The sequence below is a fragment of the Ihubacter massiliensis genome (assembly GCF_024125305.1).
GTDB classification, from domain to species: domain Bacteria; phylum Bacillota; class Clostridia; order Peptostreptococcales; family Anaerovoracaceae; genus Hominibacterium; species Hominibacterium faecale.
On the sequence record NZ_JAMXVH010000001.1, the window covers coordinates 1 to 56,892 of the forward strand.

General features: G+C 46.7%; 59 protein-coding genes, 2 pseudogenes and 1 riboswitch (1 of these 62 only partly in view). Of the genes and pseudogenes, 54 read left to right on the forward strand and 7 right to left on the reverse strand.

The window, feature by feature from the left end:
* From NIA71_RS00005 to NIA71_RS00115, 24 genes and pseudogenes are all read left to right on the forward strand, one after another.
* Positions 1-636: phage scaffolding protein (locus NIA71_RS00005; protein ID WP_148399194.1), on the forward strand; the 636-nt coding region annotated here is incomplete at its 5' end.
* A gap of 16 nt (positions 637-652) precedes the next feature.
* Positions 653-1,525 (forward strand): N4-gp56 family major capsid protein, encoded by an 873-nt coding sequence (locus NIA71_RS00010; protein WP_148399246.1) that lies wholly within the window; start codon positions 653-655, stop codon positions 1,523-1,525.
* Positions 1,526-1,631: 106 nt separating this feature from the next.
* Positions 1,632-2,003 carry a hypothetical protein gene (locus NIA71_RS00015; RefSeq protein WP_253019330.1) on the forward strand — a complete coding sequence of 124 codons (372 nt, stop codon included), beginning with the start codon at positions 1,632-1,634 and terminating at the stop codon, positions 2,001-2,003.
* On the forward strand, positions 1,997-2,362 hold the full coding sequence (locus NIA71_RS00020) for a hypothetical protein (protein ID WP_148399191.1): 366 nt from the start codon (positions 1,997-1,999) through the stop codon (positions 2,360-2,362). The genes NIA71_RS00015 and NIA71_RS00020 overlap by 7 nt, the downstream gene beginning before the upstream one ends.
* Complete coding sequence (locus NIA71_RS00025; protein WP_148399245.1) at positions 2,362-2,805, forward strand: HK97 gp10 family phage protein; 444 nt, start codon at positions 2,362-2,364, stop codon at positions 2,803-2,805. The genes NIA71_RS00020 and NIA71_RS00025 overlap by 1 nt, the downstream gene beginning before the upstream one ends.
* Positions 2,802-3,224, forward strand: a complete 423-nt coding sequence (locus tag NIA71_RS00030) for a phage tail terminator family protein (RefSeq protein WP_148399244.1) — start codon at positions 2,802-2,804, stop codon at positions 3,222-3,224. The genes NIA71_RS00025 and NIA71_RS00030 overlap by 4 nt, the downstream gene beginning before the upstream one ends.
* Before the next feature lie 4 nt (positions 3,225-3,228).
* Positions 3,229-3,408 carry a hypothetical protein gene (locus tag NIA71_RS00035; protein WP_148399243.1) on the forward strand — a complete coding sequence of 60 codons (180 nt, stop codon included), beginning with the start codon at positions 3,229-3,231 and terminating at the stop codon, positions 3,406-3,408.
* Positions 3,409-4,716 carry a phage tail sheath family protein gene (locus tag NIA71_RS00040; RefSeq protein WP_253019331.1) on the forward strand — a complete coding sequence of 436 codons (1,308 nt, stop codon included), beginning with the start codon at positions 3,409-3,411 and terminating at the stop codon, positions 4,714-4,716.
* Between the two features lie 10 nt (positions 4,717-4,726).
* Complete coding sequence (locus NIA71_RS00045; RefSeq protein WP_148399218.1) at positions 4,727-5,200, forward strand: phage tail tube protein; 474 nt, start codon at positions 4,727-4,729, stop codon at positions 5,198-5,200.
* Between the two features lie 10 nt (positions 5,201-5,210).
* Positions 5,211-5,639 carry a phage tail assembly chaperone gene (locus tag NIA71_RS00050; RefSeq protein WP_148399217.1) on the forward strand — a complete coding sequence of 143 codons (429 nt, stop codon included), beginning with the start codon at positions 5,211-5,213 and terminating at the stop codon, positions 5,637-5,639.
* Between the two features lie 194 nt (positions 5,640-5,833).
* Positions 5,834-7,921 (forward strand): tape measure protein, encoded by a 2,088-nt coding sequence (locus NIA71_RS00055; RefSeq protein ID WP_253019332.1) that lies wholly within the window; start codon positions 5,834-5,836, stop codon positions 7,919-7,921.
* Positions 7,921-8,631 carry a LysM peptidoglycan-binding domain-containing protein gene (locus NIA71_RS00060; protein ID WP_253019333.1) on the forward strand — a complete coding sequence of 237 codons (711 nt, stop codon included), beginning with the start codon at positions 7,921-7,923 and terminating at the stop codon, positions 8,629-8,631. Before NIA71_RS00055 ends, NIA71_RS00060 begins: the two co-directional genes overlap by 1 nt.
* Positions 8,632-8,642: 11 nt before the next feature.
* A pseudogene (locus NIA71_RS20015) lies at positions 8,643-8,990 on the forward strand (M23 family metallopeptidase); the annotation flags it as partial.
* Positions 8,991-9,005: 15 nt separating this feature from the next.
* Positions 9,006-10,214 carry an XkdQ/YqbQ family protein gene (locus NIA71_RS00065; protein WP_253019334.1) on the forward strand — a complete coding sequence of 403 codons (1,209 nt, stop codon included), beginning with the start codon at positions 9,006-9,008 and terminating at the stop codon, positions 10,212-10,214.
* Positions 10,207-10,467 carry a DUF2577 family protein gene (locus tag NIA71_RS00070; RefSeq protein WP_148399202.1) on the forward strand — a complete coding sequence of 87 codons (261 nt, stop codon included), beginning with the start codon at positions 10,207-10,209 and terminating at the stop codon, positions 10,465-10,467. The genes NIA71_RS00065 and NIA71_RS00070 overlap by 8 nt, the downstream gene beginning before the upstream one ends.
* The gene (locus tag NIA71_RS00075) at positions 10,467-10,886 is read left to right on the forward strand and encodes a DUF2634 domain-containing protein (RefSeq protein WP_148399203.1); all 420 of its coding nucleotides are present in this window, start codon (positions 10,467-10,469) and stop codon (positions 10,884-10,886) included. The genes NIA71_RS00070 and NIA71_RS00075 overlap by 1 nt, the downstream gene beginning before the upstream one ends.
* On the forward strand, positions 10,879-11,979 hold the full coding sequence (locus tag NIA71_RS00080) for a baseplate J/gp47 family protein (protein WP_148399204.1): 1,101 nt from the start codon (positions 10,879-10,881) through the stop codon (positions 11,977-11,979). Before NIA71_RS00075 ends, NIA71_RS00080 begins: the two co-directional genes overlap by 8 nt.
* Positions 11,969-12,520 (forward strand): putative phage tail protein, encoded by a 552-nt coding sequence (locus tag NIA71_RS00085; protein WP_148399205.1) that lies wholly within the window; start codon positions 11,969-11,971, stop codon positions 12,518-12,520. Before NIA71_RS00080 ends, NIA71_RS00085 begins: the two co-directional genes overlap by 11 nt.
* Positions 12,513-13,154 carry a hypothetical protein gene (locus NIA71_RS00090; RefSeq protein WP_253019335.1) on the forward strand — a complete coding sequence of 214 codons (642 nt, stop codon included), beginning with the start codon at positions 12,513-12,515 and terminating at the stop codon, positions 13,152-13,154. The genes NIA71_RS00085 and NIA71_RS00090 overlap by 8 nt, the downstream gene beginning before the upstream one ends.
* Before the next feature lie 519 nt (positions 13,155-13,673).
* Positions 13,674-14,048, forward strand: a complete 375-nt coding sequence (locus tag NIA71_RS00095) for a hypothetical protein (protein ID WP_253019336.1) — start codon at positions 13,674-13,676, stop codon at positions 14,046-14,048.
* A 22-nt stretch (positions 14,049-14,070) separates the two neighbouring features.
* On the forward strand, positions 14,071-14,481 hold the full coding sequence (locus tag NIA71_RS00100; protein WP_253019337.1) for a hypothetical protein: 411 nt from the start codon (positions 14,071-14,073) through the stop codon (positions 14,479-14,481).
* A gap of 57 nt (positions 14,482-14,538) precedes the next feature.
* Complete coding sequence (locus NIA71_RS00105) at positions 14,539-15,522, forward strand: N-acetylmuramoyl-L-alanine amidase (RefSeq protein WP_148399233.1); 984 nt, start codon at positions 14,539-14,541, stop codon at positions 15,520-15,522.
* A 13-nt stretch (positions 15,523-15,535) separates the two neighbouring features.
* Positions 15,536-15,784 (forward strand): phage holin, encoded by a 249-nt coding sequence (locus tag NIA71_RS00110; protein WP_148399232.1) that lies wholly within the window; start codon positions 15,536-15,538, stop codon positions 15,782-15,784.
* A gap of 2 nt (positions 15,785-15,786) precedes the next feature.
* On the forward strand, positions 15,787-16,083 hold the full coding sequence (locus NIA71_RS00115; protein WP_148399231.1) for a hypothetical protein: 297 nt from the start codon (positions 15,787-15,789) through the stop codon (positions 16,081-16,083).
* 243 nt (positions 16,084-16,326) lie between these two features.
* Here NIA71_RS00115 and NIA71_RS00120 read toward each other — a convergent pair whose 3' ends face one another.
* Positions 16,327-17,643, reverse strand: coding sequence for a MerR family transcriptional regulator (locus NIA71_RS00120; RefSeq protein WP_253019338.1), 1,317 nt, complete (start codon positions 17,641-17,643; stop codon positions 16,327-16,329).
* Between the two features lie 169 nt (positions 17,644-17,812).
* Here NIA71_RS00120 and NIA71_RS00125 point away from each other — a divergent pair, with 169 nt between their 5' ends.
* From NIA71_RS00125 to NIA71_RS00155, 7 genes are all read left to right on the forward strand, one after another.
* Positions 17,813-19,504 (forward strand): APC family permease, encoded by a 1,692-nt coding sequence (locus tag NIA71_RS00125; protein WP_253019339.1) that lies wholly within the window; start codon positions 17,813-17,815, stop codon positions 19,502-19,504.
* 38 nt (positions 19,505-19,542) lie between these two features.
* Complete coding sequence (locus NIA71_RS00130; protein WP_148396781.1) at positions 19,543-21,174, forward strand: amidohydrolase; 1,632 nt, start codon at positions 19,543-19,545, stop codon at positions 21,172-21,174.
* A gap of 14 nt (positions 21,175-21,188) precedes the next feature.
* Positions 21,189-22,418, forward strand: a complete 1,230-nt coding sequence (locus NIA71_RS00135; protein ID WP_227754638.1) for a saccharopine dehydrogenase family protein — start codon at positions 21,189-21,191, stop codon at positions 22,416-22,418.
* Between the two features lie 374 nt (positions 22,419-22,792).
* Positions 22,793-23,206, forward strand: a complete 414-nt coding sequence (locus NIA71_RS00140) for a rhodanese-like domain-containing protein (RefSeq protein WP_417448591.1) — start codon at positions 22,793-22,795, stop codon at positions 23,204-23,206.
* 27 nt (positions 23,207-23,233) lie between these two features.
* A complete protein-coding gene (gene trxA / locus NIA71_RS00145) occupies positions 23,234-23,560 on the forward strand; it encodes a thioredoxin (RefSeq protein ID WP_148396778.1) in 327 nt (108 codons plus the stop codon).
* 15 nt (positions 23,561-23,575) lie between these two features.
* Positions 23,576-24,502, forward strand: coding sequence for a thioredoxin-disulfide reductase (gene trxB, locus NIA71_RS00150; protein WP_253019340.1), 927 nt, complete (start codon positions 23,576-23,578; stop codon positions 24,500-24,502).
* Positions 24,503-24,579: 77 nt separating this feature from the next.
* The gene (locus tag NIA71_RS00155) at positions 24,580-24,840 is read left to right on the forward strand and encodes a hypothetical protein (protein ID WP_148396776.1); all 261 of its coding nucleotides are present in this window, start codon (positions 24,580-24,582) and stop codon (positions 24,838-24,840) included.
* Positions 24,841-24,988: 148 nt separating this feature from the next.
* On the opposite strand, the gene NIA71_RS00160 is transcribed toward NIA71_RS00155, so the two are convergent.
* Complete coding sequence (locus tag NIA71_RS00160; RefSeq protein WP_148396775.1) at positions 24,989-26,092, reverse strand: alkaline phosphatase family protein; 1,104 nt, start codon at positions 26,090-26,092, stop codon at positions 24,989-24,991.
* A gap of 109 nt (positions 26,093-26,201) precedes the next feature.
* On the opposite strand from NIA71_RS00160, the gene NIA71_RS00165 reads away from it, so the two are divergent.
* Positions 26,202-27,095 (forward strand): LysR family transcriptional regulator, encoded by an 894-nt coding sequence (locus tag NIA71_RS00165; protein WP_148396774.1) that lies wholly within the window; start codon positions 26,202-26,204, stop codon positions 27,093-27,095.
* On the opposite strand, the gene NIA71_RS00170 is transcribed toward NIA71_RS00165, so the two are convergent.
* Positions 27,092-29,209: a sensor domain-containing phosphodiesterase gene (locus NIA71_RS00170; protein WP_253019341.1), complete on the reverse strand. Its 2,118-nt coding sequence runs from the start codon at positions 29,207-29,209 to the stop codon at positions 27,092-27,094. The two genes, NIA71_RS00165 and NIA71_RS00170, sit on opposite strands and share 4 nt — an antisense overlap.
* Positions 29,210-29,386: 177 nt before the next feature.
* On the opposite strand from NIA71_RS00170, the gene NIA71_RS00175 reads away from it, so the two are divergent.
* The 12 genes from NIA71_RS00175 (at position 29,387) to NIA71_RS00230 (ending at position 43,636) form a co-directional block, all read left to right on the forward strand.
* Entirely contained in the window at positions 29,387-30,034 is a 648-nt protein-coding gene (locus NIA71_RS00175) for a Crp/Fnr family transcriptional regulator (protein ID WP_148396772.1), read from the forward strand.
* A 109-nt stretch (positions 30,035-30,143) separates the two neighbouring features.
* Positions 30,144-32,726 (forward strand): diguanylate cyclase domain-containing protein, encoded by a 2,583-nt coding sequence (locus NIA71_RS00180; RefSeq protein WP_227754632.1) that lies wholly within the window; start codon positions 30,144-30,146, stop codon positions 32,724-32,726.
* An 89-nt stretch (positions 32,727-32,815) separates the two neighbouring features.
* Positions 32,816-33,478, forward strand: a complete 663-nt coding sequence (locus NIA71_RS00185) for a GTP pyrophosphokinase family protein (protein WP_148396770.1) — start codon at positions 32,816-32,818, stop codon at positions 33,476-33,478.
* Between the two features lie 112 nt (positions 33,479-33,590).
* Positions 33,591-34,784: a trigger factor gene (gene tig / locus NIA71_RS00190; protein ID WP_253019342.1), complete on the forward strand. Its 1,194-nt coding sequence runs from the start codon at positions 33,591-33,593 to the stop codon at positions 34,782-34,784.
* Between the two features lie 186 nt (positions 34,785-34,970).
* Positions 34,971-35,061: riboswitch (glycine riboswitch) on the forward strand.
* Positions 35,062-35,169: 108 nt separating this feature from the next.
* Positions 35,170-36,594 (forward strand): alanine/glycine:cation symporter family protein, encoded by a 1,425-nt coding sequence (locus NIA71_RS00195; RefSeq protein ID WP_148396768.1) that lies wholly within the window; start codon positions 35,170-35,172, stop codon positions 36,592-36,594.
* Between the two features lie 120 nt (positions 36,595-36,714).
* Complete coding sequence (locus NIA71_RS00200) at positions 36,715-36,972, forward strand: YlmC/YmxH family sporulation protein (protein ID WP_148396767.1); 258 nt, start codon at positions 36,715-36,717, stop codon at positions 36,970-36,972.
* Positions 36,973-37,322: 350 nt separating this feature from the next.
* Complete coding sequence (locus NIA71_RS00205; RefSeq protein ID WP_148396766.1) at positions 37,323-38,744, forward strand: MFS transporter; 1,422 nt, start codon at positions 37,323-37,325, stop codon at positions 38,742-38,744.
* 14 nt (positions 38,745-38,758) lie between these two features.
* A complete protein-coding gene (locus NIA71_RS00210; protein ID WP_227754630.1) occupies positions 38,759-39,412 on the forward strand; it encodes a cyclase family protein in 654 nt (217 codons plus the stop codon).
* Positions 39,413-39,596: 184 nt separating this feature from the next.
* Positions 39,597-40,061, forward strand: a complete 465-nt coding sequence (gene nrdR / locus NIA71_RS00215) for a transcriptional regulator NrdR (RefSeq protein ID WP_148396764.1) — start codon at positions 39,597-39,599, stop codon at positions 40,059-40,061.
* Positions 40,062-40,073: 12 nt separating this feature from the next.
* Positions 40,074-40,727 (forward strand): (d)CMP kinase, encoded by a 654-nt coding sequence (gene cmk / locus NIA71_RS00220; protein ID WP_148396763.1) that lies wholly within the window; start codon positions 40,074-40,076, stop codon positions 40,725-40,727.
* A complete protein-coding gene (locus tag NIA71_RS00225) occupies positions 40,727-41,968 on the forward strand; it encodes a DUF1015 domain-containing protein (protein WP_148396762.1) in 1,242 nt (413 codons plus the stop codon). The genes cmk and NIA71_RS00225 overlap by 1 nt, the downstream gene beginning before the upstream one ends.
* 60 nt (positions 41,969-42,028) lie before the next feature.
* Positions 42,029-43,636: a peptidoglycan D,D-transpeptidase FtsI family protein gene (locus NIA71_RS00230; RefSeq protein ID WP_227754629.1), complete on the forward strand. Its 1,608-nt coding sequence runs from the start codon at positions 42,029-42,031 to the stop codon at positions 43,634-43,636.
* A gap of 154 nt (positions 43,637-43,790) precedes the next feature.
* On the opposite strand, the gene sigK is transcribed toward NIA71_RS00230, so the two are convergent.
* Complete coding sequence (gene sigK, locus NIA71_RS00235) at positions 43,791-44,435, reverse strand: RNA polymerase sporulation sigma factor SigK (protein WP_148396760.1); 645 nt, start codon at positions 44,433-44,435, stop codon at positions 43,791-43,793.
* A gap of 80 nt (positions 44,436-44,515) precedes the next feature.
* Positions 44,516-44,803, reverse strand: a complete 288-nt coding sequence (locus NIA71_RS20020) for a DUF1540 domain-containing protein (RefSeq protein WP_332108598.1) — start codon at positions 44,801-44,803, stop codon at positions 44,516-44,518.
* Between NIA71_RS20020 and radC the strand changes: the two genes are divergently transcribed.
* From radC to minD, 5 genes are all read left to right on the forward strand, one after another.
* Entirely contained in the window at positions 44,802-45,479 is a 678-nt protein-coding gene (gene radC, locus NIA71_RS00245) for a RadC family protein (protein WP_253019343.1), read from the forward strand. The genes NIA71_RS20020 and radC overlap by 2 nt on opposite strands.
* A gap of 62 nt (positions 45,480-45,541) precedes the next feature.
* The gene (mreC, locus tag NIA71_RS00250; protein ID WP_253019344.1) at positions 45,542-46,312 is read left to right on the forward strand and encodes a rod shape-determining protein MreC; all 771 of its coding nucleotides are present in this window, start codon (positions 45,542-45,544) and stop codon (positions 46,310-46,312) included.
* Positions 46,309-46,797, forward strand: coding sequence for a hypothetical protein (locus tag NIA71_RS00255; RefSeq protein ID WP_148396756.1), 489 nt, complete (start codon positions 46,309-46,311; stop codon positions 46,795-46,797). Before mreC ends, NIA71_RS00255 begins: the two co-directional genes overlap by 4 nt.
* Positions 46,794-49,325, forward strand: coding sequence for a penicillin-binding transpeptidase domain-containing protein (locus tag NIA71_RS00260; protein ID WP_148396755.1), 2,532 nt, complete (start codon positions 46,794-46,796; stop codon positions 49,323-49,325). Before NIA71_RS00255 ends, NIA71_RS00260 begins: the two co-directional genes overlap by 4 nt.
* A 17-nt stretch (positions 49,326-49,342) precedes the next feature.
* Positions 49,343-50,074: a septum site-determining protein MinD gene (minD, locus tag NIA71_RS00265; RefSeq protein ID WP_148396754.1), complete on the forward strand. Its 732-nt coding sequence runs from the start codon at positions 49,343-49,345 to the stop codon at positions 50,072-50,074.
* Between the two features lie 9 nt (positions 50,075-50,083).
* On the opposite strand, the gene NIA71_RS00270 is transcribed toward minD, so the two are convergent.
* Positions 50,084-51,190 carry an FtsW/RodA/SpoVE family cell cycle protein gene (locus NIA71_RS00270; protein ID WP_148396753.1) on the reverse strand — a complete coding sequence of 369 codons (1,107 nt, stop codon included), beginning with the start codon at positions 51,188-51,190 and terminating at the stop codon, positions 50,084-50,086.
* A 161-nt stretch (positions 51,191-51,351) separates the two neighbouring features.
* On the opposite strand from NIA71_RS00270, the gene rny reads away from it, so the two are divergent.
* From rny to NIA71_RS00290, 4 genes and pseudogenes are all read left to right on the forward strand, one after another.
* Positions 51,352-52,896 (forward strand): ribonuclease Y, encoded by a 1,545-nt coding sequence (gene rny / locus NIA71_RS00275; protein ID WP_148396752.1) that lies wholly within the window; start codon positions 51,352-51,354, stop codon positions 52,894-52,896.
* Between the two features lie 340 nt (positions 52,897-53,236).
* Complete coding sequence (locus NIA71_RS00280; RefSeq protein ID WP_148396751.1) at positions 53,237-53,773, forward strand: flavodoxin family protein; 537 nt, start codon at positions 53,237-53,239, stop codon at positions 53,771-53,773.
* 320 nt (positions 53,774-54,093) lie between these two features.
* A complete protein-coding gene (locus NIA71_RS00285) occupies positions 54,094-54,252 on the forward strand; it encodes a hypothetical protein (protein WP_227754628.1) in 159 nt (52 codons plus the stop codon).
* A gap of 184 nt (positions 54,253-54,436) precedes the next feature.
* Positions 54,437-54,604 (forward strand): annotated as a pseudogene (locus tag NIA71_RS00290) (D-alanine--(R)-lactate ligase); the annotation flags it as partial.
* 24 nt (positions 54,605-54,628) lie between these two features.
* Here NIA71_RS00290 and NIA71_RS00295 read toward each other — a convergent pair.
* Entirely contained in the window at positions 54,629-56,374 is a 1,746-nt protein-coding gene (locus tag NIA71_RS00295; protein ID WP_253019345.1) for a helix-turn-helix transcriptional regulator, read from the reverse strand.
* Positions 56,375-56,594: 220 nt separating this feature from the next.
* Between NIA71_RS00295 and NIA71_RS00300 the strand changes: the two genes are divergently transcribed.
* Positions 56,595-56,892 carry the start of a saccharopine dehydrogenase family protein gene (locus NIA71_RS00300; protein ID WP_253019346.1) on the forward strand. Its footprint extends 926 nt past the window's final position, so only the first 298 of its 1,224 coding nucleotides appear in the window; it begins with the start codon at positions 56,595-56,597; its stop codon lies beyond the right edge, outside the window.

Sequence of the window (56,892 nt, forward strand, 5' to 3'; positions counted from 1 at the left end):
ATGTTACAGTGGCTAAAAGATATCTTGGGTGATGCCTATACAGAAGATATCGACAAGAAGGTTTCAAAACAGATCGGACTGGGCTTTGTGGCAAGAGTTGATTTTAATGCGTTAAGCGAGGCAAAAAAGACCCTCGAAGTGCAGTTGTTCGACCGCGATAAGCAGCTGGATGACCTGAAAAAACAATCCAAAGGTAACGAGGAACTGCAAGAACAGATCACAAAGCTGCAGGCGGCAAACGAACAGGCGAAGAAAGACCATGAAGCCGAGGTGATGAGGCTGAAAATTGATTCCGCGGTATCGGCAGCCCTCACGACGGCAAGGGCTAAGAATACGACTGCTGTTAAAGCGTTGCTTGATTTAAAGGATGCAAAACTAGCTGACGATGGGACGATCGTCGGATTAAAAGAGCAGATTAGTAAGCTGATAAAGGCCGATGATACGAAGTTTCTGTTTGAAGAAAAACAGGCAAAACCAACCATCAAGGGGGCAAATCCAGGTGAACCGGGCGATAAAAAGCCGCAAGGAATCACCAGGGAACAGTTTACCAAGATGGGATACAAAGAAAGGGCAGCTCTATATGACAACGATAGGGAAACCTACGATGCCTTAATTGGCATAGCCACGGAAAAGTAGTAGAAAGGAATAAAAAATGGCACAGACAAAATTAACAAACTTAATCAATCCGGAAGTAATGGCGCCGATGATTTCGGCCAAGCTTCCAAAGAAAATCAAGTTCTCCCCGATCGCAAAGATCGATGACACCTTGGCAGGACAGCCGGGTAATACAATCACAGTACCAAAATATGCGTACATTGGGGACGCGGAAGACGTGGCGGAAGGTGTTGCTATGGGTACAACCGTGCTGACCGCATCCACCACGGAAGCAACCGTCAAGAAGGCAGGGAAAGCCGTAGAGCTGACGGATGAAGCCGTTTTAAGCGGGTATGGCGATCCGGTGGGCGAGGCCACGAATCAATTGACGATGAGCATCGCTGCAAAGGTCGATAATGATTGCCACGAAGAGTTAGGCAAAGCAACATTGCAGTATGATGGCAGCGCTGCGACGATCAGCTATGAAGGCGTTGTAAATGCGGTGGATTTGTTTGAGGACGAATCTGACACACCGACCAAGAAAATTATCTTCGTGCATCCAAAACAAATCACACAGCTGCGTCTGGATGAGAATTTCAAAGACCGTAATAAGTACCCGATGGATGTCATTATGACTGGTACAATTGGAGAAATCGCAGGCTGTCAGGTGGTTCCATCCAAGAAAGTCAAGGAGAATGCAGGTGCGTATTTAAATCCGATCGTCGTGACGGGAAGCGACCCCAATGAAGACCCGGCGGCGGATGGCTTTTCTGAAGAGTCTCCGGCGCTGACCATTTATATGAAACGGGATGTGGTACTGGAAGATGATCGAGACATTCTGGCAAAGACAACCGTGATTTCCGCGGATGAGCATTACACAGCGGTGCTGTCCAACGATTCGAAAGTCGTACTTGCGAAGTTCAAAAAGTAGGTGAGGAGTATGTTACTGAGAAGACATCGGCAAAAGGAGGCCCCAAAACAGAGCCCCGCGCCGAAGAAAAAGAAGACAGAGGCAAAGAAAAAGGCAGCTGATCAGGATGGTTGATCTACTAAAATTGGCAAAGGAACGTCTGGAAACTTTTGGCGTAACGGTCAACGAAACGGCGCTGACCTTCGCCGGAGGTAAAGTGGAAGGAAAAATCCGAGGCTTTTGCAATCTTACAGAGGTGCCAAATGGCCTGACCCATGCGGCGGTCGATCTGATATGCGGTGAATACCTATATCAGATGCAGCAGCTGGGGGAGCTGAATGAATTTGATGTCGATGCGGCAGTGAAGTCCATCGACGAAGGCGACGTAAAAATCACTTTTATGGACCATGCGTCTGCGGCAGATAAGCTGATGGCCTTGATCGGCCACTTGCTGGACCATGATGCGGATTTGTTGGCGTTTAGGAGGCTGCGATGGTAGCAAATATGAAACTTGCGGAGAGGGCGGTCAAGTCACTTTGGCGGGACCGCCTGACCGTGATTGAACATCAGAAGGTGGGAAGGGCGAATAAGACGACCGGATTTGAGGATGTGGAAGTTATCACGAATGAACCGTGCAAGATCATCTTTAAAACGGTTGCCTCTGCTGATCAGCAGGAGGCTGCCGCGCTCACACAGTCGATTAAGTTGCTTTGTGACAAATCAATGCGGATTAAGCCCGGCTCGAAGATTGTTGTGCTGCATGAGGGTATAGCGACAGCCTATATGCAGTCTGGGCCGCCTGCAGTTTATTCGGTGCATCAGGAAATCATGCTGGAAATCTTCGACAGGTGGGCGTAATGGGAAAGAATGTGAAGGTCGACTTTAAAGAGCTCGCAGAGTTCCAGAAGCGAGTTGAAAAGCTTAATTCGAATATGCGGCAGGATTTTGTTGAACAGTGCGCAAAGGAGCTGGCTGCAAGACTTCTGCGGAAAGCCATCAAGCGGACACCGGTAGGCGTCTATTCTACAGGAAGTGGAAAAGTAGGCGGCACGTTGAGGCGAGCGTGGAGTACAGCAAACCAGACCATGCGTGTCGTTCGAACGGGTGGACTGCTTCAAATAGAGATTATTAATCCGACCGAGTATGCGAGCTATGTTGAATATGGACACCGAACAAGCGGCGGAAAAGGTTGGGTGCCTGGACGTTTCATGATGACCATTTCCGTTCAAGAAATTCAGTCGATGGCGTCAACCTTCCTGCAAAAGAAATTGGAGAGCAAACTCCGGGAGGCATTCAAATGATTAATAGATTGATAGACGGGATCGCTGCGGCTTTAAATAAGGAGTTTGGCGACGCATATGAAATCTATACAGAGGATATTGAGCAGGGCTTAACGGAGCCGTGCTTTTTGATTACTTGCGTCAGTCCCAAAAGTGAATTGTTCAGAGGATATCGGTATTACCGTGAAAATCTCTTCATGGTCCAGTATTTCCCGAAGAGCCCTGATTTTCGAAATGAAAGCATGGCGGTACAGGAGCGGCTGTATTTAGCCTTGGAATCCGTAATGGCTGACGGCCGGTTGATCTTCGGCAGCAACATGGAGGGTGAATACGTCGATGGCGTGCTGCACTTCCAGGTCAGCTACAACACGTTTATGGATAAGGCCGATACTGGCGATCCGATGGAGACGTTAACGCAACAGGTAAATTTGAAAGGATAAGGATATGGCAGAGAAAAAGGAAACAGCAAAGTCTGCGCCGGCTTACACGAAAGCACAGATTCTTGCTGCAGAAAAATATAGCAATCGGCGCGATCTGCTGGGAGCGATTCTGAAAGACCAGGAATACACGCTCGATCAGGTTGACGCTGAAATTGAGAAATTTAGGAAAGGAAAGGTGAAATAAATGGCTTTAGGCGGTGGATATTTTACATCACAAAACAAAATCCTTCCGGGGTCCTACATGGTATTCATTTCCGCGGTCAATACCGGGTCCGGTTTATCAGACCGGGGCGTGGTTGCGATGGGTGTAGAGCTGGACTGGGGACCGGACGGAGAAGTCTTTGAGGTCGATGCGGAAAAGCTGAGATTGGACGCACAGAGCATCTTCGGATATGGGAAGGACCACGACAAGCTGACCTATATCCGGGAAATGCTTTTGAATGCGACGACGCTGCAGCTGTACCGGCTTAACGGTGGCGGCGCGAAAGCACAGAATGACTTCGCAACAGCGCTTTATAGCGGCACCCGGGGCAATGATATTAAAATCGTCATTCAAACGAACATAGACGACTCCACGGCGTTTGATGTGCAAACATTTTTAGGCAGTACAAAGGTCGATGAGCAGACCGTTAAGACGGCCGCGGAACTGAAACGCAATGATTTTGTAACTTGGAAAGCCAATGCGACGCTGAATGTAACTGCGGCGACGGCGATGACCGGCGGCACGAACGGGACGGTGGACGGCGATTCCCATCAGGCGTTCCTGGATCAGATCGAGGGCTATGCGTTCAATGTGATCGGGTGTGCGGCGACGGATAACACGATCAAGACGCTTTACTGCAACTTCGGCAAACGGATGCGGGAAGAGGTCGGATCAAAATTTCAGGTGGTTGTTTATAACCATGCTGCGGACTATGAGGGCGTGATCAATGTCAAAAACAAAGTCCTGGACACTGGAGTGCCAGAGTCGGCATTGGTTTACTGGACGGCCGGCGCTGCAGCAGGCTGCGGGGTTGAAGAATCGTTGACAAACAAGCTCTATGATGGCGCTTTTGAGGTTGACGTGAATTACACGCAGATTCAACTCGAAAAGGCGATCCTGGCCGGAGAATTTGCGTTTCATCGTGTCGGGTCCGATGTGCGTGTCTTAAAGGATATCAACAGCTTGCTGACGCTCACAGATACAAAAGGCGAAGTTTTTCAGAGTAGCGGGACGATCCGGGTTATCGATGAAATTGCGACCTCAATCGCGAATATCTTCAATACCCGGTACATCGGAAAAATCAAGAACAATGTGGCCGGTCGGATGGCGCTATGGAACGATATTGTGCAGCATCATCTTGCTTTGCAAGGCATTGGAGCGATCGAGGAGTTTGAGGATTCCGACGTGTCCGTGACGCAAGGAACGTCGAAGGTTGCCGTTGCGGTCAGTGATGCGGTGACCGTTACCGGTACGATGGAAAAATTATATCTGACCTGCGTGATTGAATAGGAGGTAACACATGGACGGAAACATTACAATGGCAAGTGAAAATGCGGTTTCTGCGAAGATGGCAGAGTGCTATTTAACAATCAATGGCCGCAGGTTTAACTTTATGAACATGATCGATTTTGAAGCGACGGTGGAAAAGAAGAAGTCTTCCGTGCCGATTTTGGGCAGACCGATGGAAGGGAACAAGGCCATCGGCTTGAAAGGCACTTTTTCCGGAAAGGCTCATTACAACCAGTCCATCATGCGAAAAGCACTGACCGAATACAAGGATACGGGTGCGGACATGTACTTTGACGTCATGATCCGCAACAACGACCCATCGTCCGGCGTCGGGGCCCAGACGGTCAATATCCTTGGCTGCAATACGGACAAGATCACCCTAGCCAAGTTTGACGCGGCAGGGGAATGGCTGGAAGAATCAATGGAGGGCACGTTCGAAGATTGGAACATGCCGGAACTGTTTACAGAACTGAAAGGAATTTAAGGAGGAGAATATGGCGGATTTTAAATCGTTTATGAAGGAAAATCAGAAGAAGAAAGAACACGTATTTTATGCGGCTACAAAGTCGCTTTGCGATGAAAACGGCAAACCCCTTGAATGGGAGTTCCGGCAGATCACATCGGATGAAATGGATCAGATTCAGGAGGATAATACAATTGAGGTGCCAATCCCAGGGAAGCCGGGCATGTATCGGCAGAAGGCCAACGCTGCGAAGATCAATAAGGCAATGATTTGCATGTCTACCGTGGTCCCCGATTTAAACAGCGCGGAACTGCTTGATTCTTACGGTGTGATGACGCCGGAGGAGCTGCTGACCGAAATGGTGAACAGTCCAGGAGAGTACACGGATCTGGTTGCCTTTGTCAGTCAGCTAAATGGATTTAACATGCAAGAAGAGGTTGGTAAAGCAAAAAACTCATAACCGGGGATGACCCGGATGCGAGTTACGCCCATTACTGCCTGCATAAGTTTGGTATGACGCCCAAGGAATATTTAGATTTAGATTTAAAGAGCAAGGCGTTTATTATCGCCAGCATCGAGGTGCGGGTGGAGAATGAGAAGAAGGAATTGGCCAAGGCGAAAAGCAAATAGCCTTGGCCTTTGTGAGGTTGGGATATGGCTACGATAAGCACAGCAATACAATTAAATGATTTAGTGTCTGGCCCAATGCAGCACATGACCAACGCCATCGATATGACGCTGAGCTCCATGCAGGCACTCGACCGTGGCGCAAATGTGAATTTCGACACGATCCAGTCCGAGGTAGCAGAAGCCAATGCAGGGCTCAGACAGATGGAAGAGCAGCTGAAGCAGAATAATCAGGTCGTCAATAGGCAGCAGTCATTGTTTAGCGGACTGAAAGGTAAGGTTGGTGCTTTGGTAGGCGCCTATGCTGGAATGCAGACGATCAAGATGGGGGTCGGGGTATCCGACGAACTGACCCAGACCACTGCCCGGCTGAACATGATGAATGACCGCCTGCAGTCAACAAAAGAGCTTCAGGATATGATCTTCCAGTCCGCGCAAAACTCCCGTGGCGCATATTTGGAAACAGCGGACGTGGTGGCTAAGCTTGGATTGAGAGCCGCGGATGCTTTTTCATCCAACGCCGAGACCGTGCAGTTTGCAGAAAATCTTAACAAACAGTTCGTCATCGCGGGAGCGTCGCAGCAGGAAATGGCATCTGCATCGCTGCAGCTTACACAAGCGTTAGGATCAGGAGTGCTCCGAGGCGAGGAATTAAATGCGGTGTTCGAGGCTGCTCCAAACGTTATACAGACTGTTGCAGATTACTTGAATGTTGGAATTGGTGAAATCCGAAACATGGCGTCAGAAGGACAGATTACGGCGGAGATTGTCAAGAATGCCATGCTGGGGGCAACCGATCAGATCAATGAACAATTTAATCAAATGCCTATGACATGGGCGCAAAGATGGACGCAGATACAGAACATCGCGATACAGAAATTTGAACCGGTTTTACAGATGATCAATAATCTTGCGAACAGCGGGTCACTAGATCGTTTTGTGAACGGGGTGATTAATGGTCTAGCTATTGTAGCAAGCGTTGTAGTTGGCATTTTTAACATTGTTGGTGCAGTCGGCGGATTTATAGCAGATAATTGGGAATTTATCGGGCCGTTAATTTTAGGAGTGGCTGCCGCATTATCTGTATATTATGGCCACCTATTATTGCTTAAAGGGGTGGAACTGGCAGTGGCTGCCGCGACAGGAGCTGCAACGCTTGCTAAAATGTTGGCAGTTCCCGTAGCGGCGGCATTCACCGGGGCGACAATGGCAGAGACAGCGGCCCAGTGGGGGTTAAACTCCGCATTATATGCCTGTCCGCTTGTTTGGATACTGATCTTAATTGTTGCTGTTATTGCTATAATTTATATTGCCATTGCAGTGATAAACAAAGTTAAGGGAACCTCCATCAGCGCAACCGGTGTTATTGTGGGAGCCTTGGCAGCCGCAGGAGCTTTCATCTGGAATTTGGTTGCATCACTTGTTAATATGGCGATTGGCGGCTTTGCGGCTTTATGGAATTTTCTCGGGGGTTTTGCGAACTTTTTTGCAAATTTCCTGCGTGATCCGCTTGGAGCGGCGGCACATCTGATTGCAAGTTTCTGTACAACCGCTCTAAATTTATTGAGTGCTTTGGCGCAAGCAGTGGACACGCTATTTGGCACAGACTTAGTATCAAGTGTAAACGGCTGGATCGACCGGGTGAATGGTTGGGCCGACACGGTTGGAAATGGAAAATATCAGGAAGAGGTGCAAACGATTAACCCTGCAGACTATTATATGGACCGCAAGTCATATAGCGGAGCATATAAATGGGGTTATGGAAAAGGCAGCAGCGCCGGCGGCAAGATTAAAGATATGTTCGGAGGCAAAGACGCGGCAAGCGCAGCCGGGAGCAGCATCCCATCAAGCCTGACAAACGGCGTCGGAAACATCGATAAAAACACCGATAAGATCAAAGATTCTGTCCAGGCAAGTTCCGAGGATTTAAAATTGCTTCGGGAATTGGCGGAGCGGCAGGCCATCAATAAATACACCACAGCATCGATCACCGTCGACATGAAGGGCATGACCAATCAGATCACGTCTGACCGCGATATCGACGGGGTGATCAACGTCATGACGAAAAAACTTGAAAACGCTTTAATCGTAAGCGCTGAGGGGGTGCATACCTGATGTATCAATTCTATATCAACAATATTCTGTACCCGGTAGCACCATCGAAGTTTCAGGTTAAGATCAATAACAAAAATGAAGTGATCACCTTGATCAATGAAGGAGAAGTAAACCGATTAAAGGCTCCTGGTCTGACGGATATCCAGGTATCCGATCTGCTGATCCCGGCTGTAAAGTATCCCTTTGCAGAATACGGGTCAGCAGGCTTCCAGGCGCCGTCCGTTTATTTGAGCCAGCTCGAGAATCTAAAAAACACGAAGGCCACTTTTCCGGTGGTGCTGATTCGGAAGCTGGCAAGCCGGGAGCTTGGCTGGAATTTCTCTATGACCTGCACGCTTGAGGATTACACGGTTGAGGATGACGCAGGCGAAGGCGTGGATTTAAAGGTTTCTTTGAACTTCAAACAGTGGGTGCATTATGGAACCAAAACCGTCACGTTTCAGAAAAGCGGCGGAAAAACCACGACGTCCACAAAGAAATCAAGAAAAAGCGCAAGCAAGAAGGGCTCTGGCGGAACCTACACGGTGAAAAAAGGCGACTGCCTGATCAATATCGCGAAGAAAAAGCTGGGCAGCGGCAACCGATGGAAAGAAATCTATAAGCTAAACAAAACAACGATTGAAAATGCGGCGAAAAAACATGGCAAGAAAAGCAGCTCGAATGGGCACTGGATTTATCCGGGAACCAAGTTAAAGCTGCCGAAGAAGTGAGGTGATGGGATATGGGGAATTTTGTTTGGCCTGTGTCTACAAGAGCAGTTGTAACTTCCCCATTCGGGCCAAGATGGGGGCGATTTCACTATGGAACGGACCTTTCTTACGGTGGATGCGCCGGTGATAAAATTGTAGCTGCAAGGGCTGGGACTGTTACCTTTGTTGGAGCAAGTGGGACATACGGGAATTTGGTAAAAATTCGACATGCGAGCGGTATCGAAACGAGATATGCCCATTGTAGTTCTTTTATTGTAAGTACAGGTGCAAAAGTGAGTGCTGGCCAACCTATAGCAAGAATTGGGTCTACTGGTCGCTCAACCGGTCCACATTTACATTTTGAAATCCGTATAAATGGGGTTGCAAAGAACGCTATGAATTATGTAAGCAAAAACGATACGGCTCCAAAGTACACGGGTGGTGCGGTAGGCGGTAGTGTTTTATCTGCTGTGGGTGGGTCGAGTTCGTCGAAAAGCACAGGTTCATCAAGTAGTTCCGGAGCAGCGACAACAGAGCAAAAATCAAAAGACATCACAAGCGTAAAAGTGACTTCCACAACCGGGAAAATCGGCAACCAGGACAGTAGCCTGCGGACCAAAAACGCGATTCTGACCCAGGGCGCCGAACTCCTGATCCAAAACGGCAGCACCGTATTTCAGCCTGCGCTGGAAGGTGAAATCACGCTGGAATACGAGCGGAAGAATACGCCGGGGAAGCTGACCTTCACGGTATATAAAGACGCAACCCTGAAAATCGCGAAAGGTAATGCGGTCCGCTTCCGCTACGACAACAAGCGGATGTTCTTCGGATACGTCTTCACCTTCAAACGAAAGGACAGCAAGTTCATGACGATTACCTGTTACGACCAGCTGCGGTATCTGAAGAATAAGGACGTGCGGTCATACAAGAAAACGACCTACTCGAAGCTGCTGAAACAGATCGCAAAGGAATACAAACTTGAATATGGAACCGTGCAGAATACCAAGTACATGATTCCGGCCCGGATCGAGGAAGGAACGCTCTTTGACATCCTTGGAAACGCGTCCGATCTGACGGTCAGTCATACGAAAAAACTGTTTGTCCTTTACGATGACTTCGGCCGGCTGACGCTGAAAAACATCGAAAGCATGAAGCTGCCGATCCTGGTTGACCAGGACACGGCGGAATCGCTGGATTATGAGTCCACGATCGATAAAGACACCTATAACCGGATCAAAATCTATTCGGACAATGACAAGACCGGCGTCCGGGAAGTCCATGTGCGAAACAGCACGGCAAAACAGAAGAAATGGGGCGTGCTGCAATACGTGGAAAAGGCAGAGGGGCTATCAAAAAAAGAAATGAAACAGAAAGCTAAGATTCTGGCGCAATATTATGGGATCGAACAAAGGACCTTGTCGGTAAAGAAGCAGTTTGGCGACACAAGGGTGCGTGGCGGCTCGTCTTTGGTGGTCAAGCTTGATCTTGGGGATAAATCGATCAGCAATTTCATGCTGGTGGAAAAAGTCAAGCATACGTTTGTAAACGGCGCCCACACGATGGATTTGAGCCTTGCGGGGATAAAGGGGGAATTTCATGTCTGAGCAATTATTGACGCTGATCAAACAGGCCGCGGTAGAAGCGGTTCAGGCGGCGGCTCCAATGGAAATCACCTTCGGGACCGTACAGAGCGTAAGTCCGCTGAAAATTAAAATCGGCAGCAAGCATGTTATTGACGAAGATTTTTTAATCAAAACGGAAGCGTCAGTGGATAAGCTGGCAAAAGGAGATAAAGCTGTTCTCCTGCGGATGCAGGGCGGGCAGCGATTTTTATTTATAGATAAGGGGGTGGATTGATGTTACCGGAAGGAGAAGAAAACCTGCTGGTCGATGAGACGGAAACAGAAGAAGCGCTAATAACAAGCCGCACCTATCGTCTTAACGAGGATAGCTTGACGGTTGCTGGAGAGATCGACGACCTGGATGCGATTAAGCAGTCGCTATCCCTGATCCTGCAAACGGAGCGGGGCGCGTATGAGATTTATAGCGAGGATTACGGCACGGAGCTTACGGCGTTGATTGGGCAACCAGCACCGCTCGTCTTCGTCAGCATTGAAGATGCGATTAAAGACGCGCTGCTGCAGGACGATCGGGTGGAAAGCGTGGATCAGTTTGAGTTTGAGCAGGTGGCAAGGGATTCCGTGGCTGTCAAGTTTATTGTAACGACGACTGCTGGCGAGATCGACATGGGAACGGAGGTGAAAATCAATGGATGAGGATGTAATTTTATATGGACAAGAGTTTGAGTCAATCATGGAGCGGCTGCTTGCAAATCTCCCGGAAGAGCTGGACACCCGGGAGGGCAGCGTCATGTATAACGCACTGGCACCGGCGGCCTGGGAAATACAATTGCTGTATGAGGAATTGAATCTTGTGCTTATGGAAGCGTTTGCCGATACCTGCAGTCTGGATTATTTGATCCGGCGGGCAAAGGAACGGCTGATTGCATACAAGGAAGGCGAACCGGCGGTCGTGAAAGGGGTATTTACACCCGCCGATCTGGACGTGACCGGGATCCGGTTTGTCGAAGAAGAAACGGAACTGCTCTTTGCCGCAACGGAGAAGATCGAAGATGGCGTCTACAAGTTGGAATGCGAAGAGCCGGGCGTGATCGGCAACCGTTCTTCCGGGCAGCTTGTTCCGGCGGACACGGAGGAAGTGGAGGACTTAGAGACGGCTGAAATCGTGGAGCTGCTGGAACCGGGCCGCGATGATGAGGACGTTGAGGATTTTCGGGAGCGATATTTTGACAACGTGGCCGGCCAAGACTTTGGCGGGAACCTGGCTGACTATAAAAACAAAGTGAATAGCATCGATCATGCTGGCGGCTGCAAGATCGTCCCGGTGTGGAACGGCGGCGGCACGGTGAAGGTGATTTTACTGGATCATCTGCATGATGTGCCGTCTGCTGCAATCATCAATGAGGTGCAGGCCATCCTCGATCCGATCTCAAACACCGGAGAGGGAAAAGGCATCGCCCCGATCGGTCACCGGGTCACAGTAGTAGGCGCGGAACCGGTCACCATGAATATCACGGCAACCGTGACCTACGCGGAAGGTTACACCGATGCGCTGGCGAAAGAATCCATCACGGCGGCACTGATCACCTATTTTGAGGAATTGCGGATTGCCTGGGGCGATGATGCTGCTGACATTGGCACGATTGTGCGAATCAGCCAGATCGAGAACCGGCTACTGAACCTGACAGAAATCTTAGATATTGAAGACACGACGATCAATGGATCACCGAAAAACATTGCGCTCAGAGGCAGTCAAGTACCAGTAAGGGGGACGTTTAATGGAGCATAAGGAGTTAATCGAATATTATCCGGAGCATTTGAAAAGCTATCGGGAGCTTCGGGCAATCACAGCAGTCGAACAAGTCGAACTGGATTCCATCCTTGCGCAAATCAGGCAGGGGCTTGAGAATCAGTTTATCGAAACGGCTGATGAGGATGCGATCGCCCGCTACGAACAAATTTATAGCGTAGAGCCAATTCCGGGCGCAACTCTGGAGGAACGGCGCTTTAACCTGCTGGCGCGTCTGACGGAAAGCACGCCGTATACAGAGCGCACGCTGGCCGACATGCTCGCGGCTTTATGTGGAACGGACGGATATCAGGTAATGCTGGATGTAAATGCTTTTACGGTTGAGGTGGGCGTGGAACTGACTGCCAAGAATAACAAGCTTGCGGTTGAGCGGCTGCTGGAAAAGATTTTGCCCTGCAATTTGGTTTGCAGCGTCGGCCTGATCTATAACCAGTACAAAACGCTGGCACGATTCACACATGCGCAGCTATCCGCATACACACATGGACAATTAAGGGAGGAGGTACTGCCGAATGGCTAAAACAACAACACCCAATATGGGCTTTGTCTTACCGGACAAAGATGAATTTTACGATGTAGAGGTGGCGAATGATAATTTCCGGAAATCAGACACGGAACTGAAAAAACTCGACGACAAAAAGGTCGACAAGGTCACCGGAAAGGGTCTATCAACGAACGATCTCACGAATGATCTGAAAACAAAGTATGACGCCGCCCACAGTCATCTATCAAACACCAGCAACCCGCATCAGACGACTGCTGCCCAGGTGGGCGCGATCGCCACATCACAGAAAGGTGCCGCATCCGGTGTGGCGGAGCTGGATGCGAATGGGAAAGTCTTGTCGGCGCAGCTGCCAAGCTACGTGGATGATGTACTTGAATACGCAAGTAAAGCAAATTTTCCAAATGCCGGTGAAGCAGGAAAAATCTACGTGGCCACAAACACGAACCTGACCTACCGATGGACGGGATCCGCGTATGTGGAGATCAGCCCGTCGCTTGCTTTGGGAGAGACCTCCTCGACCGCGTACCGAGGAGACAAAGGCAAGCAAAACGCGACGAATATCGCGACGCTGCAAGATGCCCTAGCAAATCTCATATCCGATGAAACCATCGCAGCCGCCCAGGCCGCAGGCATTGATCTGACAGTATAGCAAGTATAAATAAAGACACCTCTCCCGCTCGGAGGGGTGGGAAAGGAAAGAGAATGAGTAATGGAATAGAAAAGTTAAATAAAGGGCTGCAAGATATCTTTAAACTGATGGCGGCACGAAACAAAGTATTGTGGGAGAATGGCACCGGGTGGAGCAGCGGTAGCATAACCGTGCCGGATGTGGATAAATACAACGAGTTTGATGTCTATTTATGGACAACGACTTCACCTGTTCGGTGCTGTCTAATTGATGGCAGGATCGTTGGCGCAAATATGTTGCCAAACGTAAGCCCTAATAAACATACAAGCGCAGCGATTAGTCTTGTAATATCTGGAACAACACTGACTTTTCAGGGCGCTGGCACAATTCAACATTTACCGTCCGGCTCGCACATGACGTTGGATACACAGTCGATCAGAAAAATTGTTGGGATTGAGCCTATCCCGTCCAAAATTTTGTCGGGGGGGCGCTTAAAAGCAGTATTTTTAGGTGTCTTGTCCAGATTAGGGGGTGCGTGGCATGAATGGAATCGATTATGCGAACAACGCACTCCAAGCCCTATTTGGCGGCTTAGAGGTCAAAACAGAAGGTATTTGGAATTATGTCAAGCTACCCAACGGCTTAGCGATTGCCTGGGGCGGCGAGAAGAAGATAACAATGGCTTTAGGCGGGACATCAGGCGCATGTTGGTATGCAGTAGATCGAGCGGTAAATATCCCTACAGGACTGTTTATAGACGATATAAAAGTGATCGGATCAGCAACGGCCAATCATTATGCTGCGGCACTGTTTGCGATAAATGGCGGGAAAGTCTATGTGCAAATGAGTTCGTCCTATGCTTTTTCGGACTTGTTAGTAACTTGGGACGCTGTTTTAATCGGCAAGTGGAAATAACCCTCGAAAGGGGGTGTGCGGCGTGAGTTATACACAAGATCAGATGATCGCAATGTTTAATCAGTTGCAGCAATCCCTGCTGGAAAAACAAACTCAAACAGAGGCAGCAATTACTAATATAAACAGCTATCTGACCCCTAATACGGCAAAGGCTGCAAAGACGGGTAACATGGTGGATATAACATTTTTGGCAACAGTAAAAACAACACACACACTTAATGGTAGTGGTGGTATCCAAATTGGCATTATCCCAGAGGAGTACCGTCCACAGCTAACGACGATCCGCACAGTATATGTTGCTCAAGGGGCAGTCTGTAAACTTGCGATTTTATGGGTAATTCCGACCGGCTCATTAATGGTATACTCTGCGGATGCGTCACTCAATATGGCAGTTGGGCACACATACCGGATATGCACAACCTATCAGTTATAACAGACCTCAAGGGGTCTATTTTTATACCCTCGAAGAGAGAGGGAGAAAGGAATTATTATGGCAAAAATAGCAATTGATGCAGGACACGGCCGGTATACGCCGGGAAAGCGCTGTATGAAAAAATTGGACAAACACGAGACAAGAGAATGGGTCTTAAATGACCGGGTAGCTGATGAACTGGGGAGACTACTCAAATCAGCCGGACACACTGTAAAGCGTATGGACGATACAGACGGCAGCACGGACGTCTCTCTGGCGGCAAGGGTGCAAAAAGCAAACGCCTGGGGTGCGGACTTTTACATATCCGTACACCACAACAGCGGCGTTAATGGCAGCTCTGGCGGAGGTACGGAAGTCTATGTATCTCAAGGCTGCCAGAGCAAGAGCAAAAAGGCACAGTCGGCCATCTATAAGCATGCAATCAAGAGGGGCAACCTCAAAGGTAACCGGGCGGACGGGACCAGGACAGCAAACTTTTATGTGATCCTCCATACAAAGATGCCCGCCTGCCTGATCGAGTGCGGCTTTATGGACAGCAAGGTTGATATCAAGTATATCCTTGACCCCGCATGGAGTAAAAAAATTGCCCTGGGCATCGCAGAGGGCATCTGCGAGGTGTTTGGCGGGACTATCAAGACCAGCGGTGGATCAGGCAGCAGCACGCCAAAACCGGAGCCAGCAAAACCGACCGCTAAAAAATATATTGCGAATGAGGACACAAGAGCCTTGCAGAAAGCGATGAATAAATCCTATGACTGCAATCTCGAAGAAGATAGCAGCTGCGGGCCAGCAACGCAAAAGCAGATCGGGAAACACTATCTGTATTATCGGAAAAATAAGCTAATCAAAAATGTCCATGCGAAATGGTATCAGAAGCAGCTCAACAAGAAGTTTAAAGAAATGGGCCGGCCGGAGCGTGTGGACGTAGATAAGATATTTGGCCCGGATTGCGACGAAAAGACGAGGCTTTATCAGAAGCTAAAATGGCTTGAGGTGGACGGCTTTGCCGGACTGAAAACGCATTTATCTTTACTGAAATAAGGAGGAGAAGAACATGAATAAAGAAGTAAGAAACCTAATCATCAGAACACTTGTATTGGTAATAGTATGGATCAATATGGTCCTTGTGAATCGGGGCCTATCTCCATTGCCAATCGACGAGAACGGGGCAACAGAATTGATCTCTGAGGCGCTGGCGGCATTGGCAACGCTCTGGGCATGGTGGAAAGACAACGACGTGACTAAGAAAGCCAGGGCAAAAAAAGAGGTCATTGCTACGCTGGAGCATGAGGGGGAGATTTAAGCATGGAAACAGCCTTGACTGCTATATTTAGCATTGTCACGACGATCATTGCGGGCGTGATCCTGCACGCCATTAAGTCCGGCCAACGGAAAGCCCAGACAAGGGAAGAGGACCGGGACAAACGGGAGCAGCTGACGCTGGAGGCGATCAACGCATCCTTTTGCGTGAATAAGGAACTTGTAGGGTGTGTCCTGGATGGAAAGCCGCCAAACGGCGAACTCGACGAAGCATACGAGTATCAAAGAAAGGTGAAACATAAAATTGAGGACTATGCCCGTGAGAAAGCATCACGCTCATAGCCAATACCTATGCCCCGGGGGAGTGATATCCTTCCGGGGCTTTTTTGTTTGCAAAGTTGCTGAACTTGTTGCAATCACTTATGTCGGTACTTCCCCAATTCGATTGTGGATATAAAGCGTAAAAAGCCATCTCCACCATACTGAAGAACAAACGCAAAAACAGCTTTCCATTTTGGAAGGCTGTTTTTGTATTTATCTCTTGAAGCTCTTATTTCATAAACGTTTCCGTGCCCCCGGCAGCGATCACTTCGACGCTGCTGGGCGGACGGCAAGAAGGGTGTGCAAATATTGTTTTTCTCCATTTTCATGATAGTGAAAATATTCGGAGAAAACAGTATTGTATCCAATTTTTTTATCCTCAATGACCGTGTATCCGTGCAATATAAGCGTATCCATATAGGATGATAATGTAATAAAGGGATTCATGGCACGGCTGTATTCCCGGGAAATATTCAGGGGAGATTTCGCTCCTGTTTTATAATAACAAAGACAGCCGGCAATAGATGCACTATCCGAAAAATAAGGATCGAGATATTCATAGAGCGGTTTATTAAAAAAGAACGCATAATTATATGAACCCAGATAGTCGATCAGCAGATTTATGCTTTTTTTCTTTAAAGGAAGCTTATTGGAGGCGGTCACAATATAAATAATATTCAAATCTGTTTGCAGACTGTCAATATGTTTGCGAACTGCAGCGATTGTTTCTCTCGATAGTCCCATGATAATAATCGTTGCATTTTTCAAGTACTCGGCATTGCTGTACAGGTATGGAAACACAGAAGCGATATCGGGAAAAAGGACCGTATCCGGATGAGGAATTCGGTTTATTATGATTTCATTCAGCCAGGTTCTGGCTTCGTAGTTGATAGACAGATAGCGCTGAGGAGCGGAGAGAAATCCTTCGTAAAACAGCGACTCATGCTCACTAGTGGTCGGATCAATAAAATAGTCATCGCAAAATGAAGGATCCTGGTCCAGATCGATGTTTTTGTCCACACAAATGATTCCGTCCTGGATATAACCTTCATAACCGCATGAGCACCTCATAGAACCAGAGATTACGCTGCCTGCGGATAATTTTACATTATCCATATCAAGAACGCTCTCACAGTCGGGACAGACGATGAAAGACAGCGACTTCAGGGGCAGCCCGGTTTTCTTGTCCGAAAGGAGCGGCGTCTTTGCAGATGCGGTCAAAACGGTTTCTCTGAATGCAAGTTCTCTGAGTTTCAGATTGATGGTTTCAATAGCCGCCTTTGTGCTTTGTATTTGTTCAGCAAGAAGTTTCTTTTTACTCATAAAGAGAGCACCCAATTCTTTGCAGCGCAAAGGGTCTTTTTCGTCAAATATCCTTGAAATGTTGACAAATTGGCGCATTTCTTCCAGTGAAAAAGAGGAATCCCGAAGATCAATCAGAAGCTGCATTTCAGACTCGTTAAATTCATTAAAATTGTATTGCGCACCATGTTTTTTTGGTGTTATCAACCCCTCTTCAATATAATACCGGATCGTTGAAATAGGAACATTATATTTTTTTGCAAATTCACCTATCTTCATAAGTACTACCACCTTTTATAATATCTTCCATTGTATCACAAAATATCAAGTGCACTTAATGTTTTTGAATAAAATAAATTTTTTGACTAATTGACCTTTAGTGTACAGGACGGTTTATTCTTATAAGTGAAAGAACGATAATATAGGATTAATGGAAAAGGAGGTAGAGATGGCTGAAAAAACCAGCGGAGTATCAAGTCTGCAAAAAAACAAGTACAGTGTATTTTCCGTGTTCTGTATGATTTACTGTACGGCCAGTGCGGGAGCATTTGGAGTAGAGGAAATTGTGAGTGGGTGCGGACCGGGAATGACGATATGCATTCTCATAGGAATGGCGGTCGTATGGGCTTATCCGGTCGTGCTCGGCACTGCGGAATTGTCATCCATTATGCCGGGAGAGGGCGGATATTACTACTGGGCCAAGCATACGCTCGGTGAATTCTGGTCCTACGTAATGGGAATCAATGGAGCGGTAAGCTTCTATGTATGCAGTTCCACCTATGTCGTAATGTCGGTTAATTACCTGGCAACCATCGTGGATATGACCCAGCTGGAAGCAACCGTTATTAAAGTGGTCATTATCTTAATTTTCACGGCGATAAATCTCAAGGGTCTGAAAGATGTAAGCATTGTAAGCATGATCTTTGCCGTATGTGTAGTGGTACTGTTTATTCTCGTTTCGGTCGTCGGATTTTCGAACTGGTCTTTTAGTCCTTTTGAGCCATTCATGCCGGAAGGAATGGATATCCTAACCGGTATAAGCATGGGCATAGGGCTTGGTATATGGATGTATTGCGGATTCGGGGCCATAACGCTGATGGCCGGTGAAATTTCAAATCCGCAGGTCATCTCAAAGGCTATGAAACTGGCCGTACCCGCATCTGCACTCACCTATTTGCTTCCGACAGCAGCAGGACTTGTTTCCGTAGGACAATGGGAACTGTGGAGCCCTGGTGAGATGGGGGGAATTGGATTCCCAACGGTTCTTTCATTGTGGTTTGGTGATGCCGGAAAGGTCATCTTCGTCGTGGTTGCAATGGTTGCCGCTTTATCCAGCTTCAATACCAACATGGCCGGAGGTTCGAGATCCTTTTTTGTACTCGCGGACGACCGGCTGTTCCCTAAAAAGTGGATCACCAATGTAACCAGAAAAAGTGGGGTGCCGTATATCGGCGTAATTTCTATAGCAATTGTAACCATTTTAATGATGCAGATCGAATTTAAAGCCCTGGTTCTAATCCAGGTGATCCCGATTCTGGTAGCGCAAGTTCTTGTATCAGTAATAATAATCAAAGCACGAAGAGATATTCCCATGGAGCGCAGAGCCGGATGTTATTCTGTGGGTGGCGGCAGAGTTGGACTGTTTCTTGTTACCGTACTTCCGGCCTTCGTAGCAGTGCTGGCATATTACATGAATGGTATGGATTATTTTCTATATGGTCAGATATTCCTGCTGATTGTAGGAGTTACATACCCAATCGTAAAAATCACCTTGGGAGGGTTTTCAGAAAGCGATCCAGAGCTATATCCCCAGAATCCGAGAACGAGGATGGCTTACGGAGACCTCTACCGCATCGCAAAATATATGATCATCATGGGCTTTGTCTCAATAGTCGGATACTTTTACTTCGGCGTGATGGAGGGAGACTGGGGTCCGGAATATTATGCGTCGGTATATGGAGGAGGATTGCTCGGCAATTTTGGAGCTATGAGACTGGCATTGCTGATAGGAGGAGGGATCTGCGTCATCATTTCCCTGACTCTTTATATGGCAGCTACTAAAAAAGATCAAAAGATGGCTATGCCGACAAAGATCACTGTGACAATAGGCGAACATGCTGATGAAACTCGGGCGCAGTAAATGAAATCATAATTTTGTATAAGATTGGGGTGAAACTTATGGATAAAATTTTATTAAACGGAGTGGTCTACACCATGGATCCCGAAAATTCAATAGCTGAAGCAGTTGCAATAGAGGAGAATATTGTGAAGGCGGTAGGGTCGAACGAAGAAATTCTTAGACTTAAGAAGGAAAGGACAGAAGTGGCGGACATGAAGGGCGCTATGGTGCTGCCAGGATTTATTGATGCCCACTGCCATCCGGCAATGACGGCATATTTCATGAATGCTATACAATTCAGCGAGGAGATGTCTCTGGAGGAAGTGCTGGAAACTTTGAGAAAGGAAATTGAGCAAAATCCGCATAATGAGTCATATGTGGGCGCGGGATACAATGAATTTATATTTGACGAAAACCAGCCATATTCTCTTAAACTGCTGGATGACATTTGCCCCAACAAGCCTGTTATCCTGATGGGAAGCGGATTTCATGCCTGCTGGGTCAATTCCAGAACCTTTGAACTTGCGGGAATAACGGAGGAAACACCGGATCCCATACCAGGATATCAGTACTTTGAAAAAGATGAAAACGGCAGGCTGACAGGTCATGTCGTCGAAACAGAGGCTGAAAATATGATTCTGCGCAAGGTTAACTTTTTTGACAATGCCAGTTTGGAGAACGCTTACCAGGTAATGTCCGATGAATTTTCCCGGGTAGGGATAACGACTCTGGTAGGCTGCGGCAATTTTGACTGGATGGGCCGCAGGCCTTATGAGGTTACATGGGAACTGACACGCCAAGGCAAAGTCTATCAGAGATTCTACGACTGCACGTTTGTAGATTCGGCTGAACAGGTGGAAAGAGCATTAGAGGAACTTATCGAACTTAATGACCTTTACGATGATGATAAGTGCAGGGTCAGTACCTATAAAGTGATCCTTGACGGAACCTTCGAGACAAAATCCGCCAGTGTTTCTTATCAGTATATAGATGATTATGAAATGGTCCTTCCTATTCTTGAAGGCGATGCCATCCGGAAACTATACGCCAAAGTAGCAGAGCTGGGATTTGATCTGCATGCACACACCATCGGCGACCGTGCGGCGCGCGCCGCCATTGAAGGCGCAGAGGCCGTAAGAGCGGCAGGGTTCAGCGATACGAGAGTGACGAATGCACATACGCAGTATGTAAAAAAAGAAGACCGCAAAAGGTTTGGGGAACTTAATATCATAGCAAATACTTCAGGCGGATGGCATTACTGGTATCCGGAAATTGAAACAACGCTGGGCTCCATATCGAAAGAGGAATTTATGTTAAAAGAGATCATGGATGGAGGTGCGCTTATCACTATGGGAAGCGACAGACCCGCTGATGAAGTAGGTTATGATCCGAGACTTGCTATAGCAACAGCGATGACTCGAAGATATGCGAAATTTTTTAACGATCCGCAAATGCTTTCCCTTCCGCCGCAGGAGCAGAAGCTTTCCCTGCAAACATGCTTGGAGGCCTATACGGTCAATGCGGCGTATCAAGTGCATATGGAGAATAAGCTGGGGCAGATCAAAGTGGGAGCGTATGCGGATATTATCGCCTTTGAAAAGGATATGTTCGATTTGACGCCAGAAGAAATTCTCGATGATAAAGTTGTTATGACAATGTTTGATGGAAGAACTGTATATAAATGTGATTAAAAAGGAGAAACGAAATGGGAAAGAAAATATTAGTATTAGGTACGGGAGCTCAGGGGTCAACGGTAGCGCAGAGAATGGACGAGGAACCGAATGTCGAAAAAATCATCTGTGCCGATGCAGACCATAAGGCTGTAGACGAACTCGTAAAAATTTTGAAGAAGGCAGAAGGAACATATGTTGATGCCAACGAGGTGGACAGTATTATCAAGGCGGCACAAGATGCGGATCTTATTATCAATGCACTTCCGATCAAATTCGCGCCGAAAGTGCTGGAAGCAGCGCTGGCAGTAAAGGCAAACTATCAAGACTTTGCAGCAACAGACGTACTCGATCCATGGTGGCCTAAGTGTGTAGAGATTCTATACAATGACTATGGAAAGAGGTTTAGAAAATTGGGAAAGCTGGCCGTCATTGGGACCGGATCAGCGCCGGGGATGATGTGCGTAGCAGCAAAAAACAGTATGAGATATCTTGACACATGTGAGGATATCTTGATGATGGTATACGAGGGAGTAGAAGCCAAGCGATTTCTGCCGTTCTGGTGGTCGCCGTTTACTGCATTATCGGATATGACGGATCCTACATTCGCGTTAAAGGACGGAGTGCTTGTCGAGACAGAGCCGCATTCACTGCCTGTGACGAGACTTTTCAAGGGCTGTGCCAAGGAAGTAACGCTGGTGGAACATGCCCATGATGAGACGGTATATATGGGATTAAACAAAGATACCCACTTCAAAGGAGCAAAGAACATCAACTTTAAATATGGAGGAGTGGGGATCGACTTTTCAACACCGCTATATCGAGCCGGTTTGCTGGAAAGAGAGGAACAAACATATAAGGGACATACCTTTATCCCATTTGATGTGATTCTGTCACACCTCCCCCCTGCACCTAAGTATTACAATGAAATCAAAGAGATTCTCGACGAAGGTCTCGTAAAAGATGAGGGCGCTTTCGTGGTGGAATGCACAGGAACAAAGGATGGAAAGAAAATAATGGTGGAGACATATCTTTATGCACCAGGCTGTGAAGAAAGCTTCAAGAGGGCAGGGATCACGGGGGAACAGTATCTGACGGGACAGTGCGGCGCTCTGTTTACTAAGATGTTCGTAAACGATGACTACAATCAGACAGGGCTGCTTTCATCAGACATGTTGACGTATGAAGAATGTGACAAATATCTGGCATACGCTAATGAATTGGATATCATTCTTGAGACAGAAGTCAAGCCATATCTGAAATAAAAGCTGGTTCTTATGGAGACAGGGCGACGGAAAAAATACATATCTTCAGTAAGTTCTAAAATCTCATCTCCTATTTATAATAAAGGTATCGAAACATGGAACTGCTTGTCCAGATAAGAACAGGACAGCAGAAATAAATCAGAATCTTGTACCCTTTTAAAGGCACAACTAATGGATGGAATCGTTTAAATAGCAAGGTTAGATAAAAATCCGTCATTTGACGGATTTTTTGACATAAAAGTAACAGACTCATAAAATGTATCGGAATTATGAGAAAAATGATAAAACCTATTGACAATATCCCGAAACATGATATAGTAACAATACGAACTGTAAATAAAATGATTACAGTTAAGGGAGGGGAAATGGAAAATTTGAAAAAAAGCTTGGTTGCATTATTTCTTGCGGTTTGTATGTTGCTGGCCGCATGTGGCAGCAGCGCTGTGGAGGGCGGAGGCAAAACAGAAGACAATTCGGGCGCCTACCATAAGATCACTGCTGAGACAGCAAAGCAAATGATGGATGAAGGAAATGTTACAGTCGTGGATGTGCGGACAGAGGAAGAATACAAATCAGGCCATATCCCCGGTTCCATACTTGTACCCAATGAGGAAATCGGAACCGAACAGCCGCAGGAACTGCCGGATTTGGATAGCGTATTACTGGTGCATTGCAGGACCGGTATTCGAAGCAAGGAAGCCTCTGACAAATTGGTCAAGATCGGCTACAAAAATGTCTATGATTTTGGAGGTATCATCGACTGGCCGTATGAAACAGTAGAAGAATAATAAAAAATCAAAAAGGAGATGTAGGATATGTTGATTAAAGAAATTACGAACAAAAATTTTAACAAAGAAGTATTGGAAGTACAAGGCCCGATCTTAATTGAATTCTGGGCCCCATGGTGCGGCTACTGCAAACGCCTCTCGCCAGTAATGGATCAAGTAGCGGGAGAATACGAGGGAAAACTCCAAGTAGGTAAAATCAATATTGATGAGCAGACGGAGCTGACTGCCCGGTTTGAAGTGGAAACCATTCCTACTCTGATTCTGTTTGCAGAAGGAAAAGCCATCGATTCCGTCATCGCACCTCAATCCCGGGCACAAGTCACCGACTGGCTGAAAACAAACAACGTCTTGTAATTGGAGGTGGAGAGAATGACCAAGGAACATAAACAGCAATATGATGTCGTTATTATCGGCGGCGGACCTGCCGGTTACGCTGCAGCCCTTTATTGCGCCAGGAGCAGTTTTTCTGTTTTGGTACTGGAAAAGCTTTCTCCAGGAGGACAGATGGCTACCACCGGACAGGTAGATAATTATCCTGGCTTTGATGAAGGCATCGACGGTTTTGAACTGGCGGAAAAAATGCAGCGAGGCGCGGAGCGCTTTGGAGCAGAGACCGCTTTTTCCGAAGTGTTATCGCTAGACCTGAAAGCTCAGCCCAAAAGGATCCAAACAACGGACGGCGAGATTCTGGCACGTTCGGTCATTATAGCCACCGGAGCTTCTCCCAGAGAATTGGGTCTTGCGGGAGAATCGCAGCTTCGCGGCCGGGGAGTAGCATACTGTACAACCTGCGACGGCATGATGTACAAGGATAAAACCGTCATTGTATCAGGAGGGGGCAATACTGCGGTAGCCGACGCCCTATTCCTTTCAAAAATATGCAAAAAAGTATATCTCGTGCACCGTAGAAATCAGCTGCGCGCATCGAAGGTATACTTGAAAGCATTGGAAGACAGCGGCGTGGAATTTCTATGGAATAGCAGGATTACTGAAATTCTCCATGATAAACGAGTTACCGGCGCCATGATTGAAGAGCTGACCAGCGGGAAGATTGCAAAGGTTGCCTGTGACGGCATCTTTGTAGCGATCGGCCGGGTACCAGATACAGAACTGTTCAAAGATCAAGTGGATATGGATTCTACCGGCTATCTAATTGCAGATGAGTCCACAAAAACGAATATACCTGGAGTTTACGCAGTGGGAGACGTCCGTACTAAGCCTTTAAGGCAGATCGTGACGGCTGCTGCGGATGGTGCGGTTGCTTCGCATTTTATCGAAGAGTTTCTAGCGGAATAAACTTTGAATTATCAGACTTTTTCTGTGGAAAAAACTTAATAAAAGAGTTATGATAAAAGAAAAAGGAGGAATCGGCCATGTTAGGCAGAGCAATGGGCGGTAAACATACTTGCTATGTTTGCGGAAAAGAAGTTAAGTGGGAGACCGAGTATAAAGGATATCCTGGAAATGCGGCAGACGATTTGATCCCAGTTCCTGCTCAGGAGAGTGCCCTTGGTAAATTAGAGGACGGGGCTGTTGTCTTTGAGATATCCTATATCTGCCCCAACTGCAAAACGAAAAATAAATTCAGGGCTGAACGGCATGTCAATTTGGATGATACCCAGTCTTCCCGGTAAAGCTCAAGCCATAGCGGAGCTGGGAGATTCTATCCTCAAGCCCGAAGAACGAAAGCAAAAAGAGCTGATTTTATAGGAAACAGCTCTTTTTGCCATATTAAGGTAGAAGGTATTGATGGATCATCCATACATTTGAAAACAAAGCTTATCACAGCAAATGCCGGACAATATCTTTGCTGTATGCATATTCTTGTGAATCTGCGGCCGCATTGACGGCAATGAGGGGAACCGTCCGTTCATACAAGGAACCGTGTGTTCGCACCTGATCTGTATGAAGGATTGGCGGATCCACCTCCCCAAAGGCACAATCTTTGGCAGCAAAGGCCACAAAATCGCCGATGTCATCCTCCGGAAGATGGTAGAGGGCAGCCGCCTCTTTCGCGGAAAGCACCTGTTCCACAGCCGGCAGAGAGGCAGTCAATTCCAGAATCTGCGCTTCCTCGCTTGGATCCTGCAAATAGAGGTAGAGAATACCGCCCTCCTGATAGATGTGGTTCTCAATATAGCGGTCTTTCAGAGGAGGCACGCAAACCATATGAAAGCCTGCCTCATCTGAAATGGTTTGGAGGTTGATAAGAGTTGTCTTTTGATTCATGCCATGATCTGCGGTAACGTAAATTTGGCGCGATGGATCCAGATCATGAATTTTAGCCACATAGTCGTCGGCAGCTCGTATCTGCTCCCGCGCCTCATCAGTTCCCGGAGGGAAATGGTGCATGATAAAGTCATTGGTCGTGCAGTAGACAAGAGCCGGGTTTTCTTTTTTGATGCATTGATAAGCGGCCTCGAAAATCCAGCGGCTGCTGTCAGGACTCTGTACCTGTGGCGGCACGGAAAGTCCTAACCGGGCAAGCAGCTCCTGATCCGGCTTTTGCACGCTGATGCCGATATCCACACCTGCCCCGAAGACTTCCAAAATCTTGCCTTTCACAGTAAGGAGCGATGTTTTCCCGCCGGCCGCTTTATATGCTTCCAGGATGGTTCGGGCCTTCATGAAGCCGGTGCTTTCTATAAAACCCTGGTCGCCGGTCGCGGGGTCATAATAATAGTTGCCCACCACATGGGTGTCTTCCGGAAAAGCGCCGGACATGATACAAGCGTGGTTTACATTGGTAACGCTTGGAATCGCTCCCTGTACGGTCTTTGCAAAGGAGCCGGGCCTTTCCGCCAGTCTGAACATATTCGGTGCGGTGTCCCTGGTCAGATATTCAGGTGCGCACCCATCGATGACAATGATTAACGCCTTATTCATAAAACATTCTCTTTCCTTTCTGCCATCAGTTTACAACAGAACCAATCTATTGTAAAATACAAATAACTTTTCGTTATCATTAGTAAATACTTATGGATAGGAGAAAGAAATGTCCTTTCGAAACCTGGAGATTTTTGCAGAAGTCTGCAAATATATGAATATGAGCAGGGCTGCCGAGCATCTGTATATTTCCCAATCATCGGTCAGTCAGGCCATTGGAGAGCTGGAAAAGCAGTACCAGGTAAAACTGTTCGAACGGCTTTCGAAGAAACTGTACTTGACAGGAGCAGGCAGGGAATTGCTTACTTATGTTCGCCAAATCCTTTATCTGAACGAGCAGATCGAAGAAAAAATGAGCGATCTTTCCAGCTCTGAACGGCTTCGCATCGGCGCCTGCACGACCGTGGGTTTTTACTTTATGAATCCCCTTTTGGATCGATATCAGGCTTTATGCCCGCAGGTGCGGACCATGGTGGAAGTTGGAAACAGTTCCCAGCTCGAACGCAAGATCCTCGATGCACAGCTTGATCTTGCTTTTGTTCAGGATATTACCCGGGCAAAGGAAGTGACCAGGGAGAGCGCCCTCGCCGATCGGCTGATCTTAATCTGCAGAAAGGACCATCCTCTGGCCGAAAAAGAAGTGGAGCCGGAGGCGCTTCTCGGGCAGCCCTTTGTTGCCAGAGAAGCGGGCAGCGGGACCAGGAGACTTCTGGAAGAACTTTTGGCATCAAACGGCGCGGCTCCCGAGTATGCCTGGATTTGCAATAGTATCACATCCATGAAAGACGCAGTTATGCACGGCAGGGGAATCTGCCTCTTATCCGAATATTTGGTCGAGGAAGAGTTGAAAAACGGTGAGTTGGCGCAGATCCGCATTTGCGGCCGTGAGCTAAGACGCCATTTTTACCTGATCTGCCATAAGAATAAATTTAAAACAGAGGGCATGAACCGCTTTATAGATCTGTGCAGACAGCAGTCGGAGGAATTGGAGCCTGAGGCTTAGATGGCGGCCAGATATCGCTTGGTAAATTCATCTAGAGGAAGCGGTTTGCTAAACAGATAGCCCTGGGCAAGATCGCAAGACAGCCGATCGAGTAACTGGAACTGCTCTTCCGTCTCAACGCCTTCGGCCACCAGCTGAATGCCGAGTTTTTTACACAGTTCAACGATGGTTTGAATCAGAAGCTGAGCTTTTGTATTTTTGGCAACATCCTCCACCAGACTTTTATCGATTTTCAGCACATCAAAATCCATGGATGTAAACAGGGAAAGATTGGCGTACTTTACCCCAAAATCGTCGATGGATATGGAAAAACCTTCGGCCTTTACTTCTTTTAAAATGGTTACGATTTCCGCAGAAAGTTCCGATTCCGATCCTTCCGTGATTTCGATCTGAATCAGATTTTGAGAAATATCATACGATTTCCAGAGATTTTTCAAATTCTGTAGAAAGTTGGTCTGAGTCAACGTATATCTGGAAAAGTTCACCGATATGGGAATAACCTCCTGGCCCTCGTCGATCCACCTTTTCAGTATATTGCATACAGAGTGAAATACATAGAAATCAAGCATATAGATTAAGTGGGAGCTTTCCAGAACCGGGATGAACTGGGACGGTGCGACCAATACCTGATGCTTATCGATATACCGCACCAATGCTTCGGCTCCCGCCAGCTTCCGGTCGGAGAAAGAAAGCTTGGGCTGAAGATAAACCGGAAATTGCCCTTCCGCTAAGAACTTGGTAAGAACTTGCGGGTTGTTAAGCTCCAAGAATTGATCGTTGATATAACGATAACGGCTGGTCTGAGGATTTTTTCGATAATAAGCTTTCTTGTCAGCATACCTTTGCTCATCCGCGTCACTGATCAGCTGCTGTATATTATCACATTGGCTGCTCCATGTGGAGCCAATTGCCGCATCATACTCCTGATTATTGATAAAGGACTTTTTCAGTGACCAGACACAAGAATCAAAATCATCTTTTTTGATTGGCCTGCAGATAATAACGAATTCATCGCCGCCGACGCGATAAATACGATCCTTCGAAAAAATGGAAGAAAGCTTGGTTACTGTGTTGGTCAAAGCGAGATCGCCGTAACTATGCCCTTGGTTATCGTTAATTGCTTTGAGCCCGTTCAAATCAACATAAACAATGCCGATATCGGTGCAGGTTTGGCCGCTCAGCTTGTCGATATCCTTGATAAAGCGATTACGATTATGGACACTGGTGAGTGTATCCTGATAACTAAGTTTGCGCAAGAGCTTTTCGGTTTCCTGCTTTTCGATAATGGAAGTAAGAAAGTAGCTGATTGTTGAGAAAATCAGCGGAATATGCTGAATGTTTTTTTCCGGAGGATTGTCAACCCCAATATATCCCCGAAGATTACCATCCGCCAAAAGCGGGGCAGCTACCAGACTATGTATGTTTTGTTTGGTCAAAACCTGATATTCCTTCGGCGAAATATCCTGGATTTCATCGATATTATCAATCACCACACATTCTTGACGATGAAAAGAAGGCCGCCATCTTTTCATGAGATCAATATCCATATCCTGCAGATTGTCTTTTTCAGGCTGAACGCCCGGGGCGCACCATTCATAAGTATTATCCATCCGCAATCCTCGAATTTCAAAAATATAGACGCGCTCAGCTTCTAAAAAGCTGCCGAGCGTATCCAGCAGCTTGTTAACAATTGTTTCCAGCGATTGGGACTGATGAAGAATTTTAGCGCAGTCAATAATAAGGCTGGCCGATTTGACCAGCCGCTCCAGTGATTTCTTTTGGAGCTCCAGTTCAGTGACTTCGAAAGCAACCTCAAAGCGGGCCGGTTTTCCTTCCCAGTCGATTAAACTGTCCTTGAGAATATAGTAACCATTAACAGAAGGATTATAATATTCCCAAGTATAGGCTTCCTCATAAACTAGACAGTCATTGGTGCAGAAGTCACAGGGACGGTCCCTGTTTTGCAGCAGCTGATAACATTTTTTCCCTTCCAAGGAATCGGTTCCAAATTTCTCCCTGCCCGGTTTATTCAAATAAAGCAGATCGTAACTTTCAATATCGGAGATGTAAACCAGCTCAGAGATGGCATCGAGCATTTCGAAAGCTTTTTGCATGTTGGAGCTCCTTTAGTTCATAGTAAATTAATTATATTTATTTTCATTATCTCACTAAAAACAAGCGGAGTCAAGAAAACAGCCGGGCCCAGAGGCGGCTGTCCGTTTGACTTATGCGGCGGGATTGGATATACTAAGAAAAGAATTCGTTGTATTTACAACGGAAGCGGGGATGTTATGAAAGACTCTAAATTATTTGAAGGTATCCTTCCGGCTGAAATTGAAGCACTGCTTTCCTGTCTTTCGGCAAGGAAGCAGAGTTACAACAAAAATGACTTTGTATTTACAACAGGAGACCGCATGGCTTTGACAGGTATTGTCGTTTCAGGCAGCCTGCGCATTCTGAAGGAAGATTATTGGGGCAACCGGACGATTATTGAAGTTTTGGAACCAGGAGAGGTCTTCGGAGAATCCTTTTCCTGTGCGGAAATTAACCATGTTCCTGTCAGCGTTATGGCCGTTGAATCTACGGAAGTTTTGCTGCTGGATTATAAAAAAATATTGACAACCTGTCCCCAATCTTGTCCGTTCCACGCTAGGATTATCCGCAATATGATGAAAATTCTTGCCCGGAAAAATATCGCCTTGATGCAGAAGATGGAGCATATCACAAAGCGAACCACCAGGGAAAAGCTGCTGTCTTATCTGTCGGCACAAGCGATTAACTGTGGAACGAGCCGTTTTGATATTCCTTTCAATCGCCAAGAACTGGCCGATTATCTATCAGTGGACAGGAGTGCCATGTCGGCTGAGCTGGGAAGGATGAAAGAAGAAGGACTGATCGAATATCAAAGAAATCATTTTATTTTAATCAGGAAAGAATAGCAAAGCTTCTTTAAAAGTGATACCATTGATAAAGATGCGCATCCGCTGCATATATTCGAATTGTCAAAGCGGATACCGATACATTCTGTTTCAAAAGAAAGGTTCGATTATGAAGAAATATGAAGAAGAAAAAGAGCATATAACCGGTATCTCTTTGGAACATTGGGTTTTTGGCGAGATCATGGATAAAATGAATGCCAATATTTATGTTACCGATATTGAAACAGACCGGATCTTGTTCATGAACAGGCGTATGAAAGAAGCATTCGGGCTCGATGAACCTATCGGAAAAATTTGCTGGCAAACACTGAAGAAAGGAAGAACCCACCGCTGCGACGATTGTCCGATCTTTCAGTTAGAGAAAAACAAGAAAGAAGCGGATTCTTATATGTGGGAGGCCGATGACTTGTCTAACAATCGTATTTATGAATGTTTTGACAGTCTCATTAAGTGGTATGACGGGCGTACGGCACATTTTCAATATTCAGTGGATGTCACAGAGGTCAAGCGGCTATATAGGCAGGCCAGCACTGATGAGCTGACTGGAGTGCTCAACCGCAGGGCTGGAAAAACAGCTTTGAAAAAGTCTATGGAAAAGGCCCAAAGATCGGATGAACCTCTTGTGCTTGCTATGATTGACGCCAATGAGCTGAAGCAGGTCAACGATAAGCTGGGGCATCAGGCCGGTGATCAGCTGCTGGTCACCATTGCCAGCCGAATCAGCGGGGTGCTCAACGAGAAAGAATACTTATTCCGATTGGGAGGAGATGAATTTGTAGTTGTTTTTTCCCATACCACTGAAAAAGAAGCAGAACGAAAGCTGAAAAACGTGCTGCAGGGCATCAGAAAAGAAAATTTGCCGGGCGTGATGACTCAGAATGCCTTTTGTTTCGGTGCGGTCTGTGTTGAAATGGACGAGATCGATTCCGTCGATGATTTGCTTTGCGCTGCGGATGAGAAGCTTTACCAGTATAAACGAACTGCCCATATAGAAAGAGCCAATGAAAGACTGAAGCAACTTAATCATCCAACGGATGCAGAGCCTTTTTCCTATAATAAAGAGCTGCTCTATGATGCCTTGGCGCAAAGTACGGATGATTACATATATGTTTGTAATATGAAAACCGGCGTGTTTCAATATCCCCAGTCCATGGTAGATGAATTCGGACTGCCGGGCCGGATTATCGAAAACGCGGCCGCAGTCTGGGGCGCAAAAGTACATGAACACGATAAAGCGGCATTTTTAGAGTCCAACCAGGAAATTGCCGATGGGAGAACCGATTGTCACAGAGTGGAATATCGGGCTCTTAATCACGAGGGACAGTGGGTTTGGCTCCGTTGCAGAGGTCGCCTGGAACGAGACAAAAATGGCGAACCGGAACTCTTTGCGGGCATAATCACCAATTTGGGCAATAAAAACAGAATTGACCATTTGACCGGACTCTTAAACAAATTTGAGTTTATTCACCAGCTGGAGCTGCTGACTCAAGAAGATCGAGACGCGCCTTTTTCTCTGTTGCACTTAGGCCTTGATAATTTAAAAAGAGTCAACGACCTCTACGACCGTCATTTCGGTGATGAAGTAATACGCATTGCGGCCCAGAGACTTCAAAGCCTCCTCCCCAACAACGGGATGCTGTTCCGTTTGGATGGAGACGAGTTCGCTGTGATTTTATTTGGCAAAGACAAGGCTATGGCTCAGAATTTTTTCCGCTCTTTGCAGAAATCCTTCGGCAAGCAGCAGAGCTATGATAACCGAACTTTTTTTTGTACCATATCCTGCGGATGTGTGACGTTTCCCGAATATGCCGCCGCCCATATGGAACTGATCAAGTATGCCGGCTATGCGCTTAACTATGCCAAACAGAGCGGAAAAGACCGAATCGTCTTTTTTTCCAGAGAAATGTTGGTTGAAAAAGTCCGGGTTCTGGGAATTGAGGAACTGCTTAGAGAAAATATCAACAACGGATTTAGAGGGTTTGAAGCGTATTTTCAACCAGTATTTGATAAGCATAAGAAACTGGTTGGCGCAGAGTGTCTTTCCCGATGGGCCAGTGAAAAATTCGGCAGAGTGGGCCCGGATGAATTTATCCCTCTCTTGGAGAAAAACGATCTGATTTTAAAATTAGGCAGATGGATTTTTGAAGAGGCGGTCAAAAAGAGCGTAGAATGGACCAGGATAGGCTATCCGATCAAGATCAGTGTCAACGTTTCTGCCAGCCAAATGGAGGACGAAGGGCTGCTGCATTTCATACGGTCAACGCTGTCCAAATATCACGCCGATCCGCGGCTTTTGATGCTGGAATTGACCGAAAGCTACTTTGCAGACAGCGGAGAAAATTTGTCTATGATTCTCTCCCAGTGCAGAGAGATGGGGATGTCCGTGGCAATCGACGACTTCGGGACAGGTTATTCTTCGCTGGGGCTCTTGAAGCTGGCGCCTGCCGATGTTGTTAAGATTGACCGCACCTTTATTAAAGGTATCCGGGATAGAAAATTTGATCGTTCTTTTGTCAGTCTGATTGCGGATTTGTGTCATGTGATGGATATGGATGTCTGTGTGGAAGGCGTAGAGGACGAGGAAGATTATCAGGCGGTGGCAGAGATGGATATTCAATATATTCAAGGCTTTTATCTCGGCAGGCCGGTGCCTAAACGCAGCTTTGAAGAAATGTTTTTAATAAAATATTAAGAAAACTTCCACAGCAGCGACCAGCATTCTATTGTACAATAACAGAATACGGGAGAAGAGACGAGCACATAAGAAAAAGGAGTTAACAAATGATTATTGAAAAAAAAGACGGCTTTCGATTGGATGATGCGACAGTACCGGCGGCTTTAAAGCCGCTCATGGATGAATTCCAGGATTACGTGCTTCTGCGGAACACCTATCATGCTGCCATTCGGGAAGTAAGCACCAAGTTGGAAATATTGGATGATGAGTTCCAAGTAAGATACGATTACAACCCGATTCACCATATGGAATGCAGGCTCAAGTCGCCCCAGAGCCTTTTCGAAAAGCTGGAAAGAAAAGGACTGGATATACGCCTTGAATCATTTTATAAAATCACAGATATTGCCGGAATCCGGGTCATTTGCAATTACATCGATGATGTATACGCAGTGGCATCGCTCTTACTGCAGCAGGACGATATCAAACTGCTGCGCCGCAGCGATTATATTAAAAATCCCAAGGAGAGCGGATACAGAAGCCTGCATCTGGTGGTACAGATACCGGTGTTCCTTTCTGACCGGACAGAAATGGTCCCAGTAGAAATTCAATTCCGGACCATTGCTATGGATACGTGGGCCAGCTTGGAGCATGAGCTGAAATATAAGCGGGTCGGCGGAATTACTTCCAAAATGGAGGCAGAGCTGAAGGAATGCGCGGAGGCTATGGCGGAAGTGGACCGGAAGATGGAACAGATACATAAGGAATTGTAATGTGTGTTCTGTGTGAACGAAACATGTAGATTTGTATCAAATCTTTAAAATTTGGTCAAGATATGATACGATTATAAAGATTCTGCGAAAAATTAAAGAGAAAGAGGAAGCTATGAAAAAGAAATTGATGGCACTGACTTTGATTGTATGTCTGTTCGTTGTGATGGGGCTGACTGGATGCGGCAGCAAACCCTACAGTAAGTATGATCTGTCAGAATATGTGAAGGTGGGAAAATATAAGGGCCTGGAAATAGAAAAGATTAACGTTTCTGTTTCGGACGAAGAAGTAAACGCTCAGGTCAAGGCCAACGTGGAGCAAACGAAAACCACAGAAAAGAAAAAAGAAGGAACTGTGGCTAAAGGCGATAAAGTGAACCTGGATTATGAGGGTAAGATCGACGGCAAGACTTTTGACGGCGGCAGCTCCAAAGGCTATGACCTGACGATCGGCTCCGGGGAATTTATCCCCGGCTTTGAGGATGGCCTCATCGGAAAAGAAATCGGCTCCAAGCAGACGCTGAATCTCAAATTCCCGGCGGATTACAACAACACGGAAGTGGCAGGCAAGGACGTGGTGTTCACGGTCAAACTCAATTACGTTTCCGTGGATCAGATCCCCGAATATAACGATGCCTGGGTGGCAAAAAACAGCAAAGTAAAGACCACCGCCGAATACGAAAAGCAAGTAAAAAAGCAGCTGCTAAAGGATAAAGAAGACCAGGAAAAGAGTTCTCAAAAAGGGGATCTCTGGCAGGAAATTTATGATAGCTCAGAAGTAATCAAATATCCGGAAGAAGAAGTAAATCAATATGTAGAGGTCTTGGAGGAGCAGTATAAAAAAATGGCCGAGAGCTACAACATGGAACTGAAGGATATCTGGCAGCAGATGGGCATCCAATCGGAAGAAGAATATAACGAAAAGAATAAGCAGGCAGCTCAGGAATATGTAAAAGAACAGATGGTTTCCTATTATATAGCGGATAAAGAAAAACTCAGCTATACTAAAGATGATGAAAAGAAGCTGCGCGAGCAGATTGAAAGCTCCGGATACACGGAAGATACCTTCAAAGAAAACTTCGGCGAAGAGATCGACTCCTATATAGAACTTTCTTTGACCTATGAAAAAGTAATGGATTTTATCTATGAACAGGCAAAGGTTGTAGATAAAAAGACGGAGAAAGAGACAACCGCGCCAACGGAGGAGTCAAAAGCTAAAGACTCTACTGAGGCTACTCAGTCCACCACGGAAGGAAAAGGCGCTGACGACGCTACCTCCAACGATGAACCGGGCGGCGCCGACGCATAACCAGCAACGGCATTGCCGCAAACCTACAACTTCTAGAAAAAAAGATTGAAATACACTGCAAGATGTGGTAATATCGATACGTTAGTTTGTCGATGGAGCCCGAATCTTGCAGTTTTTTCGGGTTAAAAAGCGACATCCTTTTCACCAAAGGCCGGCGGAAGCGCCGCGGCGCCGACTGGTGAAAGCACAGAATTCTCTGGAGAGTCTCATGATGAGCGCCGAAGGTGTAAGGTGGAATTGCCGCCGATCTCTCAGGCAAAAGGACAGAGCAGATAGCTGATATCTTAATAGCTTTGCCCTATCTCTGGAAAGTCGAATCGTTCGGCTTTTTTCTTTTAACTGCAGTTTTATACGCAATTATACTTATGAAGAGAGGGTAGAAAACATGGATCAATTGACAAAAGTGCTAGTAAGCATTGATGATGTGGTATGGGGAGTGCCGATGATCGTCCTGATTATGGGTACCGGTATCTTTTTGACAATCCGCCTGGGCGTGCTCCAGTTCCGCAAGCTGGGAACCGCACTCAAGTACATGGTAAAAAACGAAGCCAACGGAGAGGGAGAAGTAACCAGCTTCGGGGCGCTCTGTACAGCGATGGCAGCAACTATCGGTACCGGAAATATCGTCGGCGTAGCTACAGCCGTTGTGGCCGGCGGCCCGGGTGCGTTATTCTGGATGATTCTGGCCGCTTGTTTTGGTATGGCCACAAAATATTCAGAGGGCGTCCTGTCAATCAAATATCGTGTTATCAAAGAGGATGGACATGCCCTGGGAGGGCCGTTCTACTATATAGAAAATGGAATGGGCAAGAGCTGGAAATGGCTGGCCAAGCTGTTTGCCATCTTCGGCATGATGGCCGGACTTCTGGGGATCGGCACCATTACACAGGTGAACGGAATCGCTTCTGCGGCTCAGGGATTCTTTGACCCCAACAGCCAGCACATGGTATCCTTATTCGGCAGAGATTATTCAATCTCCATTGTCATTACGGCAATCGTTGTGGCAGTGTTGACTGCTCTGGTTGTCATAGGCGGGATCAAGCGAATCGCCAGCGTTACGACGATCATAGTACCTTTTATGGCAATTGCTTATGTAATCATCTGTGTGGTGATTTTGATTGCAAATATTCGAGCAATTCCTCATGCTATTGTTGAAGTTCTGGCAAGCGCTTTTGGATTGAGAGCAATGGCCGGAGGCGCTTTAGGGGCGCTGATGCTGGCGATGCAGAAAGGTGTTGCTAGAGGTATTTTCTCCAACGAAGCGGGCTTGGGAAGCGCGCCGATCGCGGCAGCAGCCGCACAGACCAAGGAACCGGTAAGGCAGGGCCTGATTTCCATGACTGGTACTTTCATAGATACCATCGTCATTTGTACCATGACCGGATTGACGATCATGGTTACGGGAGCGTATGATAAAGCTGTCGCTGAAGGTTTGGAAGGGGCTCAGGTAACTTCCTTTGCCTTCGGACAAGGTCTGCCCTGGTCTGCGGGAACAGGATCCTTCGTACTGATGCTCTGCCTGGCTTTCTTTGCCTTTACGACCATACTTGGATGGGATTACTACAGCGAACGCTGTCTGGAATACCTGTCCGGCGGGCATAAAGGCGTGCTTACCACTTATAGATGGCTCTACATCCTGGCCGTTTTAGCAGGACCGTTCATTACGGTAAGCGCAGTATGGACCATCGCTGACATCTTCAACGGACTGATGGCGATACCAAATCTGATCGCACTGCTGGCTCTAAACGGAGTTATCGTAGCAGAAACCAGGAGCTATTTTAAGCGAATTTCTGAAAACCGGCTTCAGTAACTTTGTTCGATGAAAATTTGACATAGAAAAAAACGGCGGAAGAAGAAGCAAAAAAGCGTTCTTATTTCTGCCGTTTTTTAATATATTTAAAAGGACAAACATTAAAAGGGGGATAAAGCGATGTTAAATACGGAGAATATTAAAAATAAAGAAGTGATCAATATTTACGACGGCAAGAGTCTGGGATTTGTATATGATATTGAGATAAATTTGAAAGAGGGAAAAATTGAGGGGATCGTTCTGCCGGGACAGCGGGGATTTTTTAACCTGTTCGGCAGAGATACCGAAGATTTCGTGATCAAATGGAAGAACGTAAAAACGGTCGGCGAGGATGTAATTCTGGTCGACGTGCCGACATCTCTGGACTCGGTGGATTAAACATCGGATTAATCAATAGAAGGAAATATAAAAACCGGAAAAAACATGATCTAGAGGAAGATTTTCGTGTACAGGCTATAATTCTAAATTGAATAGACTCTTTAAATAATGAATAAAACAATGTATCAAGGAAATGTAACGATGACGGGTGAAAAATGTTAAGATGTACGGCGGCAGATTATTTCTAAATGAATAATCTGCCGCTATTTTAATGACAAGAATGGCCGAATACCAAGAACGTCAGGATGGCATGCATATTGCATTAATACTAATGGTGTTCAAAAGGTCAGAAGGGATTAGGACTTATTTGACAAACTTATATTAGATTTATGAAAGGAAGGTCTTAATTTATGGGAAACAATAACATTACGGCTAATAGCCCGAATGAAAAGTTGCCTTTTAAGGTCAAGCTGGGGTACGGATTATCCGGTTACTGCAGCTTTATCACATGGACAGCTTTCAGCTATTATGGTCTCTATTTCTTTACCGATGTAGTCGGTCTGTCGGCAGCTTTTGCCGGCGCAATGATCTCACTGGGTACTTTGTGGGATGCGATCACAGATCCGATCGTGGGAGGTATTTCCGATAACCTTAAGCTGAAAAGCGGCAGGCGGCGTCCGCTCATTATCGGCGTGGCAGTCCCCTTCGTTCTCATCAGTATCTTGCTCTTTACCAACTGGGGCTTCAGCGAGGCTGTTTCTAAAGTATACTTTGTAATTATTATTCTGCTATACTACACAGCTCAGACTGTACTGGACATTTCCAGCTCCGCCCTTGGTTCTGAGATGACACTGGACTATAACGAGAGGGCTTCGCTTGCTACTTTTAAGAACTATTTTGGCTTGACCGCAACGGTTGCCATCAGCCCGACGCTGATGTTAGTCGCATACTTCGGCGGATTGTTTGATAATGCTGACCGCGGTTGGAGCTGCACCCTGGCCATCTACATGATCGTGGCGCTGCTCTTTATCTTTATCCTGTGGAAATCGACCAAAGGATATGAAAGACACAGAGAAGACAGCGGAAAGTTCTCCTTTGCCGATGTCAAAGAAATTTTCAGGAGCAAACCGACCAGAATCGTCATGCTGGTCTTTGGTATTGCGATATTCGCCAATACCATCAATTATGCGCTGCAGGTTTACTACTATACAAATTATGCACTTCTATCAGAAGGACGGATTGCAAGTGTAACCTTAGTGTTCGGTGTGGCCAGTATTTTCTGCGCATGGATTACGGACAGACTGATGCAGAAACTTTCCAAAAAAGCAGCATGGGTAATTGCCATCGGTCTTGAAGCTGCTGTCATGATCATCATGATCGGATTTATCATCCAGCCGGGAAATGTGGCGTCGATTTATGTTTTGGCAATTCTTATGTCATTAGGAAACGCTGCTGTATATCAGGTGCCTTGGGCGATGATTCCCGACTGCGTCGATGTTACGGAACTTACATCCGGAAAACGTGTTGACGGCGTTATTTTCGGTGTTGTAGCCTTTATCCAAAAGGCATGCGGAGCTTTAGGAGCGGCGGTTCTTGGTACGCTTTTGACAGTTATCGGATACGATGCTGCAGCTGCTACGCAGACCGCGGATGCTTTGAGCGGTCTCAAGTACATGTATGCGTTCTTATGCGGAGGCATTTACCTCATTACGGTATTGATTATACTCAAGTACCCGCTCAGCAGACAGAAGCACGACAGAGTTCGCCAGGCGATTGCGGAAAGAAAGCAGGGCAAAGAAATCGATATGTCCGAATTTAAAGATCTGGTTTAAGAAAGGAGCGCATGATGAAAGTTAAAAAATTTGTAGACTTATCATGGGAAGTATCGGATAATAGTCCGATTTATCCGGGAGACCCGGAACCAAAAGTAACAACAACACATACAATTGAAAAAGATTATTACAATCTTTCCGGTGTTTATGTGGGAACTCAGACAGGAACCCATGTAGATGCTCCATATCACTTTAGAAATGACGGCGATACCATCGACAAAATGGAGCTGGATTTCTTCTTTGGGGAAGCAGTGGTAATCCGTGTGACCGATAAAAAAGAAAATGAAAAGATCACCATGGAAGACGTGATGCCGTATGATGAGAAGATTAAGGAAAATACCATCGTTCTCTTCAATACCAACTGGTATAAGACGAGAGGAACGGAGGCGTTCTATAATCATCCCTTCGTAGCTGGCGAAGTAGCCGAGTACTTGGTAGATAAAGGTGTTCGTTTCATTGGTATCGATACCATGAACGCGGACCAGTCGGGCGGAACCGAATTCCCGGTTCACGATCTGTTCTCCGAAAAGAGACTGATGATCGGTGAAAACTGGGCTTATTTGGACCAGATCGACTTCGATAACGTGGTCGTGGCAGCCTTTCCGATGAAAATTGCCGGAACAGATGGATCTCCGGTCAGAGCGGTTGCTATGGAAATTGAAGAGTAGACTTTGCTTAAAGGCTCCTGTACGAGCCGGCTATTGGCCGGGCTTGGGCGGGAGCCTTTTTTTTTGGAGCTTTGCCAAAGCGGAAGTAAATCGGATAGATTCCCTACTTGGCAAAAACCACAATATGTAGTAAAATCACTATGTTGGCTTACAGGAATAGTAGTGATACAAGGAGGATATTGAGATGAGATGCCCGTTTTGTGAAAACCAGGATACCAAGGTAATCGACTCCAGGCATACGGAGGATGGACATGCCATTCGCCGGCGGCGCGAGTGCGATGCCTGCGGAAAACGGTTTACGACCTACGAAAAGGTGGAAGAAATGATCCTCATGGTCATTAAAAAGGATGGCAGAAGGGAAGCCTTCGACCGCAACAAGATCATGAACGGGATCATCAAAGCCTGCGAAAAGCGGCCCGTCCCCATTGCTGAGATTGAAAAGGTGGTCGATGAGATCGAGCGGGGCCTAAATAACATGATGGAGAAGGAAGTGGAGAGCACCTTCATCGGCGAACTGATCATGGAACGCCTGCGCAAGCTGGACGAAGTGGCTTATGTCCGCTTTGCATCCGTATACAGGCAATTTACCGATATCAATACCTTTGTAGCCGAAATTGAAAAATTGCTTACAACCAAAAAAAGCAAGTAAAGGAAGCGAAACATGGAGAACATTATCAGAGTAGCCATCGACGGCCCCAGCGGCGCCGGCAAAAGCACCATTGCCAAAGCGGTGGCCAAAAAACTGGGAATCGATTACATCGATACAGGCGCCATGTACCGGGCTGTGGGATATAAGACCCTGGTCTGCGGGGTTGACCCTCAGGATCGTCAGGCGCTGAAAAATATGCTGGAGAAAACCAGTATCGATTTTTCCAAAGGAAACATCATATTGGACGGTGAGATCATTAACGATCAAATCCGCACTCCCCAGATCGCAAAGAAAGCGTCCGAGTGTTCGGCCCTGGCCGATGTTCGTCAAAAGCTGGTCCAGCTCCAGCGGCAGATGGGCCAGGAAAAAAGTGTCATTATGGACGGGCGGGACATTGGCAGCAATGTGCTGACCGATGCGGAATACAAATTTTTTATGACCGCCTCTGCTGAGGAACGGGCAAAACGCAGATACGATGAGCTGACGGAAAAGGGTCAGGATATCACTTACGATCAGGTCCTGGAGGATATCCAAAAGCGGGATCACAGCGATATGACCAGAGAGCTGAATCCCCTCCGCAAAGCCGACGATGCTTTGGAAGTGGATACCACGGGCATGAGTATCGAAGATGTGACAAACTATATATTAAAGGAGATTGAGAGATAATGGCAACAGTCAGACCGTTTAAAGCCATAAGGCCGGCGCAGAAATATGCGGATAAAGTCGCTTCCCTGCCTTATGATGTCATGAACCGTCAGGAAGCAAGTAAAATGGCGGCGGAAAACCCCTACAGTTTTCTTCATATATGCAGGTCGGAGATCGATCTGCCCCATCAGAAGGATCCCTATGATAAGAGCGTATACGAGAAAGCAAGAGAAAACATCGCCAACTTTTTAGACAAGGGAATTTTTACCCAGGATGAAGAACCTGCACTGTACATCTACCGCCAGGTCATGGACGGAAGAGTGCAGACCGGTATTGTAGGCACCGTATCCGTTGATGAATACCAGAACAACACCATTAAAAAACATGAATTCACCCGCGTGGAAAAGGAACTGGATCGGATCCGTCATTTTGACGTATGCGATGCCAACACAGAACCGGTATTTTTGACTTACCGCGATGACAAGCGGATACGGGTTTTGATTGAAGGCTGGGCTTCCGGCCGCAAGCCGACCTATGATTTTACCGGAGCAGGCGGCATCCGGCATACCTTGTGGGTGGTGGATGACCCGCAGACCATCGAGAGCCTCACTTCCCTGTTTGGAGAGATTCCTTCTTTATACATTGCCGACGGTCATCACAGAAGCGCGTCCGCATGCAAAGTGGGGTTAAAGCGCAGAGAGGAAACTCCTGATTATACCGGTGAAGAAGAGTTCAACTTCTTTATGGCTGTCATTTTCCCGGACGCGGATCTCCATATCTTTGACTATAACCGGGTCGTAAAGGACCTGAACGGCAATACCGTGGAGAGCCTTATGGAAAAAATCAAAGCCGCCGGCTTTAAGATCGATAAGAAGGGCGAAGATGTTTACCGTCCGGAAGCAAAGCACTGCTTCGGCATGTTCCTGGAAGGCAATTGGTATCGGTTAACTGCAAAAGAGGAGATTATTCCCGATCATGTAATCGACTCATTGGACGTTGCCATTCTTCAAAACAAGATTCTGGGGCCGATTCTGGGCATCGAAGATCCTAGAACCGATAAACGTATTGATTTTGTAGGCGGAATTCGAGGACTGGAAGAATTGGAAAAACGGTGCCGCGAGGATATGAAGATTGCGTTTGCCGTCCATCCTGTAGAAATTGAGGACCTGCTTACTGTATCGGACAACGATCTTGTTATGCCGCCGAAATCAACTTGGTTTGAACCGAAATTGGGCAGCGGACTCTTCCTCCATCAGCTGTAAGGAAACCAGGTATAAACACTTCTTTAAAAGGTAAAGATACTTTTAAAGGAGTGTTTTTTTATGAGGAAGAGAATTGCATTTGTGACAGCGGCTTTGGGCATTTTGACTTTGGCTTTGATCGGCCGCCTCGCCTATATCCAATTTTGGGGGCATCAAGATTTGAGCCAGGCTGCCAGCGCGCAGCAGATGATCGCTTTGGAAGGCGCCAATACCAGGGGATTGATCTACGACCGCAATCACACTCCTCTTGTGGGAAATAACCAGGAATACATTTTTATAATCCGAGAAAAAAATTTTGACGGTGAGTCAAAACGGGCGTTGAATCTGATGGGGGCCCGGGAACTGAAAAACACAGGCAGCGGATATAAAGTGTTCGCATCCAAATCATACGACAAGGAGCTGGGTCAGCAGCTGATCCGCAATTCGTCCGCCTATATTCTTGAAGCGGGACGGCGCTATGGACAGCAGCAGAAGGCGGTCCATATTCTGGGCTACGTCAATCCCCAGGATGCCAGCGGCGCCACAGGCATCGAATTGATGTGCGAAAGCCAGCTTTCTCTACTCAACAAACGGATTTTCACCACAGCGGATGTAAAAGGAAATATTCTTCAGGGCAAAGGCCTGGTAGTTCGGACAGCGATGGATGAGGACTCTTATGTCAAAGAGGGCGTTGTGACCACCCTTGATGCGGGATTGCAGGGCGCGGTAGAAGATATTCTGCGAGGCTCTGGCAAAAACGGAGCTATCGTGGTGCTCAAACGTGAAACAGGTGAAATCGTTGCTTCTGCCAGTACCCCTGTCTTTGATCCCAACCGGGTTAGCGAGTATATGAGCAGCGATAAAAACGAGCTGGTCAATAAAGTGACTCAGGGGACTTATCCTCCGGGGTCGGTTTTTAAGATTGTTCTGGCAGCTGCGGCCGCAGAGCAGGGCATCAGCCCGGACAAAACCTTTGTCTGTAAGGGCTATGAAATGATCAACGGCCAAAAAGTGATCTGCAAAACTGGAGGGGAAGAGGGTCATGGAACCATTACCCTGCGGGATGCGCTGGCACAGTCATGCAATTCCACCTTCATTCAGCTGGGGCAGGAGCTGGGGGCGGAAACCATTCTGCAAACTGCGAAAAAAATGGGCTTGGGAGAGATGGCCATAAAAGACTACCCGGGGCAAAAAGAGGGAAAATTGATGACCCTGCAGCAGTCACAGGGAGCAGCTATAGCGAACCTTTCCATCGGTCAGGGGGAAACACTGGCAACGCCCTTACAAATCGCCCGAATGACCAATATAATCGCCAACGGGGGAATCGACCCTGGGGTCCATATTTTGCTGGAGGACGGGGAAACGCAAGAAAAACAGGCTATCAGTTCCAATGCAGCTGAAGAAGTGAGAAGCATGATGGAAAAGACCATGAGCGATGGGACTGGAAAAAGCTTGACCGCAGATGTTTCCATGGCGGGAAAGACCGGTTCTGCTGAAGCGAGCCTGGGCGGCAAAGAGACCGTCCATGGCTGGATGACTGGATTTGCGCCTGCGCAGAATCCCGAATACACGATAACCGTATTTGTGGAAAACGGTCAGTCTGGGAGCCAGTCGGCCGGTCCACTGTTCGCCCAGGTGGTTCAGTATTTGAGCGATTCCAAGAGCTTTGAACGGCCGCTTGATTTTTAATGGAGTGTACCGGCGGCAGCCATAACTTATACACTATTTTGCATAAAAATAGGATGATTTCATTATGATAAACCAAAATCGTATCTGTACTGTCAAAACACTGAAAAAGGAAAAACCACGCTAGCTGCGTGGTTTTTCCTTTTAGGAACTGGATCTAATCCGCCAGCCCTATGTCATATTTCAATTCATCTCGCAGTTTGAGCAGCGCTTTTTTTTCTATTCGTGAAACATAAGAACGACTGATACCCAATAAAGCGGCAACTTCCCGTTGCGTTCTGGGTTTGTGCCCAAAGATTCCGTAACGATTTAGGACCACCGTTTTTTCCCGCGGTGTCAGCACCGTATTGATGGCCTGCAATAATTTTCCTACTTGAATCTTCAAACTGATATCATCCAGGATTGCATCCGGATCCGTGCCCAGTATATCATTAAAGCTTATTTCATTACCATCTTTATCGGTTCCTATGGGAACGGATAGAGAAACTTCGGCTTTGTTTTTCTTTGACGAGCGGATGCTCATCAGTATTTCGTTTTCAATGCACTTGGCCGCATAAGTGGCCAGACGAGTTGCTTTTTTGCTGCTATATGTATTCACTGCTTTTATAAGGCCAATGGTTCCAATGGAAATCAAATCATCCGCCGGAAAACCAGTACCAGTATATTTTTTCGCAATGTGGGCTACCAGCCTCAGATTGCGTTCGATCAATACATCCTTTGCATCTTCATCTCCTGATTCATAAAGAGATATATAATGTTCCTCCTCTGCAAGTGTTAACGGTTTCGGAAAGGAAACGCTCATTTATGTAACCCCCTCTATAGATTTTAACTATATGCAAAATCCAGAGGGGAAGTGCCTGGCCCAGGCAAAAGTGCATGGTCCTATTTACACTGGAAAGACAGACAATCTGTGCACTGATCAACAGTCGGGCACGCTTCGTGTGTTCCTACTGTGATACAGTCTAAAGAGCAGAAATTCTTCTCTCCTGCGTGGTGTGTGCACTGTTCAACCGTACATTTGATACTTTCGTTAATATGACAGCTCATGTTTGTTACCTCCTTTTTCATTCTCGATGTTATTATGACCGATATTGGAGAAAATATAATGTAGAAATGGTTGTTTAAGTTTTGAATATATGGTAAAATATGTAAAATGGAGGTGCAAAACATGAATATAAAACGGCTGCCGCCAGAAGAGCGGCCGAGAGAAAAATTATTGTTTTACGGAAAAGAAATGCTTTCCAGCGCCGAACTGTTGGCCATTCTGCTGCGAACCGGTACAAAGTCTCAATCAGCGCTAGAAATCGCGCATGAAATTTTAACCTTAGATGAAAGAGGACTTTTGTTTCTGGAAAACTGCAGTCCCGAGGAATTGTCCAAGCTGAAAGGTTTGGGAAAAGCAAAGGCTTGTCAGATATTAGCGGCGATTGAACTAGGTAAACGGGTGGCGACCCATCCGCGAAAAGTTAAAAATGAAATTGCAAATCCTGATGATATCGTGCAACTTTTTATGGAAAAGATGAGATACTATAAGAAGGAGCATTTTAAAGTTTTATTGATCAATGCAAAAGGACAGATTATGGAACATACAGAGATTTCCATCGGTGATTTGTGTTCCACCCTCATTCACCCCAGAGAAGTATTCTGTCACGCAGTGAAACGCAGCGCTGCTTCAGTGGTGTTTATACATAACCATCCCAGCGGAGACCCGCAGCCTAGCAGACAGGATTTGGAAACCACATCCAGACTCGTGAAAGCTGCCGATATATTGGGAATTAAAGTATTGGATCACATCATCATTGGCGATGGTACATACATAAGTCTAAAAAGCAAAGGGCTGATGTAAATTGAAAAAAAGGCTGGTAGCATATGTGGTTTGGCGAGCACAAAAAAATAATAGCAGGAATTTTGGCAGCAATCGTTTCGTTCGCTCTGATTGCAGCTTTGTTTCGAACAGGAGATGGTCAAACAGGGATAAAAGAGCGCTTACAGAACGCGGCTGGTTATGTTGCAGAACCGGCAGCAAAAGCGGTGGATGGGATAAAAAGGGGATTCAGCGGCATTTTTCGTTTCAAGGCGATTACTGCTGAAAACCAACAGCTTATTGAAGAAAGGGACCTGCTGAAGCAGGAAAATGCCCGGCTGGCTTTGGATAGGGAAGAAAAACAAGAGCTGGAGGAGCTTTCACGAATCTTTCATTACGATGCTGCAAAAAAAGGAGAGATCCAGGCCGCGGATGTGATTGCTGTTAATTATTCCAATTGGGAAGGAGTTTTTACGATCAATAAAGGTAGCGAAGACGGGCTGCAGACAGGATGCACGGTGATCAGCGGCGACGGGTTAGTAGGAAAAATCGCCGAGGTTGCTAAAAAAACTGCCAAGGTTGAGACAATCCTGGCTAATAATAATAAGGTCAGTTTTCGTGCAGCTGGAGAAGACGGCCAAACTGGTGTTCTTCAAAGCGATGGAACGGGATTAAACGGTTATCTTTTGCAAGAGGGAGAATTGGTAAAAAAGGGTGATACACTGATGACTTCAGGTATTGGTACCTATTCGAAAGGGTTAAAAATTGGGAAAGTAACAGAAGTGGAAAAGAAAACCGGTACACAGCGAGTTTTAATCAAAGCAGACCCCGTAGTATCATTTTTCAAATTGAGAAAGGTGGCGGTCATATTATGAAGCCGCTGCAAACGGTGGTCCTGCTGCTGGCCGCTTTTTTTCTCCAGCCTACGGCCGCGGGCCTGATCCCTCTGGGAGGCGCCAGTCCCAACCTGCTCCTTTGTATTACCCTGATTCTGGTCATCAAGGCCAGGGAGCCTGCTCCTATCATCGGTCTTTGCGTATTGACATCCATTCTTCAGGAGCTGTGTTTCTCGCTTTATGCCGGTCCGGCGCCAGCGGCGATTTTTATAATTGGAATCACAGCAGTCTTTGCAGGCAAGTTCCTCGCCCTGGAACATCCAATTTTTTTAGCAGGACTTACAGCCGCGGACACTCTGGTGTACAGCGGGATTCTTTGGGTTGGACAGGTCCTGCTTGGAGCTCCATATGGGTTCCTACAAGTCTTGCGGCTGCAGCCGGCTTATGCGGCTCATAATCTGGTGCTGATGGCATTACTTTATCTTCTTTTTCTAAAAAACGCAGAAGGCAGGTATTCAATATGATAAAATGGTTTCGATCCCGATATATTCAGCTGGTGAGCTTGGTACTGGTATTGATGGGTATCTTGCTGGTCCGTCTGTTCCTCTTAACCGTAGTTGAAAAAGACGATTGGTCCCAGGCTGCGGAAGACCTGAGTACAAAGACCATTTATGAAACAGCGCCCAGGGGGGAGATTCTCGACCGCAACGGCAAGGTTTTGGCGGGTAACACCTATACGATATCTGTGCGATTGAGCAAAGGTAATATGACAGATGAAAAGCTCAACCAATCAATTTTGGATTTAACCAACTTGCTGGAAAAGAACGGCGATGAAATGATCGATAATTTTCCCATCAAAATAACTGAATCCGGTGACTTTTCTTTTAAAAAAGGCGCTGATAAGAAAGAGCTGCTGAATCGATTGGGACTATCAGAGGGAGTAAATGCAAAGGAAGCCTTTTCAAAAGCAAGAAATTATTTTAAAATAGATAGTAACCTCTCTGCAAAAGAAGCAAGGAAGATTTTGCTAGTGCGCAATGAAATGGCGGCGCTTGGCTATAAAAAGTATATGCCGGTGACCGTTGCACGAAATCTCTGCGACCGCTCGGTAGCCCTATTGGAAGAAAACAGCGACGCCTACCCTGGAGTGGAAGTCTTTTCGGAAGTCTCCCGCAGCTATCCGGGAGGAACAACAGCCTCCCACATTCTTGGGTATCTGGGAAAGATTTCGGACAGCGAAAAGGAACAATATGTGACAAAGCTGGGGTACCAGAGCTGGGATCTGATCGGAAAAGACGGGATTGAAAAAGCGTATGAAGAGGTACTGAAGGGCACAGCCGGCGAAAAAAAGGTTCAGGTTGATGCCGGTGGAAATTTGGTCAAAACCATCAGCCAAACAGAGGCTAAGAAGGGAAACGACGTAACTTTGACCATTGACCTGGAATTACAAAAAACTGCTGAAAAATCGTTGAAGCAGGCCCTTGACGCTATGCAGCGGGGCGGTACCTTTACCAGTGAGTACGGCAATTATACTATGAAGCGGGCTTCCAACGCGCAAGTAGGTGCGGTTGTAGCCCTGGATGTGAAAACCGGCGATGTTCTGGCTATGGCCAGCTGCCCGGATTTTGATCCCAATCTCTTCGCAGGCGGAATTTCCACCAAAGATTGGAAATCCCTGCAAAGCAAAAACCCCAGGGATCCGCTTGCTCCGGCTCCATTGTACAATGTGGCTACAATGAGTGCTGTTCAGCCAGGCTCCACATTTAAAATGGTTACTGCCACAGCGGCACTTCAATGCGGATTGAATCCGAAGCAGCGCCTTTATGACAATGGTTATATTCAGCTTGGGAATAATTCTTTTGGATGCGTGGTCTGGAACTTAAACCGAAAAAAGCATGGATATCTGAATCTACAAGAGGCTCTGGAAGTTTCCTGCAACTATTATTTCTTTGATGCTGCAACGGGGAAAAACTTTTACACTGGAAACAGCTTAGGTTATAAGAAAAAAATATCCATAGATACAATTTTAGACTATGCGGCTCAGTATGGTTTGGGACAGCCCACCGGTATCGAAATCCCTGAGACCGTTACAAAGACGCCTTCAAAAGAATCAAAGATCAGCGGTCTGCGCAATTCACTGAAAAACGTTCTTCTTGCCGAAGCGGAATCCTGGTTTGATAAATCTACCGCAGCTGACCGCTCCCGGCTCAATCAGACAATAAGCACGATTACAAGCTGGATCGGCCAGGACTTGACAAAATCTCAGCTTGAAGATAAGCTGCGGCAGCTTGCAGGCGTTCAAAAGAAAAAAGTATCGGCTCTAGCGGATTTATGCAAATACACTTATATCAATCAAGCCACTTGGAATACCGGCGATGCGCTCAATATTGCCATCGGTCAGGGCATCAATTCCTATACGCCTCTGCAAATGGCCGGTTATGTAGCTGCCCTGGGAAATAAAGGGGTACGAAATCAAATAAGTTTGGTTGAAAAGATTGAGGGACGTGGTACAATAGAAAAGGATGCGCCGCAAAAGGTGCAGGTCGATGATGATTCCTACTTTGACGAAATCATCGGCGGCATGGTGCGCGTAGCCAATGGAAGCGGAGGAAGTCTGACCCGGCTCTTTAAGGGATTCCCTGTGACTGTTGCAGGGAAAACAGGAACCGCGCAGAGATCAGGTAAGATCAACCCCGTTGACGAGGAAGAATATATTAAGAACCATCTTGGCGCAATCGCGCCGTCGCTCAGCTGGGCAGATATCCAAAAGGAGAAAAAGCGTCTTATGGAGACCTACCCGGACATTTATTCTTCGCGGCATACAGCAGTGCGTCGGGCAGTTATGAATTTGAGCGGCGGAAAGGTGACAGCAGCCAAGATCGATCGATACAAGGCCAACTATGACAATTTTGCCTGGGTAGTGACCATGGCGCCGGCAGACAATCCAAAGATTGCCGTTGCAGTTATGATTGCACAAGGCGGTACGGCGGCCAACGCCGGTCCTGTTGCCAGGGAAGTCATGGGTAAGTATTTTCAGCAAAAAGAACAATAAAAGTTAGTGAGGAAGAAATGGGCGAAGTAATTTTAGTTGCATCAGGTAAAGGAGGCACCGGAAAAACTGCGGTGACAGCCAATCTGGGAGCACTTTTGGCTAAGCATGGCTATAAAGTGGCTCTGCTTGACATGGATATGGGTATGCGGAACCTGGATCTATATCTGGGGCTTGAAAACCGAGTCGTTTATAATATTATGGATGTACTTTCCGGGATCTGTAGAATCAAAAGGGCGCTGATCCGAGACAGACGTTTTGAAAATCTGTATCTGATGTCAGCCTGCCCAAGAAAAGACAATCGCGATATTACGCCCCTTCATATGGAGATCATGTGCCGCAAACTAAAGAAAGACTTCGACTACGTGTTTATTGATTGCCCTGCTGGAATTGGCAGCGGCTTGGATATTTCCATGGCCGGAGCCGACCGGGCGCTGCTGGTTACCGAAGCCGACATCGCTGCGGTGAGAGATGCCGACGTTTTGAATCGCTATCTGCAAAAAGCAGGTATCAAAGATACCTGCTACATTGTTAATAAAGTAAGAGTCGATCTGATGGCAGAGCATTTAGTTCCAGATTTGAAAGAAATTTCCGAAATTCTTAACAGCCGTTTGATTGGTTTGATTCAGTTTGACGATAATATCTATATCTCTACTAATCGGGGAATTCCTATCGTTTCAAAGGAAGGAACCTACATAGAGGAGAATTTCCGCAATATTCTCCGTAGGCTGACGGATATCAGCGCTGTCTGAGCGATACGGTCACAGCCCCGTACTGCGGCCCCGGATTCCCACGCTGATGATGAGTCCTAGAGCCGCCATGCCCGAAAGTACAGAAGAACCGCCGTAACTGATGAAGGGAAGGGTTACTCCGGTAACGGGCATGATGCCCATGGTCATGGCGATGTTTTCAAAGACCTGAAAGAGAAACATGCCTAAGAAGCCGATGGCTAAGAGGGCGCCGTAAAGATCAGCCGCGCTGTAGACCACTTTTGCCGTTCGGTAGAGGAGGACGGCAAAGAGCAGGATTACCAGCGCGCCGCCCAGCATCCCCAATTCTTCCACGATCACGGAAAAGATAAAGTCTGATTTTTGAACCGGAAGGAAATCCAGTTCTTTTTGCGTGCCTGCGAAAAGTCCTTTGCCAAAAACTCCACCGGATCCGATGGCGACCTTGGAATTCCAGACATGGTAGTTCCCCGGCAGTTCCAGATTGCCCGGATGCAGGAAAGCGTCAATCCGCCGTTTCTGGTAAGGAGCCATCAACCCGTAAGCGATGGGCAGCGACAATAAAAAAAGCAATGCAAAACGGGCAAAAATTTTGTGATCGATGCCGGCAAAAAAAATCATGAAGACCCAGATAAAGCAGTATACGATAGCGCTGCCCAAATCTTCTTTGACAACGATGAAAATAAAGGGCGCCGCATAGAGAGCAGCTAAAGTAACTCCGCGCAGATGGCTTAGCTGGGCCTTATTTCTGGAAAAATAGTTGGCCATCAGAATGGTGAAGGAAATCTTCACGATTTCCGAGGGCTGAAAGGTGGTGAAGCCCAGATTGATCCAGGAGCGGGCGCCGTTGGAGACGATGCCCAGGCCGGGGACGTAGACGGTCAGCAGGAACAGCAGGGAGCCGATGTACAGCGCTTTGCTGAAATCCTGGAATTTGCGGTAATCGCACAAGATCATCGCCGCAGCGGCAATAAAGCCAAGGCCGTAGGCAATGCTTTGGATCACAATGTCCCGCAGGATCACCTGCCCGTTTTTATAGGAGATGCTGGTGATCATGGTAATGCTTAGGATTGCAAAGCATATGGCAGTGACAATAAAGACCTTGTCTGCATTTTTCCATAATTTCCAATAATTGTCCATCCATTCCCTTTCATAACCTTGACTAGTTGCCCACAAAACATTATAATGTTAATGTGTGATTTTATTTAAAAATTATTACGTAATGCATGATTTTTATTATATTTTACAAGCAAACTTCTATGATACGAATATGAAAATACTAATGAAAAGGAGGTGTTTAAATGGCAAATATCGTTATACCTATTGTCGTGGGAATTATTACCCTGTTGCTGGGGATTTTAATTGGATATATTATCAGAAAGACAGTTGGAGAGAAGGCTATCGGCAGCGCGGAACAAAAGGCTAAGAATCTGATCCTTGATGCTGAAAACAGATCGGAGACGATTCGCAAAGAATATATTCTTGAGGCTAAGGAAGAAGCGCATAAATTAAGAAGCGACGCTGACCGGGAGATTCGGGAACGCCGTTCCGAAATTTCAAAGTCAGAACGCAGATTGATTCAGAAGGAAGAATCGATTGACAGAAAACTTGAAAATATAGAGAAAAAAGAAGAAAGCATTACAAATAAAGAGCAGTCGATCATATCGAAGCAAAAAGAATTAGATCACGTATTAGAAAGGCAGATGGAGGAGCTGGAAAAAATATCGGGCTACTCGGTCGAAGAAGCAAAGGCCATACTGCTGGAAAACACGGAAAAGGAAATTCGTTATGAAGCATCCGTAATGATCAAGGACATCGAGGCAAAAGCCAAGGAAGAGGCGGACAAGAAAGCAAAAGAAATCATTACAGGTGCGATACAGAGATGTGCCGCCGACCATGTGGCGGAAAGCACGGTTTCCGTTGTTCCGCTTCCGAATGATGAAATGAAGGGCCGCATTATCGGCAGAGAGGGAAGGAACATCAGAGCAATCGAAACTCTGACGGGAATCGACCTGATCATCGATGATACGCCGGAGGCAGTTATTTTATCGGGCTTTGATCCGGTAAGAAGAGAAGTCGCACGTCTGTCTCTTGAAAAGCTCATTGTTGATGGAAGAATTCACCCCGCAAGGATTGAAGAAATGGTCAAGAAATCAGAGCGGGAAGTCAACGCTATTATTAAAGAAGAAGGTGAACAGGCCACGTTTGAGGTAGGGATACATAACCTGCATCCGGAGCTGGTAAAGCTGCTGGGAAGGCTCAAGTATCGTACGTCATACGGACAGAATGTGCTCAAGCATTCCATCGAGGTTGCTCACCTGGCTGGTCTGATGGCCGGAGAACTGGGATTGGATATTACACTGGCGAAGAGAGCCGGGCTGCTCCATGATATTGGTAAAGCCATTGACCATGAAAAAGAAGGTACCCACGTTGACCTGGGAATTGAGGTTCTCAAAAAGTACAAGGAGTCGGAAGCTGTTATTAATGGAATGGCGGCGCATCACGGCGACTACGAACCCAAGTCCATGGAAGCGGTGCTGATCGCAGCGGCAGATGCCCTCTCGGCGGCCAGACCTGGTGCGAGACGTGAAACTCTGGAGACCTATATTAAACGGCTGGAAAAGCTGGAAGATATCGCAAATACGACTCCAGGCGTAGACAAGTCCTTTGCCATTCAGGCCGGAAGAGAGATTCGGATCATTGCCAAGCCGGATGAGGTTACCGATGAATCGATCGTATTCCTGGCAAGAGATATTTCCAAGAAGATTGAATCCGAACTGGAATACCCGGGACAGATTAAAGTAAATGTAGTTCGTGAGACACGAGCGATTGATTATGCGAAATAAAGGAGAATGTTCTGCTCCGGCTATTCGTCCTCAGAACCCCGCGTTTGCGGGGTTCCTGCGGAGATAGCCTGCGCAGAAGCATTCTCCTTTTAAGTGGGCGGCCTGGGTTGTTGGGAGGGGCCGCTGCGGTATGCTCTGGCGGCTGGTCCTCGGGGCCGCCGCCGGGACAACTCAGGATCAAAGAAAATGCGTAGATTCCATCAGAAATGGGCCAGATCACGGATCCTGGAACCAGGAACAGTTTCGAAACAGCTGCCGGGGCACTGTTTTTTTCGCCGCATTTGTATTATAATGAATCAATAATAGTTGATAAAAGTTTAATTGTTGAGGGAGGTAGCTAATGAAAGCGTTATTGTTAAATGGAAGTCCAAGACAAGGAAATACTTGCGCAGCACTGGAGGCTTTGACGAAGGGGCTGGAGCATATCCAGGGGATGGAAATTGAGGAAGTGAAAGCTGCGGAAGTATCTGTGGGACCGTGCATTGCCTGTGAATGCTGTGGAAGCAGTAGCCACTGCACATTCGATGATGATACCAATCAGATTGTAGATGCGGTAGCGGCGGCGGATATCATCGTTTTTGCTACACCGGTTTACTGGTGGGGCGTAACGGCACAGCTGAAAACAATTATCGACAAATTTTACTGCCAGTCTCAAACGCTGCACGATTTAAAGAAAAAAATCGGTGTAATCGTGATCGGAGAAGCTGAGCAGGGCGACGCCCAGTATGAGATCATTCCCAAGCAGTTTGACTGTATCTGCAATTATCTGGGTTGGGAAATCGCTTTTTCCAAGACCTATACGGCAGCAGCGCCCGATGATTTATCAAAATCCGCGGATGCGATGAACGAATTGGAATCGCTCTGGAAACTGTTTTAACAAAGAAATTTGAAAAAGGGGCATGTCACATCATCAAATGAGTGATGAATGTAATATGCTCCTTTTTTGTACACATTCTGCTAAGTTTGTTGGAAAGAGAATGATCCGTAAAACTCCATATTCTAGGCGTCTTGACTCAGATCGGGAAAATTTTATTAAAATGCTACGTTTTTTAACAAAGCCCAGGGTTTGTGAACCTGATCTTGAAAAACTTCATACATACAATCTTAATACTTTCATCACAATCCCATAAGAGATCCATAAGCTTGCCTTAAAACAAAGCAAGCTGCCCTCTGTTACAATTTACTTGCAGAAAAAAAGTGTGTGAGAAAGAAGGAACAACCCATGGGGAGGAAACGGTTGACGGAAGTTTTTCCGTGGACACTGCCAATACGAAAAAAACAGAAAACCCTTTGCTATCAAAGCCTGAAAGTGTGCTGCCTGCCAAACAGGCAGAAGAAGGAGAGAAGACAAAATGAATAACAAAAAGAAAATTGCAGTATTGTTCGGAGGTCGCTCATCGAAACATGAAATTTCTATGCAATCCGCTTTCAGCGTGATTAGCAGCATGAACCGATACTGATCGGCATTACCAGAGAAGGAAAATGGGCGCAAAAGGAGGGATACCCTCTATTCGTAAAACCGGCGGCAGAAGGATCTTCCGCCAGAGTTGACCTCTTTCTCACGCCGGACGGAGAAATTATTTTTAATGAAGTCAACACCATTCCCGGATTTACAAATCACAGCCGGTATCCCAATATGCTGAAACATATCGGGCTTTCTTATGAAGATATCATTGAACGCCTGATCGAGACGGAGGTGGGAGCATGAAAACGGTTATGACCGGCCTTGTGCTTACCCTTCTTTAAAACTAAGCAAAACAAACGTATTGGGCGGAATGTCCAGGTCCAGCCTGGGATCAAGCTGGCATTTCAACTGAAAAAACTGGGTTTCCCCTGAAGCAGCGCGCCAAATGTGCTCCTTCAGGGGTTTTGTTATTTCCTGTGGGCTGCCTAGAGCCTCCAGCATTGCTGCGGGGCTGTGTTCCTTGCCAAAGCGCTGCTCGATCACTTGAACATCCCCTTGGAAATTATGAAAATGCAGGTGGGTGCTGAGGGCAAAGGCAGCATCTGTCTGATAGAGCAATATGAAAAGATAGGGAGCATGGGACACCAAAAGATATTGCTCCCGCCTTTCACAGATGCTCCCGCGAAGCCCTGCGAATAACGAATAGATGGTATAATAGGGGCTGGGAAGGCCATCATTGGTAAAAAGGGCGCAGGACTCACCGAAGAGCCGGATGGAAGGGTCGGGATCCTCCAGAATCGATGCAAACGCTTCTGAGATAGTGGCAGCGGGAGTATTGCGCAGATCCGGCGGTGTCTGCCAGATCTCCGGCTGGATTTGCGCAGGTAAAAGATCGGATAACAGTGCTTCTCCGCACGGAACCGCCTGCAGCGCACCGGCAGATATCCCCAATGCCTGCGGGGCCAGCGGCCGGAGCTTTTCCCAGCAGTAACCGAGGCGCGCCAAATCGCCGACAGAATCGACAAAGATGCGCAGTGAAAAATTACTCTGGAAGTCTCCGCAGGAAGAAGCCCCTGTCCGCACCGGGAGAAACATGTGGTGGGATGCGTGGTTTTGCACCTTGCTCCGCTGCTTTGACTGAAAGGCGTTCAGATAAGGCTTTAAGAGAGCAAGGGCCTCCGTTTGGCTGTAATCCTTGTGCAAGGCTCTTTCGCACAGCTGGAGCTGTTTGCGGTATTGGGACGGGGTCAAATGATGCCAGGTTTTAAAACACTTATTAAAGTATGAAGGGGAAGAAAAACCGCAGAATTCGCTGATCTGCGTCAGAGTCAGCTTGTTTTCGGCGAGAAATTTTTCTGCGTATTCCACCCGTACATAATTGAGGAAATTCTGAAAGCTCAGGCCGGATGTTTCCTTGATCAGATGGGAAACGTAGTAGGGGCTCAGATGCTCCAATTCGGCCAAGTCATCCAAGGTAATCTTTTGGTCGTAGTTGAGATAGATATATTTAATGATTCGGTACAGCCGGTCCAGATCGATGGAGTTCACCTCGTTATGGCTGGTTTTAAACTGATTATCCTCAATGAAAAAACCCTGGAACTGATTGACCATCAAGAAGATGAACTGGTGAATTTTTTCCATGAGCAGCTGGCTGTTATCCTCCCTGGAGGCGGTCAGCGTCATGATTTCCGCCAGATGGTGCCGGAGAAAAGCTACTTTGTTCTGCAGCTGCTGGTGGCGGGAGGTCGATTCTCTGGCGCATTCTTCACAGGCAAAGATCATAAAGTCAATGTTGGGATAAAGATCATTGAAAAACTCCAGATCCACGTACATAGTCAGCATGAGAACATCCTCTGACGATTGGTCGATCCGGTGAAGATCCTCCGTATCGACGATAATCACATCGCCGGCTGACAGCTGATACCTCTGGTGATGGATCCGGTAACTGGCCGTGCCCCTGAGAATGAGAGCCATCTCCATTTCTCTGTGATAGTGGGGCGGCTCCTTTGCCACATTGGAAAAACCAATGGCAAAGGGCAGATTTTTTTCATAATTGATTTGCTCCGGTAACATAGGAAGGACCTTCCTTTCCTGGTAAGCTTAACATAAATATTCAAAATCTTCAAAGCAAAAACAACAGATCTTGCGAAAAAAAACCTCAAAACTTGCAAGCGTAATAATTATAATTTTCTGAAAATTATGTGCTTTTATGGCAAGGAACGTATATTTGTTATTTCTTTAACGGCTAGAATAAAAGATAGAGAAGGAAAGAAAGACAAATGAGGTGAATATTATGAAAAAGATTTTAATTTTAGGTGTCGGAGCACAAGGATCAACTGTGGCACAGCGCATGGATGAAGAACCCAATGTAAGTGAAATCATCTGTGCCGACTACGATGAGAAAGCGGTAAGTGAACTGGTGGGTATCCTGAAAAAAGGAAAAGGTATGAAAGTGGATGCTTCTGACATCGAGAGCATCAAAGCTGCCGCCGAGGGCGTAGACCTGATCGTGAACGGACTGCCGCTCCAGTTTGGTAAAAACGTGCTGGAAGCAGCTCTGGCTGTTAAGACAAATTATCAGGATTTTGCAG

What these genes read in the sequence shown, in the direction of transcription:
- NIA71_RS00010 (WP_148399246.1), top strand. Translation starts at nt 653, where the DNA reads ATGGCACAGACAAAATTAACAAACTTAATCAATCCGGAAGTAATGGCG.
- NIA71_RS00015 (WP_253019330.1), top strand. Translation starts at nt 1,632, where the DNA reads ATGGTTGATCTACTAAAATTGGCAAAGGAACGTCTGGAAACTTTTGGC.
- NIA71_RS00020 (WP_148399191.1), top strand. Translation starts at nt 1,997, where the DNA reads ATGGTAGCAAATATGAAACTTGCGGAGAGGGCGGTCAAGTCACTTTGG.
- NIA71_RS00025 (WP_148399245.1), top strand. Translation starts at nt 2,362, where the DNA reads ATGGGAAAGAATGTGAAGGTCGACTTTAAAGAGCTCGCAGAGTTCCAG.
- NIA71_RS00030 (WP_148399244.1), top strand. Translation starts at nt 2,802, where the DNA reads ATGATTAATAGATTGATAGACGGGATCGCTGCGGCTTTAAATAAGGAG.
- NIA71_RS00035 (WP_148399243.1), top strand. Translation starts at nt 3,229, where the DNA reads ATGGCAGAGAAAAAGGAAACAGCAAAGTCTGCGCCGGCTTACACGAAA.
- NIA71_RS00040 (WP_253019331.1), top strand. Translation starts at nt 3,409, where the DNA reads ATGGCTTTAGGCGGTGGATATTTTACATCACAAAACAAAATCCTTCCG.
- NIA71_RS00045 (WP_148399218.1), top strand. Translation starts at nt 4,727, where the DNA reads ATGGACGGAAACATTACAATGGCAAGTGAAAATGCGGTTTCTGCGAAG.
- NIA71_RS00050 (WP_148399217.1), top strand. Translation starts at nt 5,211, where the DNA reads ATGGCGGATTTTAAATCGTTTATGAAGGAAAATCAGAAGAAGAAAGAA.
- NIA71_RS00055 (WP_253019332.1), top strand. Translation starts at nt 5,834, where the DNA reads ATGGCTACGATAAGCACAGCAATACAATTAAATGATTTAGTGTCTGGC.
- NIA71_RS00060 (WP_253019333.1), top strand. Translation starts at nt 7,921, where the DNA reads ATGTATCAATTCTATATCAACAATATTCTGTACCCGGTAGCACCATCG.
- NIA71_RS00065 (WP_253019334.1), top strand. Translation starts at nt 9,006, where the DNA reads ATGAATTATGTAAGCAAAAACGATACGGCTCCAAAGTACACGGGTGGT.
- NIA71_RS00070 (WP_148399202.1), top strand. Translation starts at nt 10,207, where the DNA reads ATGTCTGAGCAATTATTGACGCTGATCAAACAGGCCGCGGTAGAAGCG.
- NIA71_RS00075 (WP_148399203.1), top strand. Translation starts at nt 10,467, where the DNA reads ATGTTACCGGAAGGAGAAGAAAACCTGCTGGTCGATGAGACGGAAACA.
- NIA71_RS00080 (WP_148399204.1), top strand. Translation starts at nt 10,879, where the DNA reads ATGGATGAGGATGTAATTTTATATGGACAAGAGTTTGAGTCAATCATG.
- NIA71_RS00085 (WP_148399205.1), top strand. Translation starts at nt 11,969, where the DNA reads ATGGAGCATAAGGAGTTAATCGAATATTATCCGGAGCATTTGAAAAGC.
- NIA71_RS00090 (WP_253019335.1), top strand. Translation starts at nt 12,513, where the DNA reads ATGGCTAAAACAACAACACCCAATATGGGCTTTGTCTTACCGGACAAA.
- NIA71_RS00095 (WP_253019336.1), top strand. Translation starts at nt 13,674, where the DNA reads ATGAATGGAATCGATTATGCGAACAACGCACTCCAAGCCCTATTTGGC.
- NIA71_RS00105 (WP_148399233.1), top strand. Translation starts at nt 14,539, where the DNA reads ATGGCAAAAATAGCAATTGATGCAGGACACGGCCGGTATACGCCGGGA.
- NIA71_RS00110 (WP_148399232.1), top strand. Translation starts at nt 15,536, where the DNA reads ATGAATAAAGAAGTAAGAAACCTAATCATCAGAACACTTGTATTGGTA.
- NIA71_RS00115 (WP_148399231.1), top strand. Translation starts at nt 15,787, where the DNA reads ATGGAAACAGCCTTGACTGCTATATTTAGCATTGTCACGACGATCATT.
- NIA71_RS00120 (WP_253019338.1), bottom strand. Translation starts at nt 17,643, where the DNA reads ATGAAGATAGGTGAATTTGCAAAAAAATATAATGTTCCTATTTCAACG.
- NIA71_RS00125 (WP_253019339.1), top strand. Translation starts at nt 17,813, where the DNA reads ATGGCTGAAAAAACCAGCGGAGTATCAAGTCTGCAAAAAAACAAGTAC.
- NIA71_RS00130 (WP_148396781.1), top strand. Translation starts at nt 19,543, where the DNA reads ATGGATAAAATTTTATTAAACGGAGTGGTCTACACCATGGATCCCGAA.
- NIA71_RS00135 (WP_227754638.1), top strand. Translation starts at nt 21,189, where the DNA reads ATGGGAAAGAAAATATTAGTATTAGGTACGGGAGCTCAGGGGTCAACG.
- trxA (WP_148396778.1), top strand. Translation starts at nt 23,234, where the DNA reads ATGTTGATTAAAGAAATTACGAACAAAAATTTTAACAAAGAAGTATTG.
- trxB (WP_253019340.1), top strand. Translation starts at nt 23,576, where the DNA reads ATGACCAAGGAACATAAACAGCAATATGATGTCGTTATTATCGGCGGC.
- NIA71_RS00155 (WP_148396776.1), top strand. Translation starts at nt 24,580, where the DNA reads ATGTTAGGCAGAGCAATGGGCGGTAAACATACTTGCTATGTTTGCGGA.
- NIA71_RS00160 (WP_148396775.1), bottom strand. Translation starts at nt 26,092, where the DNA reads ATGAATAAGGCGTTAATCATTGTCATCGATGGGTGCGCACCTGAATAT.
- NIA71_RS00165 (WP_148396774.1), top strand. Translation starts at nt 26,202, where the DNA reads ATGTCCTTTCGAAACCTGGAGATTTTTGCAGAAGTCTGCAAATATATG.
- NIA71_RS00170 (WP_253019341.1), bottom strand. Translation starts at nt 29,209, where the DNA reads ATGCAAAAAGCTTTCGAAATGCTCGATGCCATCTCTGAGCTGGTTTAC.
- NIA71_RS00175 (WP_148396772.1), top strand. Translation starts at nt 29,387, where the DNA reads ATGAAAGACTCTAAATTATTTGAAGGTATCCTTCCGGCTGAAATTGAA.
- NIA71_RS00180 (WP_227754632.1), top strand. Translation starts at nt 30,144, where the DNA reads ATGAAGAAATATGAAGAAGAAAAAGAGCATATAACCGGTATCTCTTTG.
- NIA71_RS00185 (WP_148396770.1), top strand. Translation starts at nt 32,816, where the DNA reads ATGATTATTGAAAAAAAAGACGGCTTTCGATTGGATGATGCGACAGTA.
- tig (WP_253019342.1), top strand. Translation starts at nt 33,591, where the DNA reads ATGAAAAAGAAATTGATGGCACTGACTTTGATTGTATGTCTGTTCGTT.
- NIA71_RS00195 (WP_148396768.1), top strand. Translation starts at nt 35,170, where the DNA reads ATGGATCAATTGACAAAAGTGCTAGTAAGCATTGATGATGTGGTATGG.
- NIA71_RS00200 (WP_148396767.1), top strand. Translation starts at nt 36,715, where the DNA reads ATGTTAAATACGGAGAATATTAAAAATAAAGAAGTGATCAATATTTAC.
- NIA71_RS00205 (WP_148396766.1), top strand. Translation starts at nt 37,323, where the DNA reads ATGGGAAACAATAACATTACGGCTAATAGCCCGAATGAAAAGTTGCCT.
- NIA71_RS00210 (WP_227754630.1), top strand. Translation starts at nt 38,759, where the DNA reads ATGAAAGTTAAAAAATTTGTAGACTTATCATGGGAAGTATCGGATAAT.
- nrdR (WP_148396764.1), top strand. Translation starts at nt 39,597, where the DNA reads ATGAGATGCCCGTTTTGTGAAAACCAGGATACCAAGGTAATCGACTCC.
- cmk (WP_148396763.1), top strand. Translation starts at nt 40,074, where the DNA reads ATGGAGAACATTATCAGAGTAGCCATCGACGGCCCCAGCGGCGCCGGC.
- NIA71_RS00225 (WP_148396762.1), top strand. Translation starts at nt 40,727, where the DNA reads ATGGCAACAGTCAGACCGTTTAAAGCCATAAGGCCGGCGCAGAAATAT.
- NIA71_RS00230 (WP_227754629.1), top strand. Translation starts at nt 42,029, where the DNA reads ATGAGGAAGAGAATTGCATTTGTGACAGCGGCTTTGGGCATTTTGACT.
- sigK (WP_148396760.1), bottom strand. Translation starts at nt 44,435, where the DNA reads ATGAGCGTTTCCTTTCCGAAACCGTTAACACTTGCAGAGGAGGAACAT.
- radC (WP_253019343.1), top strand. Translation starts at nt 44,802, where the DNA reads ATGAATATAAAACGGCTGCCGCCAGAAGAGCGGCCGAGAGAAAAATTA.
- NIA71_RS20020 (WP_332108598.1), bottom strand. Translation starts at nt 44,803, where the DNA reads ATGTTTTGCACCTCCATTTTACATATTTTACCATATATTCAAAACTTA.
- NIA71_RS00255 (WP_148396756.1), top strand. Translation starts at nt 46,309, where the DNA reads ATGAAGCCGCTGCAAACGGTGGTCCTGCTGCTGGCCGCTTTTTTTCTC.
- NIA71_RS00260 (WP_148396755.1), top strand. Translation starts at nt 46,794, where the DNA reads ATGATAAAATGGTTTCGATCCCGATATATTCAGCTGGTGAGCTTGGTA.
- minD (WP_148396754.1), top strand. Translation starts at nt 49,343, where the DNA reads ATGGGCGAAGTAATTTTAGTTGCATCAGGTAAAGGAGGCACCGGAAAA.
- NIA71_RS00270 (WP_148396753.1), bottom strand. Translation starts at nt 51,190, where the DNA reads ATGGACAATTATTGGAAATTATGGAAAAATGCAGACAAGGTCTTTATT.
- rny (WP_148396752.1), top strand. Translation starts at nt 51,352, where the DNA reads ATGGCAAATATCGTTATACCTATTGTCGTGGGAATTATTACCCTGTTG.
- NIA71_RS00280 (WP_148396751.1), top strand. Translation starts at nt 53,237, where the DNA reads ATGAAAGCGTTATTGTTAAATGGAAGTCCAAGACAAGGAAATACTTGC.
- NIA71_RS00295 (WP_253019345.1), bottom strand. Translation starts at nt 56,374, where the DNA reads ATGTTACCGGAGCAAATCAATTATGAAAAAAATCTGCCCTTTGCCATT.